The sequence below is a fragment of the Streptomyces gilvus genome, assembly GCF_022513565.1.
Taxonomy (GTDB): Bacteria; Actinomycetota; Actinomycetes; order Streptomycetales; family Streptomycetaceae; genus Streptomyces; species Streptomyces gilvus.
Map to the genome: position 1 here is coordinate 54,896 of NZ_JAKWBE010000021.1, position 57,671 is coordinate 112,566.

The 57,671-nt window shown below is 67.5% G+C and carries 45 protein-coding genes and 3 pseudogenes (1 of these 48 cut by a window edge); 25 read left to right on the plus strand and 23 right to left on the minus strand.

Annotation, left to right across the window (positions count from 1 at the left end; all coding sequences use genetic code 11):
• Positions 1–650, plus strand: partial view of a serine hydrolase domain-containing protein gene (locus MKW14_RS27860; RefSeq protein ID WP_240866744.1) — the 3' portion only. 469 nt of this gene lie to the left of the window's left edge; the window shows 650 of its 1,119 coding nt (coding positions 470–1,119); its start codon lies beyond the left edge, outside the window; its stop codon occupies positions 648–650.
• A 532-nt stretch (positions 651–1,182) separates the two neighbouring features.
• On the opposite strand, the gene MKW14_RS27865 is transcribed toward MKW14_RS27860, so the two are convergent.
• Positions 1,183–2,043, minus strand: a complete 861-nt coding sequence (locus tag MKW14_RS27865; protein ID WP_240866746.1) for a helix-turn-helix transcriptional regulator — start codon at positions 2,041–2,043, stop codon at positions 1,183–1,185.
• Between the two features lie 327 nt (positions 2,044–2,370).
• Here MKW14_RS27865 and MKW14_RS27870 point away from each other — a divergent pair, with 327 nt between their 5' ends.
• The 4 genes from MKW14_RS27870 to MKW14_RS27885 are packed head-to-tail and all read left to right on the plus strand — an operon-like array spanning position 2,371 to position 6,810.
• Positions 2,371–3,429: a phosphotransferase family protein gene (locus tag MKW14_RS27870; protein ID WP_240866748.1), complete on the plus strand. Its 1,059-nt coding sequence runs from the start codon at positions 2,371–2,373 to the stop codon at positions 3,427–3,429.
• Between the two features lie 18 nt (positions 3,430–3,447).
• Positions 3,448–4,620 (plus strand): Rv3169 family protein, encoded by a 1,173-nt coding sequence (locus MKW14_RS27875; RefSeq protein WP_240866749.1) that lies wholly within the window; start codon positions 3,448–3,450, stop codon positions 4,618–4,620.
• Complete coding sequence (locus tag MKW14_RS27880) at positions 4,617–5,315, plus strand: PaaI family thioesterase (protein ID WP_240866751.1); 699 nt, start codon at positions 4,617–4,619, stop codon at positions 5,313–5,315. The genes MKW14_RS27875 and MKW14_RS27880 overlap by 4 nt, the downstream gene beginning before the upstream one ends.
• Positions 5,248–6,810, plus strand: coding sequence for a class I adenylate-forming enzyme family protein (locus MKW14_RS27885; protein ID WP_240866753.1), 1,563 nt, complete (start codon positions 5,248–5,250; stop codon positions 6,808–6,810). Before MKW14_RS27880 ends, MKW14_RS27885 begins: the two co-directional genes overlap by 68 nt.
• Before the next feature lie 210 nt (positions 6,811–7,020).
• Here MKW14_RS27885 and MKW14_RS41615 read toward each other — a convergent pair.
• Positions 7,021–7,179: pseudogene (locus MKW14_RS41615) on the minus strand (NADPH-dependent F420 reductase); the annotation flags it as partial.
• A gap of 535 nt (positions 7,180–7,714) precedes the next feature.
• Here MKW14_RS41615 and MKW14_RS27895 point away from each other — a divergent pair.
• Entirely contained in the window at positions 7,715–8,140 is a 426-nt protein-coding gene (locus tag MKW14_RS27895; protein WP_308314640.1) for a MaoC/PaaZ C-terminal domain-containing protein, read from the plus strand.
• Positions 8,137–8,997 carry an enoyl-CoA hydratase-related protein gene (locus MKW14_RS27900; RefSeq protein WP_240866759.1) on the plus strand — a complete coding sequence of 287 codons (861 nt, stop codon included), beginning with the start codon at positions 8,137–8,139 and terminating at the stop codon, positions 8,995–8,997. Before MKW14_RS27895 ends, MKW14_RS27900 begins: the two co-directional genes overlap by 4 nt.
• A 328-nt stretch (positions 8,998–9,325) precedes the next feature.
• Here MKW14_RS27900 and MKW14_RS27905 read toward each other — a convergent pair whose 3' ends face one another.
• The 6 genes from MKW14_RS27905 to MKW14_RS27930 form a co-directional block, all read right to left on the minus strand.
• Positions 9,326–10,231 carry an alpha/beta fold hydrolase gene (locus MKW14_RS27905; protein ID WP_240866762.1) on the minus strand — a complete coding sequence of 302 codons (906 nt, stop codon included), beginning with the start codon at positions 10,229–10,231 and terminating at the stop codon, positions 9,326–9,328.
• A gap of 214 nt (positions 10,232–10,445) precedes the next feature.
• Entirely contained in the window at positions 10,446–13,022 is a 2,577-nt protein-coding gene (locus MKW14_RS27910) for a SpoIIE family protein phosphatase (RefSeq protein ID WP_240866764.1), read from the minus strand.
• Positions 13,023–13,522: 500 nt separating this feature from the next.
• A complete protein-coding gene (locus MKW14_RS27915; protein WP_240866766.1) occupies positions 13,523–14,032 on the minus strand; it encodes a hypothetical protein in 510 nt (169 codons plus the stop codon).
• A gap of 677 nt (positions 14,033–14,709) precedes the next feature.
• A complete protein-coding gene (locus MKW14_RS27920; RefSeq protein WP_276621964.1) occupies positions 14,710–15,294 on the minus strand; it encodes a TetR/AcrR family transcriptional regulator in 585 nt (194 codons plus the stop codon).
• Positions 15,295–15,747: 453 nt separating this feature from the next.
• A complete protein-coding gene (locus tag MKW14_RS27925) occupies positions 15,748–16,329 on the minus strand; it encodes a DoxX family protein (RefSeq protein WP_308314639.1) in 582 nt (193 codons plus the stop codon).
• Positions 16,330–16,839: 510 nt separating this feature from the next.
• Entirely contained in the window at positions 16,840–18,063 is a 1,224-nt protein-coding gene (locus MKW14_RS27930) for a CaiB/BaiF CoA transferase family protein (protein ID WP_240866775.1), read from the minus strand.
• 199 nt (positions 18,064–18,262) lie between these two features.
• Between MKW14_RS27930 and MKW14_RS27935 the strand changes: the two genes are divergently transcribed.
• Both MKW14_RS27935 and MKW14_RS27940 read left to right on the plus strand, forming a co-directional pair.
• Positions 18,263–19,468 (plus strand): amidohydrolase family protein, encoded by a 1,206-nt coding sequence (locus MKW14_RS27935; RefSeq protein ID WP_240866778.1) that lies wholly within the window; start codon positions 18,263–18,265, stop codon positions 19,466–19,468.
• 337 nt (positions 19,469–19,805) lie between these two features.
• Complete coding sequence (locus MKW14_RS27940) at positions 19,806–20,651, plus strand: hotdog domain-containing protein (protein WP_240866780.1); 846 nt, start codon at positions 19,806–19,808, stop codon at positions 20,649–20,651.
• A gap of 117 nt (positions 20,652–20,768) precedes the next feature.
• On the opposite strand, the gene MKW14_RS27945 is transcribed toward MKW14_RS27940, so the two are convergent.
• The 6 genes from MKW14_RS27945 to MKW14_RS27970 all read right to left on the minus strand — a co-directional run bounded on the left by MKW14_RS27945 (position 20,769) and on the right by MKW14_RS27970 (position 30,124).
• A complete protein-coding gene (locus MKW14_RS27945) occupies positions 20,769–21,515 on the minus strand; it encodes a FadR/GntR family transcriptional regulator (protein WP_240866782.1) in 747 nt (248 codons plus the stop codon).
• Positions 21,516–22,223: 708 nt separating this feature from the next.
• Positions 22,224–23,372, minus strand: coding sequence for a thiolase family protein (locus MKW14_RS27950; protein ID WP_240866785.1), 1,149 nt, complete (start codon positions 23,370–23,372; stop codon positions 22,224–22,226).
• Between the two features lie 279 nt (positions 23,373–23,651).
• Positions 23,652–24,467: a mycofactocin-coupled SDR family oxidoreductase gene (locus MKW14_RS27955; protein WP_240866786.1), complete on the minus strand. Its 816-nt coding sequence runs from the start codon at positions 24,465–24,467 to the stop codon at positions 23,652–23,654.
• A 546-nt stretch (positions 24,468–25,013) separates the two neighbouring features.
• Positions 25,014–26,615: a GMC family oxidoreductase gene (locus MKW14_RS27960; RefSeq protein ID WP_240866790.1), complete on the minus strand. Its 1,602-nt coding sequence runs from the start codon at positions 26,613–26,615 to the stop codon at positions 25,014–25,016.
• Positions 26,616–27,706: 1,091 nt separating this feature from the next.
• The gene (locus tag MKW14_RS27965; protein ID WP_240866792.1) at positions 27,707–28,510 is read right to left on the minus strand and encodes a FadR/GntR family transcriptional regulator; all 804 of its coding nucleotides are present in this window, start codon (positions 28,508–28,510) and stop codon (positions 27,707–27,709) included.
• A gap of 618 nt (positions 28,511–29,128) precedes the next feature.
• Entirely contained in the window at positions 29,129–30,124 is a 996-nt protein-coding gene (locus MKW14_RS27970) for an enoyl-CoA hydratase/isomerase family protein (RefSeq protein ID WP_240866794.1), read from the minus strand.
• 175 nt (positions 30,125–30,299) lie between these two features.
• Between MKW14_RS27970 and MKW14_RS27975 the strand changes: the two genes are divergently transcribed.
• The 12 genes from MKW14_RS27975 to MKW14_RS28030 all read left to right on the plus strand — a co-directional run bounded on the left by MKW14_RS27975 (position 30,300) and on the right by MKW14_RS28030 (position 43,070).
• The gene (locus MKW14_RS27975) at positions 30,300–31,487 is read left to right on the plus strand and encodes a CoA transferase (protein WP_240866796.1); all 1,188 of its coding nucleotides are present in this window, start codon (positions 30,300–30,302) and stop codon (positions 31,485–31,487) included.
• A complete protein-coding gene (locus MKW14_RS27980; RefSeq protein ID WP_240866798.1) occupies positions 31,484–32,875 on the plus strand; it encodes an amidohydrolase family protein in 1,392 nt (463 codons plus the stop codon). The genes MKW14_RS27975 and MKW14_RS27980 overlap by 4 nt, the downstream gene beginning before the upstream one ends.
• A gap of 436 nt (positions 32,876–33,311) precedes the next feature.
• Positions 33,312–34,556, plus strand: a complete 1,245-nt coding sequence (locus MKW14_RS27985; RefSeq protein WP_240866800.1) for an NAD(P)/FAD-dependent oxidoreductase — start codon at positions 33,312–33,314, stop codon at positions 34,554–34,556.
• A 4-nt stretch (positions 34,557–34,560) separates the two neighbouring features.
• Entirely contained in the window at positions 34,561–34,869 is a 309-nt protein-coding gene (locus MKW14_RS27990) for a 2Fe-2S iron-sulfur cluster-binding protein (RefSeq protein ID WP_240866803.1), read from the plus strand.
• A 70-nt stretch (positions 34,870–34,939) separates the two neighbouring features.
• Positions 34,940–36,190 (plus strand): cytochrome P450, encoded by a 1,251-nt coding sequence (locus MKW14_RS27995; protein WP_240866806.1) that lies wholly within the window; start codon positions 34,940–34,942, stop codon positions 36,188–36,190.
• 69 nt (positions 36,191–36,259) lie between these two features.
• On the plus strand, positions 36,260–36,439 hold the full coding sequence (locus MKW14_RS28000) for a rubredoxin (RefSeq protein WP_240866810.1): 180 nt from the start codon (positions 36,260–36,262) through the stop codon (positions 36,437–36,439).
• Between the two features lie 137 nt (positions 36,440–36,576).
• A complete protein-coding gene (locus tag MKW14_RS28005) occupies positions 36,577–38,058 on the plus strand; it encodes an aldehyde dehydrogenase family protein (protein WP_240866812.1) in 1,482 nt (493 codons plus the stop codon).
• A gap of 159 nt (positions 38,059–38,217) precedes the next feature.
• Positions 38,218–38,619 (plus strand): Zn-ribbon domain-containing OB-fold protein, encoded by a 402-nt coding sequence (locus MKW14_RS28010; protein ID WP_240866814.1) that lies wholly within the window; start codon positions 38,218–38,220, stop codon positions 38,617–38,619.
• A 2-nt stretch (positions 38,620–38,621) separates the two neighbouring features.
• Positions 38,622–39,824, plus strand: coding sequence for a thiolase family protein (locus MKW14_RS28015; RefSeq protein ID WP_240866816.1), 1,203 nt, complete (start codon positions 38,622–38,624; stop codon positions 39,822–39,824).
• Positions 39,825–39,933: 109 nt separating this feature from the next.
• Complete coding sequence (locus MKW14_RS28020) at positions 39,934–40,233, plus strand: hypothetical protein (RefSeq protein WP_240866818.1); 300 nt, start codon at positions 39,934–39,936, stop codon at positions 40,231–40,233.
• Positions 40,234–40,315: 82 nt separating this feature from the next.
• A complete protein-coding gene (locus MKW14_RS28025; RefSeq protein ID WP_240866820.1) occupies positions 40,316–41,824 on the plus strand; it encodes a class I adenylate-forming enzyme family protein in 1,509 nt (502 codons plus the stop codon).
• Between the two features lie 124 nt (positions 41,825–41,948).
• A complete protein-coding gene (locus MKW14_RS28030; protein WP_240866822.1) occupies positions 41,949–43,070 on the plus strand; it encodes an amidohydrolase family protein in 1,122 nt (373 codons plus the stop codon).
• Between the two features lie 448 nt (positions 43,071–43,518).
• Here MKW14_RS28030 and MKW14_RS28035 read toward each other — a convergent pair whose 3' ends face one another.
• Genes MKW14_RS28035 through MKW14_RS28045 form a run of 3 tightly spaced genes read right to left on the minus strand, consistent with a single transcriptional unit; the run spans position 43,519 to position 47,703 of the window.
• Positions 43,519–44,697, minus strand: coding sequence for a thiolase family protein (locus MKW14_RS28035; RefSeq protein WP_240866824.1), 1,179 nt, complete (start codon positions 44,695–44,697; stop codon positions 43,519–43,521).
• A gap of 39 nt (positions 44,698–44,736) precedes the next feature.
• Positions 44,737–45,195: a Zn-ribbon domain-containing OB-fold protein gene (locus MKW14_RS28040; protein WP_240866827.1), complete on the minus strand. Its 459-nt coding sequence runs from the start codon at positions 45,193–45,195 to the stop codon at positions 44,737–44,739.
• A gap of 60 nt (positions 45,196–45,255) precedes the next feature.
• Positions 45,256–47,703 (minus strand): CaiB/BaiF CoA transferase family protein, encoded by a 2,448-nt coding sequence (locus MKW14_RS28045; protein ID WP_240866830.1) that lies wholly within the window; start codon positions 47,701–47,703, stop codon positions 45,256–45,258.
• Positions 47,704–48,582: 879 nt separating this feature from the next.
• Here MKW14_RS28045 and MKW14_RS28050 point away from each other — a divergent pair.
• On the plus strand, positions 48,583–49,494 hold the full coding sequence (locus MKW14_RS28050) for an NmrA family NAD(P)-binding protein (RefSeq protein WP_276621968.1): 912 nt from the start codon (positions 48,583–48,585) through the stop codon (positions 49,492–49,494).
• Between the two features lie 215 nt (positions 49,495–49,709).
• Here the strand turns inward: MKW14_RS28050 and MKW14_RS28055 are convergent, their stop codons facing one another.
• Complete coding sequence (locus MKW14_RS28055) at positions 49,710–49,955, minus strand: hypothetical protein (protein ID WP_240866831.1); 246 nt, start codon at positions 49,953–49,955, stop codon at positions 49,710–49,712.
• A 284-nt stretch (positions 49,956–50,239) separates the two neighbouring features.
• On the opposite strand from MKW14_RS28055, the pseudogene MKW14_RS28060 reads away from it, so the two are divergent.
• Both MKW14_RS28060 and MKW14_RS28065 read left to right on the plus strand, forming a co-directional pair.
• Positions 50,240–50,460 (plus strand): annotated as a pseudogene (locus MKW14_RS28060) (transposase); the annotation flags it as partial.
• 209 nt (positions 50,461–50,669) lie between these two features.
• Positions 50,670–51,719 carry an MBL fold metallo-hydrolase gene (locus tag MKW14_RS28065; protein WP_240866833.1) on the plus strand — a complete coding sequence of 350 codons (1,050 nt, stop codon included), beginning with the start codon at positions 50,670–50,672 and terminating at the stop codon, positions 51,717–51,719.
• Positions 51,720–51,808: 89 nt separating this feature from the next.
• On the opposite strand, the pseudogene MKW14_RS28070 reads toward MKW14_RS28065, so the two are convergent.
• Positions 51,809–51,977: pseudogene (locus MKW14_RS28070) on the minus strand (integrase core domain-containing protein); the annotation flags it as partial.
• A gap of 67 nt (positions 51,978–52,044) precedes the next feature.
• Complete coding sequence (locus MKW14_RS28075) at positions 52,045–52,548, minus strand: PaaI family thioesterase (RefSeq protein WP_240866835.1); 504 nt, start codon at positions 52,546–52,548, stop codon at positions 52,045–52,047.
• 88 nt (positions 52,549–52,636) lie between these two features.
• Here MKW14_RS28075 and MKW14_RS28080 point away from each other — a divergent pair, with 88 nt between their 5' ends.
• The gene (locus MKW14_RS28080) at positions 52,637–52,849 is read left to right on the plus strand and encodes an FCD domain-containing protein (RefSeq protein WP_240866837.1); all 213 of its coding nucleotides are present in this window, start codon (positions 52,637–52,639) and stop codon (positions 52,847–52,849) included.
• Positions 52,850–52,907: 58 nt separating this feature from the next.
• Here the strand turns inward: MKW14_RS28080 and MKW14_RS28085 are convergent, their stop codons facing one another.
• From MKW14_RS28085 to MKW14_RS28095, 3 genes are all read right to left on the minus strand, one after another.
• The gene (locus MKW14_RS28085) at positions 52,908–53,417 is read right to left on the minus strand and encodes a MaoC/PaaZ C-terminal domain-containing protein (protein ID WP_240866839.1); all 510 of its coding nucleotides are present in this window, start codon (positions 53,415–53,417) and stop codon (positions 52,908–52,910) included.
• Positions 53,418–54,331: 914 nt separating this feature from the next.
• Positions 54,332–54,844, minus strand: a complete 513-nt coding sequence (locus MKW14_RS28090) for a hypothetical protein (RefSeq protein WP_240866842.1) — start codon at positions 54,842–54,844, stop codon at positions 54,332–54,334.
• A gap of 416 nt (positions 54,845–55,260) precedes the next feature.
• On the minus strand, positions 55,261–57,561 hold the full coding sequence (locus MKW14_RS28095) for an ATP-binding protein (RefSeq protein ID WP_240866847.1): 2,301 nt from the start codon (positions 57,559–57,561) through the stop codon (positions 55,261–55,263).
• Positions 57,562–57,671 lie beyond the last annotated feature (110 nt).

A 57,671-nucleotide genomic window follows, 5' to 3' on the forward strand; every position in this document is an offset into this window, starting at 1 on the left:
CCTCGGCGGCCTGGCTGATCGCCGAAATGGTCGAACGGCGGACGGGCCTGCCGCTCGCGGACTACCTGCGGGAGCAGGTCGTCCGCCCGCTCGGACTGGACAGCCTTGAGCTGGGAGTCCCGGTGGAAGCCCAGAAGGCCACCGTCGCCCCGATGATCGCCACCGACCGCACCAGCGAAGAGCAGGAGCCCGACCCATGGGGGCCCTGGTACCTGTCCAACCCCGACATCCTTGCCGCGGGCGAGCCCAGTCACTCCCTAGTGGGGACGGCCGCGGATGTCGCGCTGTTCTATCAGGCCCTGGAGAGCTCGGAGCTGTGGCCGCGCGAAGCGGTCGAGGAGGGCAGGCGGATGCGCTTCGCCAAGGCCCCCGCCGGGCGAGAACTCTACGGCGGCAGCGACAAGCGAGTCGGCATGGGCTTGTTCGTGACAGTCGCGGGTCCCGACTCGGGCGGCAATTTGCCCTCGACCGGCTCGCCCGCCCTCTACGGCAACGCCGGCGCCGCCTACCAGCTGGGCTTCATGGACCCGGAGACGGGTGTGTCCTTCGCCTGGCTGAGCAACGGCTACCCTCTGGCCGGATACGACCTGTCACGCAGGGGGGAAGCCCTGCTGACCAACGTCGCCAATCTGGCGGCCGACCTGCTCTGAGAGGGCGATGAGAGCCGGTTCGCAGGCTCGGTGACCGTCGAGAAGTCGCCGACAGCGATCAGTGCTCTTCCGGTTGACAGACAGCTTGCACCCTTCCCGCAACCCTGCGGGGCTGTTTCCCGGTTCACAACAGTCCTCATCCGGTGCGCATTCATCCCGCCCCCGACGGCTGCCCGCGCTGGCCACCGATCCCCTCGTGACCGACCAGGGATGGACACGCGCAGAGGAGGGTGCTGACGGAACACCTGGCGAAGGTGCAGCGGCTCGCCGCGACGTCCCAGAAGCCGGCAACGATCCCCGTCCCTCGGCCGGTCTCGGAGACGGCGAGCGCGTGAATGGGCCGGACCGCGGCTGACCTCAGGTCCGGCTGCGCTGTCGCCGTCGCCGGCCCGGTCCGATCCCGGCCGAACCGGCCTGGGACATATCCCGCGCCGCCGACTGCCTCCTCGCATCCGAGCGCCGGGCTCCTTCTGCTCCGTCCCGCCCGGGATCTCCTTCTCCCACCCCCGCCATAGAGCCCCGCGGTGGCGTCTCAGTGACCTATGACCGCCCCCCAAGTGGCCTGCCCCCGAATGATCTCGAGTTTGCGTGCGTCGTCAGGTGTCGCGGGAAGGTGCACGACCACCTTCAGTGAAGGTCGATCGATCAGCCGCAGCTGCATGAGGTACGTCGAGAGACATCCGATGTCCTTGTGCAGGAACTCCTGTCTGCCGCTGACGCCCCGGACCACCTCGTGAGCCGCCCACCAGCGTTGGAAGTCGGCGTTGGCAGCCGCCAGTTCGTCCGCGATACGCGAGAACCGGGGGTCACTGGGATGCGCGGCCGCCTCCGCTCGGAACTGGCCGATGACGGAGCGGGCGTGTTCCTCCCAGGCGGCCAGTGAGCTTCGGACCCTCGGGACGTTGAACGTGGCCCACAGGACGTTCCTGTGGGGCGGTTGGAGCTCACCGATGTCGCAGAACACCGCGACCAGCGCGTCGTTCCAGGCCAGGTAGTCGAAAGTCGGTCCGAGGACATATGCGGGCGCGGGCAGCAACCGCTCCAGCAGCTGCCGCGCGTGTTCGTCGACGGTGTTGTCCCGGCAGGGATAAGGGCCCGGCGGGAGCCCGGCGAGACGTCGCATGTGCCGGTGTTCGTCCTCGGTCAGCCGCAACGCCGCGGCGATGCTGTCGATGACGTCGACCGTCGCGTGCACGTTCTGACCCTGCTCGAGGCGGGTGTACCAGCTGTAACTCACTCGCGACAGGTTGGCGACCTCCTCCCGCCGCAAACCAGGGACACGGCGCGGCCGGTCGGCCGGAGCAAGCCCGACCGATTCAGGCCGCACCTGGGAACGGCGCGCGCGGAGAAACGCCGCCAGCTCGTGAGGTCGTTTGTCAGCGTCGGACGCCATCTGCTCAACCCGCCATCCCGTTTCCTACCACTCGAAGTGGTACCACAGACCAGATCCTTGTCACCCCGCTCGCCCCACCGCAAGATCGGCGGGAGATGGACATTGGAGGTTCCATGGAAGTACAGCCCCCACGGAGACGATTCGACCGCCAGGCGCTGACAAGGCCGCGGGCCGCCTTCGACCGCAACTGGTCGGGACTTCCGTCCTCCGCGCCTTCACACGACGGGCGTCAGCGCCGGGGCGAGCAAGAACTCGTGCACTGGTTCGCCTCCGGCCAGGTCGCGCCTCACGGCATCGCTCCCCGGCACATCCTACCGGTGGTCTGAAGTGCGCGATCTCTCCTTCTTCGCGGACCGCCGCGGAAACCTCGAACGCTGGCTCGCAGGAGTCATGCCGGACGCGACCTCGATCGCGCTCTCCCCGTTCACTCCCGTGAACTCGGGCTTCTCGAACGCCACGATGCTCACCGAGTTCCGCTGGAGCGACGCCAATGGTGACCACGTCGACGAGATGGTGATACGGGCTCAGCCGCCCGGGGACGGGCTCTTTCCCGACTATGACCTCCGGCTCCAGTACGACGTCATGGCTGCTCTGGCCAAGACCCCGGTCCCCGTTCCGAAGGTCGGCCCCTTCGTCGACGACCCGGACGTGCTCGGGGGGCCCTGCTTCCTGATGCATCGAGTGCACGGCGAGGTGGCGTCCGGCTTCCGGCCCGGCTTCCACGGGCACGGGCTGTTCTTCGACGCGTCCGTGGAACGCCGCCGCAAGATGTGGTTCGCGGCCGTCGACGCGATGGCCTCGCTGCACAGCCTGGATGCCGACGCCCTGCCGCTTCCTTCCTCCCTCGGTCCGAAGGACAGCGCCAGGGACACGGTCCTGCGGATGCTCGACGTCATCGAAAGCCAGCTGGACTTCACGGGCCTGGATCCGTTCCCGGTGCTCCGCGAAGCACTCCGGTACCTGCGGTCGGAGATACCGGCCGACGGCCGCACGGCGCTGTGCTGGGGGGACGCACGCCCCGGGAACATCGTCTACCGCGATGATCAGGTCGCGGCCGTACTGGACTGGGAGCTGGCACACCTCGGCCCGCCGGAGGGCGACCTCGCGTACTTCCTGCTGGTGGACGAGACGGTGGCCGAACTCAACCACGTGCCACGCCTGCCCGGCCTGCCGGAACGCGACGAGACCGTGGCCTACTACGAGTCGCGCACCGGTCGACCCGTGAAGGACCTCGAGTTCCACGGCGTCCTGCAGTGCCTGCGCCTGGCCGCCATGCTGGTCCTGACCGTGCGCCTCAGCCCGCCGGAGCTGAGCTTCCCCGCCGGCTACCTCACCGACAACGTCCCGACGCGGCGGCTCGCCGAGCTGCTGCGTGCTCACGCCTGAAACGATTGGAGTGATCACATGAACGACGTCGTGCTCACCGCCGCCGACGAGTATCTCTGCCACCAGACCGTCGCCAGCTTCGAGCAGGTCACCACGACGGACCGCAACTGGACGGAGAAGGGGTACGTCGTCGCCTACGACACCACCGGCGAGGTGATGATCGCCGTCGGTATCGGCAAGTACACCAACCGGGACGTCATGGACGCCTTCGCCGGCGTGGCCGTCCCCGGCAGGCAGTGGAACGTCCGCGCGTCCAGGGAACTGCGCCCGGACCTCGACCGCACCACCGTCGGCCCCGTGGTGTGGGAAGTCGTGCGGCCTCCCGTGGAGAACCGGGTCGTCCTGACCGACAACGAACTCGACATCAGCTTCGACGTGACCTTCGAGAGCGACTTCGATCCCATCGTCGGCAGCCCTGGCCTGCGTCGGGACCGGGGGATCACGGGCAACCACACGATTCGGTACTTCCAGCCCGGCCGCGCGCGGGGTGAGGTCAACATCGAGGGCCGCACCTACGTGCTCGACCCGGAGCGTACGTACGCCTACAAGGACCGCTCGTGGGGCATCCGGTCGATGACCGGCATTCCGAACCCCGGGGCGTTCTGGTTCAACGATCCGGTCGGTCTCCCCGAATCAGGTCTCCGGCCCGCTCCCCCTCGCACCGAGGGAATTCTGCACGGCTACCTCAACTTCAACTTCGGCAGTTGGGCGCTGTCCACCACGTTCACCCAGGGACCCGACGGCCGGCCGATCCAGTCCAGCACCGGCGTGTCCGAAGGGTTCGTCGTCTTCCCCGGCAGCTCCAAGCCGCGCCTGCGCATCACCGATATCCAGCTCGACTTCGAGTTCTGGCCGAACTCGCGTCGCGCTCGGGCACTCGAAGCCAAGGTAGAGCTGGAGGACGGCTCGAAGCGCGAGATCACCTGCACCTGGAAGGACCTTGTCTACTACTTCAGGGGCGGCGGCTACTTCGGCTTCCGCGGCTGGTGGCAGGGTGGCTACCGGGGCCCGCTGGATGTCGCCGGCGAGTCGCTCGACCTTCGCGACAAGGCGGTCCGCGACGAGCTGTACGGCTGCGAGGAGATCGCCGTCGACCTTGTGTGCGGCGACGAGACGGGCAACGGTGTGATCGAGCCCTGGGCCATCGGCGCCCTTCCCCGCTACGGGATCACCGAGGAGATGCTGGGATGACCGAGCATCTCGCGTCGATGGCGGAGAGGGTGAACAGGCTCGCCAACGCGGCGCGGATCTCAAGGGCGCCCAACGACGTGGTCGACCAGGTCTGTTCGCTGACCCGGCAGGCGGAGGCCCTTCTCGAGCAGTATGCGTGGGCCGGACCGTACGCGGTGGAGCAACTCGCGCCGCCCGACCAGGACATGTTGGTCTGGGAGCCCGACGATCTGCGCAGGACGATCCCGTACAGCCCCATCCTCGGCAACCTCAGCCCGACAGCCGGCCGGACCAAGGTATGGGCCGACGGCGACGACGTCGAAGGATCGGTCACCCTGTCTCCGATCCACGCGGGCCCGATGGGTACCGTGCACGGCGGCATTGTGGCCGCCGTGCTTGACGAACTCACGAGTCTGGCCATTCTCGCCTCCGGGAACGTAGGCTACACACGGTCCATGACAGTTACCTACCGACGGCCGACGCCACTCGGCAGCGAGCTGAGCCTGTGGGCCAAGACCGCCGGCCGAGCCGGCGATGTGTTCATGACTTCCGCCGAGATACGCCATGCCGGTCAGGTCACCGCGTCCGCGGTCACCCTGCATCACGCGGCCGGCCGTCGGGACGAGCCCATCTACCGAAAGGCGAGAGATGACCGACCAGCTCGCGTGGCGCGCGGCGGACACATCGGTGGCGCTGGAGCACCGCAGCATCAGTGAGGTCCTTCGCACGACCGCCGCGCGGTACCCCGACCGCCCCGCGGTCGTCATGCCCGGCGCCGACACGCTCGAGACCCTGTCGTACGCCGACCTGCTGGCGGCGGCCGAGGACCTCGGCGGGCGGCTTCGTGCGATCGTCGGAGAAGGCGGCCGCGTGGCGGTGTGGTCACCGGGAGCCATTTCCTGGCTGGTGACGGAGTACGCGTGCGCGCTCGCCGGTCTCGTCCTCATGCCGATCAACCCGGCTCTGACGGACAAGGAGGCGACAGACCTCCTCGATCTGGGTGATCCCGGAGTCCTGCTCTGTGGGGGCGAGTTCAGGGGCACGCACCTGCTCGAGCGCGCCCGGCGGTTCGCCCCCACAGGTACCGTCATCGCCGAACTCGACCACTGGCGGGACCAGTTGCCCGCCGCGCCGATCGCCGACAAGCCGGTCGACCCGTCGCTGGACTTCCTGATCCAGCCGACATCCGGCACGACGGGGCCTCCCAAAGGCGCCGTCCTGACACAGTCCGCCGCCATGGAGTGCGGGCGGCTGGGCATGCTGCCGCTGGAGCCACGAGGTCACGATATCTGGTGCAGCCCGATGCCGCTCCACCATGTGGCGGGGTCGGTGTGTATCGCGCTCGGTATGTTGTCCGTCGCGGGGACGATGGTGATCCAGCCGGGATTCGACCCCGGGCAGGCGCTGCGCCTGATCGAGGCGACCAAGGCCACCATCTTCGGCGCCGTACCGACCATCCTGGTGGACATGCTCGCGCATCCGGAGTTCCGCCGGACCGATCTGAGTACCTTGCGGGTGGTGCAGATCGGCGGGACGACGGTGCCGCCCAGCCTGATCCGACGGATAGAGGCCGAGCTCGGTGTGGCCGTCAGCGTCGGCTACGGGCAGTCCGAGGCGCCGTCCAGCGTCATGACCGCCCTGGACGACCCCGACGACATCAAGGCCCAGACGCTCGGTCGTCCGCTGCCGCACCGTGAGGTGAAGATCGTGCGCAGTGGGACCGGGGAGACGGCCGCATGCGGCGAGACCGGAGAGTTCATGATCCGCTCGCCGCTGGTGATGAGCCGCTACCTCGGGGACTCGGCCGCCACGGCCGAGGTTCTCACCGACGACGGCTGGCTGCGTACCGGCGACCTCTGCAGCATGGACCGCTCAGGCATCCTGCGCATCCAAGGCCGCAGCCGCGAGGTCATCATCCGAGGCGGCGAGAACATCTATCCGGCCGAGATCGAACACGTCCTCTCCGCGCATGAGGCGATCGCTGAGATCGCCGTGGCGGGGGTGCCTGACGAGCGATGGGGCGAATCGGTCGCGGCTTGGGTGCGGCCCGCTTCGGGCCGAACCGTCGAACCGGCCGAGCTCGAGTCCTGGGCGCGCACGCAACTCGCGTCGCACAAGGTGCCCCGGACCTGGACGGTCGTCGAGGATTTCCCCCGTACCCCGTCAGGGAAGATCCAGAAGTTCCGTCTGCCCGGCCGGCCGCAAGCGTGACCGCGGCCGCGCCCTGGGCGCGGCCGGCGAGGTCTGCCGGCTTCTGATCCCCGCCCCACCCCGGTCGCCGTGCCCCGGCTTCCCGCGGTGGGGTTCGGCGCATGTCAACGGGCGTCGAGGAGTGCACAGGCGTGGTGCGGCCGCAGTGTCCGGCTCCTGTCGGATTGCAGGGGCACCGCTACGGCTTCAGTGCCCCCGTACGCCATTCGCTCATACGTCGGTGACGCGGAGCCCGGCGTGCGCCTTGTAGCGGCGGTTGACGGAGATCAGGTTCGCGACCAGCGACTCGACCTGGTGGGCGTTGCGCAGGCGGCCGGCGAAGACGCCGCCCATGCCGGGGATGCGCCCGGCGAGCGCCTGGACGATCTGCGGCTGGCGCACTCGGCGTTGTCGGCGCTCTCTACGCCGCGCCCGAGTTCCTCGGCGGCGGCCTGGGCGCGCTCGGCGGCACGGAACCGGTGATCAACTTCTTGCCGGCCTCGGCGAGCCGGTAGGCGAGGTGGCGACGTCAAGGCTGGCACTGCCTGGTTGGATATCGAGATTGACGATAGATTAGCTCACATAGCTAAATGATTAGGATGGTGTTCGGATGAGGCGGAGGTGGTCCGGTGCGGCCGCTCGGAGGGATACAGCGTTGTCGGGCCAGGCTGGGTCAGCGTGGGCGAGCCGGGATTGACGGGCCGGATGACGAACCCCCTGCGCCGCGCACGAGCAGACTGGCGAGACATTACGGCCGTCCGGGGCTCTTCCGCTGACGGCCCCGCCGGATCTCACGGCCGAGGTTCGGCTCGGCCGCAGGCGTGGTCACTGCATGCTCGGTGACCGTGGTGTTGGACGGTCCGGTGTCCGGGCCCGCCGCCCGCGGAGGAAAGGGAGAGAGTCGAGTGCCGTTTCGAGGGATCAGATCGGCGAGACCCGTGAGCGTGTCGTCGTCGAGGATCTGAAGCGCACGCAGATCGTGCGGTACGCCAGGGCGTCCGGGGACTTCCACCCGCTGCACACCGACCAGGAGTATGCGGTCGGGATCGCCGGATCCCCGGGAGTCTTCGCGCACGGGGTGCTGACGATGGGCCCGTTGGACCGGGTGCTCACCGAGTGGTTCGGCAGGGAGAGCCCCGTGCGGTTCGCCGTGCGGTTCAAGGGGCAGGTGCGGCCCGGCGAAACGCTCACCGACACCGTCGAGGACATCACCGTGGGCGAGCATGCTCCGGTGGCGGAAGTGTCCCTGCGCACCGTCAACCAGGACGGCGCCGAGGTGGTCTCGGGCAGAGCCGTGGCCGGACTGGACCGGGCCCGACCAATGGGACATGAAAGGGAAGGACAACGATGACTGACACACGTGCCGAAGCCGAACCTCAGGGCGCCGACGAGGGGCCGGTCATTTTCGACGAACTGACAGAGGACGGCGTGCTCGTCCTGACGCTCAACCGGCCGGAGCGCCATAACGCATGGACGCTCGACATGGAACTGCTCTACAACGAGCTGTTCGACCGTGCCGAGGCCGATCCGGACGTGCGCGCGGTGGTGCTCACCGGCGCCGGCCGCAGCTTCTGCCCGGGTATGGACATGAGTGTGCTGGACGCCGCCTCATCGGGGGCGCGGCCTTACCCGAACGATCAGCTCCCGCCCCGTGTGCGCCCGCTCGTGTGTCCGAAGCCCGTGATCGCCGCAGTGAACGGTGCCTGCGCGGGCATCGGGTTCAACCAGGCGGTGATGTGCGATGTGCGCTTCGCCGTGCCGGAGGCCAAATTCGCCGCCGCCTTCAGCCGGCGCGGGCTGGTCGCCGAGGACGGCGTCGCGTGGATCCTGCCACGCGTGGTGGGCTACGGGCGCGCGAGCGACCTGTTGCTCTCCTCCCGTCCGGTGACTGGCGCCGAGGCCCTGGAGATAGGACTGGTCAACCGCCTGGTGGAGCCCGCGGACATGTTGGCCACGGCGGTGGAGTACGCGAGCGAGCTCGCGCGCAGGTGCAGCCCCTACGCCATGTCGCTGATCAAGCGGCAGGTGCAGGACGACCAGGCCCGCGGGTTCCTCGACGGTCACCACGACGCCGTGGCCCTGCTGGCGAAGGCAAAGAAGGCCCCCGACTACCGCGAGGGTGTGCGCAGCTTCATCGAACGGAGGCCGCCGCAGTTCTCCGGTCTGGGTGAGGACCAGAGCGGGGTCGCTGAGGAGACGGCCGGATGAGCAGGGGAGAACGCATCGGTGATCGTCATCGGCGGTACGTGCCACGCTCCTGTCAGGCAGCTGCGTGACGATCCCGAGAGCGGTGTCGGACGTATCGACGTTCCGGGCGGCAGTGCGCGGTCCTGATGCGTGATGGGTTCGGGCCACCGGGTACACCTGGTGACCCGAACCCATCACGCTCTCGACGTTTCCGGATTCGCCGCCCGGTGCCCTGCAGGACGGCTGATCCGTCAGGGGTTGCGGCTGCCCCGGCAGAGGCATGCCAACAGTGGCACTCTCGCGCCGGCGCTCGCGGTTGACCGGCGTCAACCCCGGTCGGTGCTCCGGATCACTCACTGTCCTGGTCGGTCTGCGCGAACAGGTCCAGTCGGGACCTGACGCGCCGTTCGAGGAACTTGCCGAGCACGTGATCGAAGACCGCGTTGTCGTCTCCGGCGACCATGTGGTGAGCGCCTTCGACGTTGGCGAACTCGGCGTGCGGCACCAGTTCGAGGAAGCGCTTCGCGTCGGCGACACTGAGCACGTCGGACGCGCCGCCCCGTACCAGGAGCGTCGGTACCCGCAGCGACATCGCCGCGGCGCCGAGCCGTGCCGGATCGATGAGCTTGTCGCGCTGGACGACCTCGGCCGCGCGGTCGTTGAGAAACGCCGGATCCCAGTGCCAGAAGAAGCGGCCGTCCACCTCACGGAGGTTCTTGCGAAGCCCCTCGAGGCTGCGAGGCCTTGGCCGGTGCGGCAGGTAGGCCGACACGGCGTCGGCGGCCTCCTCCAGGGACGCGAATCCTCCGATGCCGGTGTTCATGAAGTCGCGGACCCGACTCGTGCCCCTGGGCTGCAGGAACGGTGACACGTCCACCAGGACCAGGCCGAGCGCGAGCTCTGGGTGGTGCCCGAGAGCCGCCAGTGAGGAGTTGCCTCCCAGAGACGCTCCGACGAGGACGGGAGGGCGGCCGAGGAACTCGGCGATCTGCACGACATCACTGGCGAACCTGTTCAGTCCATAGCGTCCCTCGGGAGACCATCCGCTCTCGCCGTGCCCCCGCAGATCCACGGCGAGCGTGTACCAGCCGGCCTCGGCCAGGTCGGCGGCGGTGGACCGCCACGAGTGCCGGGTCTGACCGCCGCCGTGGAGCAGCACGACCGGCGGACTTGCCGGATCACCGTGTGCATCCGCGACCAGCGTCACCTTGTCATCGCATTCGATCTTGAGTGTCGTCACATGCCCTGCGCTCACCGTCGTCTCCCCATTGCCGCGGACGAGCTCCCCAGCCGCTACAGCTAGTCCTCAAATAGTTGAATTAGCATAACGTGCTCCATTGCTCCGCTGGATGCGAGACGGGTCTCTCTCAGTGCGGAGTCGGGGCCATCGTGGGAACGGGCCCTTTCGGTAACCGGTCCCCGACGGGTTCGCTGACCGAGTCGATCGGGTGACGTGGTCGGCAAGACGATCAGAGCGCGGCCTCCGCGTATGGACTTGCCGTTGCCTTGGGGCATGTGGTCGCGGTGGCTGTACCCCACGGGGACACCCTCGAGATCGATGGCAGGGCCCATTCGGCCCAGATCGTCTTACCGGTCTGCTCGTGCCGGGTTCCCCAGCGTTGGGTGAGCTGGGCGACCAGAAGCAGGCCGCGTCCTCCTTCGTCGTAGACGCGGGCGCGGCGCAGATGTGGTGCGGTGCTGTTGCCGTCGGACACCTCGCAGATGATGGTGCGGTCCCGGATCAGCCGCAGTCGGATGGGCGCGCCGCCGTACCGTACCGCGTTGGTGACCAGTTCGCTGACGACCAGTTCGACGGCGAAGGACAGTTCCTCCAAGCCCCATGCTTCGAGGCAGCTGGTGGCCTGCGTGCGGGCCCCGGCGACGACCGAGGGGTCAGCGCGCAGCTCCCACGTGGCGATCTGGTCGGCGTCGAAAACCTGGGTGCGGGCCACCAGCAGGGCGACGTCGTCGGCGACGGGCCGGTCGGGCAGCAGTCTGTTGAAGACCGAGTCGCACAGGGCTTCCAGCGAGGCGGCGGGCTGACGCAGCACACTACGCAGTTCGTCGAGGCCTGCGTCGACATCGCGGTCACGTGATTCGACGAGCCCGTCCGTGTAGAGCACGAGAAGAGCACCCTCGGGGAGTTCCACGTGGGCCGATTCGAAGGGCAGCCCACCGAGACCGAGCGGGGGGGCGGCGGGAAGGTCGAGCAGTGTCACGGTGCCGTCGGGGAGGACGAGGGCCGGCGGTGGGTGGCCCGCTCGGGCCAGGGCGCAGTGCCGCGAAATGGGGTCGTAAACGGCGATCAGGCACGTTGCGCCGACCTCCCCGTCACTCCCGGTCCGGTCCGCCTCCGCGGACAGCCGGATGACCAGGTCGTCGAGATACGTGAGGAGCTCGTCGGCCGGCAGGTCCGTGTCCGCGAGGGTGCGTACCGCGGTGCGTAGGCGCCCCATGGTCGCGGAGGCGTGCAGGCCGTGTCCCACGACGTCGCCGACGATCAAGGCCACCCGGGCGCCCGACAGCGGGATCACATCGAACCAGTCGCCGCCGATACCGGACCGGGAGCCGGCCGGAATGTACCGGGACTCGACCTCGACCGCGCTCTGTTCCGGCAGGTGCTGGGGGAGGAGACTCTGCTGCAGAGCCAGGGCGGCGGCGCGTTCGTGGGAGTAGCGGCGGGCGTTGTCGACGCAGATGGCTGCCCTGGAGGCGAGTTCCTCGGCGAGGATCAGGTCGTCCGGGTCGAAGGGCACGCGGTTGCGGTGACGGATGAGCACGGCCACACCGAGGGTGATGCCGCGGGCCCGGAGCGGGACGGCGAGTATGGAGTGGAACCCGAATCGGCTGGCGAGGGCGGCCCGGTTCGGATCGAGTTCCATCCACCGGTGCATGGAGGGGTCTCCGGCCGAGCTGAGGATCGTCCGTCCCGTTTCCAGGCACTCGGCAGGGGGCGAGGACTCCGGGTAGGTGTCGATGGCACCGAGCTCGACGGCGGTCTCGGGGCAGCCTTCGAGGGCCGAGCGATGTGCGATGCGACGCGTGATGACCGGGTGACCCGCCGGATAGGGGACGGGTTCCTCTCCGTGCAACACCGGCTCGAGCAGGTTCACGCTGGCGAAGTCGGCCAGCCGGGGCACGATCATCTCCGCCAGCTCATCCGCGGTGCGTGGCACGTCCAGGGTGCTGCCGATAACGGATCCGGCTTCGTTCAGCAGGGCCAGCCGCTGCTGCGCTCGCTGCTGTTCGGTACTGTCGAACGTGGCGGCGGCGGCGCCGAGCACCCGGCCCGTCGCGTCTTTCACCGGCCACATGCTGACGCTCCAGCCTCGTGGGCGGAGCTCCCCGGGCGGGGTGAGGTAGTGCTCCCACAGTACGGGATTCCCGGTCTCGATCACCTGTCGTAGGCTGCGCATGTAAGCGCTCGCCTCGAAGCCGGGGATCTCCTCTTCGAGGCTGGGGGCGGTCTCGTCCAGGTCGTCCAGCGTTCGGCCGAGTACCCGCTCCTTGTCGACGTGCATCACGCCGGCCGCCACTTGATTGAGCGCGACATAGCGTGCGTCTGCGTCCCACAGAGCCTGAAGAACGGTGGACTGGTCGAAAGCCTGGTCCACCGTCGGCCGGCCGCTTGCCGCCTGAACCTCGCCTTGCCCGGTGAACTCGCCTTGCGCATGGAACATGAGCAGCCACTGAAGGTCGCCGTCGCCATGGAGCGGACATGCACGAACCTGCGTGGCGAGGATCTGGCCTTCCCGGTGCCGCACGGGCACCGCGGCATGCCACGCCACTCCGTCGGCCATGTGCCGTAGGACTTCCTCGGGGAGCCTTCCGGCCAGCAGATCAGTGGCCCCGTGGCCGATGATCTCGTTCGCCGCATACCCGAGCATGCGGGCGGCAGCCGGGCTGCATGCCGTGAACACACCGCGCACGTCCATGATCGCGAAAGCCGTGTCCAGCCCCTCTGGTCCCGCTCCGCCCGCCTCGTTCTGACCCGTCGCAGCATTACCGTTCATCATGCCTCGTTGCACGAAGTCGCTCTGCGTCATCACAGACCGAGATCCTTCAGTTGCCAACCAGCCTGCGCCACGGGAGCCTGGGTTTCAACGCAGGAGACTCGAGACGGGCGCCCAGAGGGTACAAAGGGCGCGCGTGCTCGATCCGGCAAGAGACGGTGCTCTGGCTCCCGACCCTGGCACGGCTTGCCATACCCGGGAGAAAGAGCGCGATCTCCACCTGCCAGGGTGTCGCGGCAATGGCGAAGGGCGGAAACGGGAGATGCCCCTGGATGGGACGGGTCGGATTCGGACGCTCACGGCCGACCGAGCGGAATCGCTGATCTCGGGCCGACGTCGCCCGCGCACGCGGATGGTTGTGTGCAGCCGCATCAGGCTGAGACGAGCACAAGGGCCGGTGGCTTCCATCGGCGCTGATCAATTTCGCCCCGGTGGACAGGTGAATGATCACCTGCCTCGCCTCAAGGCCACCCATGGCAGCCAGATCGATCACGACTCCGCGAAGCCACGGGCCATTCGCGTGGGAACCTCGCTCAGAGTGTGCTGTAGAAGACGTTCCGCTGTTGCTTGTTGCGCTGGACCTGCCCCTTGGCGACGAGGGATTCGAGAGCGTTACGCACCAGCGTGACACTTAGGGTGCGATCTGAGTGCAGCTCGGTGAGTTCCGTTGTGACTTCGGCCGCCGAGCGGGACTCCTGGCGCTGGGACAGTTGAGCGAAGACCAATTCGCGCAGTGAGGGTGTGCCACGATTCTTCTCGTGAACCGTGTTCCGCTCCGTCTTCGATCGTCCCCTGTCCGCGCGTTCTTCTTCCGCTTCCTGCCGCTTCGAATGGGAGGCGGGCGCGTTCTTTACTTTCTCGGCGGACACTGAGCCGTGATCGGACGCGCTGGTGGAAGGGGAGCCGGACATAGCAGATTCGCTTTCCAGGGCCTGCTGCATGTTCAACAGCAGTGTGTGGTCCCTCCTCAGTTTGGTGAGCTCGTCCTGCAGTGCGGCGATCTCGTGGCCGATGCGCTCCTGTTCCGCCGCATTGTGCTCCAAGTCTGTCGCAACCTGTGTGGCGTACTGAGACCTCAGGGTGCTATCGGATGATGCTCGCAACGCTACGGTCCGCCCTCTTCGAATCGTGTGGGTTGCTGATGCTACCCCTCGTGGCGTCTCGGTGGTTGGTAGAGACTGTTTCACCGCATCAGTGCCGGGATGACACGAGAGCCTGGCACGCCACTGCCGACACAAGTGACCGCTCCAGCTGGTCCACCCCGTGGTCCCGCCGGTGGCAGCGAATCTCTTGCCGGTTCCCCGAAGGTCGACGCCGACCTGGACGATTTAGAATAATGAGTTATATGAATTCCCGAAGGGGGGCGGTGGGAGCCATGATGCCCATCGCTGAAGTGTAAAGATCCTCATCTTTCGCGCAGCTTGGGAGAAGAGGGTCGGGGCAGAGGTGGCGGCCCGGCGTGTTCACCGCGCTCGCACCGGCCGGCTGAAGGTGCCTGGGCAGCGTCCGGCCAGGCGCCTGGTCATGAGCGTGGTCATCGACCGCAGCACCATGGCCTCGTGCATGGCGCGCAGCGTCTCGACATCGCGCACCAGGCGGCGCGAGCGCATCAGCCGGCTGGCGATCCGGCGAAGAAGGGCTCCGGAGTCTGGAACCGAGCGGGGGCCTTGACCGCAGGGCCTCTGGACTTCCCTTCCCCCGGCAGATGAGTCGCGCCCTGTCAGACGGTGTCTGGTGGGAGGTGCGCACACCGGTCGAACGCCTCGTTGACGAGGTCGGCGAGTCTGATGGACGCGTTCGACTTGTCCCAGTAGCGCAGGGCGGTGCTCAGGCACGACACGGCGATTGAGGCGATCAACGTGTGGTCGAGAGTCGGACTGGTGAAGTCCTGTTCGGCGGCCAGTTGACGGGCTATGTCCCGTTCCCAGCGCAGGCGCATCCGGAGGCTGCGGGCCTCCAGCGAACGGTTGGTCATGACCAGGTGCGTCAGTCGGGGCGTGTCCTCGCCCTGGAGGTCGGCCGCGAACCGTGCGACGGGCTCGGCCAGTGCCGCCACTGTGATGGATCGGTCGGAGCGCTCGGCGACATGCTGCACCATCGCGGCAGCCGAGTTGTCCTCGTCGCCAAAGAGGACGTCCTCCTTGCTGGGGAAGTGCCGGAAGAGCGTCGCGGGGGAGACGCCGGCGCCCTTGGCGATCTGGTCGACCGTTGTGGCTTCGTAACCCTGTTCGATGAAAAGCGCCAAGGCTGCAGTGACGATGTCCTTGCGGGTACGCTGCCGATTCCGTTCCCGAAGCGTGGTCATCGGTACTCCCCTCGAACTCGGGTGGTAGAAGCTCTCATCTTGAGATGAAGACTATCAATCGGGCCCCGCTCCACGATGCGTCGCGCCCGGTGCAGCTGGGCCGAGGGCGTTGCCGGCGATGATCAGCCTTGACGTACGACTAATCCGCATCATGCCGGGTTCCACGCTGACGCCCCGCATCGCCCACACGCGTGGACCATGCGTGGACGTGGGGCGTCCACGGACGGTCCACCCGTCGCTCCCGGTGTCAGGCCGGTGAGGAAGTCGTCGGCTTCCGCGAGCCAGGGAGGCCTGAGTTCTTGGCCTACCGACGTCTTCACGTGGAGCGCTACGAGCGTCTGGCGCGATCGTGCTGGACGGAGTGCGCCGCCACGCCGTTCACCTTGTTGTCGTCGAGTCTCGGGCGAACTCGACGCCGGGCCGTGGTGCTCGTCCTTGAGGCGAATGATGCGGTCAGGGCGCCTCGGCCGGGGGCCGGAAGAACACAACGAGCTGGGCGATTCCCGCGAGGAGCCCACCGCCGACGATTGCGAGCCCCGTGGTGCCTGAGAATACCGAATCCAGGTCGAGGGCCGCGTCGAGTGACCACCCTCGCGCACCCGTGATGCCCAGGGTGGCTCCGGTCGTGGCCAGGATGAGGTTGTACTCCCAGCCGGACTTGACGGAGAAGAATCCGTTCGCGCGGTGCACGGTCCAGCCGGCTACCAGCATGAGGGCGACAAATGCCGCGCCTGCCAAGGAGGTGAACAGTCCGAGGGCGAGCAGGACACCGGCGACCACCTCTGTGGTTGCGGCGGCGAGCGCATGCAATCTCCCAGGCCGCATGCCCATGCTGTCGAACCAGCGAGCCGTGCCGGCGAGCCGTCCCCCCGAGAAGAACTTCTGGTAGCCGTGGGCTGCCATAGTGAGACCCGCTACCCCTCGTAGGAGCAAGAGTCCTGCGTCGACCGCGTGAATGCTCGTACTTGCTGTCATTGGACCTCCAGGTGTGGTGAGGGAGAGACGCCGATCGCCGGCAGAACACTCTCGAGGCATGCCGAGCGGACGCTCGGAGCCGCGACGGCCTCGCACCCGGCTGCCGCCGTCACGGATCCGGCTCTTGGGGATGTCCGACCAAGGTTATGACAGTCTCTATCAGTTTGATAGATGCTGTCATGATTGAGTGCGGGGCTGCGCCCGTCATGCCATATGATGTGCTGTAATGATATAAAAGATTCAACCTTATCGTCGCTGGAACAGCAGTGAGCGCGTGGTCAGGGATGCGTGGTTCGCCGAAGGGGCGTCCCTGTTCGCATCCGCTCCTGTTCACCGCAGGCCGTTGGCTGCTTTGATCTGCGGGGAGTCCAAGTGGTCCGTCTCGAAGGCCAGACGGGGTCCGCGGTGCCACACCGGTATCTGCTGCTCCATCGGCCGCTGCTGCGGTCCGCGTGTCCTCGCCGGCATGGCCGAGTACGCGGGCCTGCCCCGGCAGGCCCTCCACCATGCACCGGGATGTCATGGGCCCAGGTGAAGATGCGCCATCCTGCGCTTCTTCTATGTCTGACCTCAGATTATTCCTGCGGCTGAAAGTTCGGTGACCGTTGCTTCGTCGATCCCCAGGATCCCGGAAAGAACGTCCGCGGTGTGCTCGCCGAGGGTCGGGGGCGCCGCGTACTGGTTGACCGGTGTACCCGACATCCTGATGGGGTAGCGCAGGCCGGGAACGGCGCCGAGTGTTCGGTGCTCCATTCCGATCCGCAGTTCGCGCTGCCGGACGTGCTCATCCTGCAGCGCGGCGCGGATGTCGTTGACCGGACCGACGGGGACGTCTGCAGTGCTGAGCACCTCGATCCAGTGAGAAGCCTCGCGCTGGAGGAAGATCTTCTCGAGGATGGGGAGCAGTTGGAGGCGGTTCTCGATGCGCTCCGCGATGCCACAGAAGCGGGGATCCTCGATGAGCCCTGGGTGCCCGATGGCCTCGCACGCTCGACCGAACTGCGGGTTGGTCGTCGCGACGATGAAGAACAACTGGCCGTCGGAGCCCTGGAAGGCCTGCGACGGAATTCCGCCGAAGCCACCGTTGCCGCGGCGCGGTGGCACCTCGCCGGAGACCAGGTAGTTCTCGGCGTAGTGCGATATGGACGCTACTCCGCAGTCGAGCAGGGAGACGTCCAAATGCTGCCCCTCGCCGTGGGTGTCCCGGTGGCGAAGGGCAGCCAGCACGGCAGAGGAGGTGTACAGACCCGTCAGAATGTCGATCAACGACAGCCCGGACTTCATCGGGCCGGCTCCGGGCACCTCGTCCGGCAGTCCGGAGACGCTCATCATCCCGCTGATGGCCTGGAAGATGCCGTCGTAGCCGGGCCGGGCTCTGTACGGGCCCGTCTGTCCGAAGCCTGTCACGGAGCAGTAGACCAGACGGGGGAACGTTTGGTGGAGGTCCTCGTAGCCGAGACCGTACTTGGCGAGCACGCCGGGGCGGAAGTTCTCCACGAGTACGTCCGCACGTTCGATGAGGCGGAGCAGCAGGTCCTTGCCCTGTTCGGTCGTGTAGTCCAGCGTGATGGAGCGCTTGTTCCGGTTGCAGCTCAGGAAGAACGCCGACATCCCGCTCGTGCTGTCGTCGTCGAGGAACGGCGGGCCGTACAGTCGCGCGTCGTCGCCGACGACGGGTCGCTCCACTTTGATCACCTCGGCCCCGAGGTCGCCCAGCATCTGCGTTGCCAGAGGGGCCGCCAGGATCCGGCTCAGGTCCACGACCCGGACGCCGTCCAGTGCTGCTTGTTCCACCCTTGTCTCCTTATGTCGACACCCTGCCCACGCTAACGCTAATGGTTAGATGATTCAATTAAGCGAAAGTAGCCACAGGTGCCCGGCTGAACCTTGCGAGACTCTAGCAATATGATAGAGTCTATCACTATTGAGGGTTCGGGGTGCCATGGCGCGTGCAGGCCCACGGGGGGACCCTTCGCGAGAGAGGACACCGACGATGGCGTTGATCGAGGACACCGTTGGGGAGCTGCCATACCGGCTCACCGACTTCGACCAGCATTCCTATGAGGCGGAAGACTGCTTCACCAGGCACATGCCGAAGGTGAAGCTCGACACGGCTATCCGCCCGATCAGGTCCGCGTCGGGCAGGAAGATCCTGCTGGCGAACGACCGGATCGTGACGGCCCTTGAGGGGGACCTGGACCAGGCCTATGTGCCGGGTTCGCTCGTCGAGATGCTCAAGGCACGGTCGTCGGGTGAGGCGAGTGACGCAGAGCGCTTCTACGAGCCGATCCAGCCCGAGTACCGCAACAGGGACGCGAGGATCCGCCAGCTCGGCGAGCAGCAGATCGATCACACGATCATGTACCCGGGTGGCTGGGCGCTCATGGCAGAGGCCTACCTGGACGGGGTGGACCCGCTGTACGACAACATCGAAGCATTCAACCGGTGGATCGCTGAGGACTGGGGCTTCAGCTACAAGAACACCATCTTCGCGCCTGCACTGATGTCCCTGCGGGACTTGGACCGTGCGTGCCGTGAGCTGGACCGCGTCATCGCAGAAGGCGCTCGGTTCATCCTGCTGCCGCCGGGGCCTGCCTATGGCCGGTCCCCAGGCGACCCGTACTTCGACCCGTTCTGGGCGCGTGTCAATGAGGCCGGTGTCGTGGTCGCCTACCACATTTCGGAGTTCCACTACCAGCAGAACGTCGCCTCGCAGTGGGGCTGGGGTCTGGTCCCGCCGTTCCAGTTCTCGGCCTGGCAGTGGCAGAACACCTACGGAGAGCGGCCGATCACCGACACGCTGTCGGCCCTGATCTTCGACAATCTCTTCGGCCGCTATCCGAACATCAAGGTGCTGGTCAGCGAGTTCGGTGCCAGCTGGATTCCGCACTTCATCCAGCACATGGACAAGAGCCGCGGCATGGGCCGCAACGGTCCCTGGCTCGGCGGACAGCTCTCCGAGCGGCCGAGCGCGATCTTCAGGAATCATGTCCGGGTAGTGCCCTATCCGGAGGACGACACGGTTGCCCTGGCCGAGCGCCTCGGTGGAGTCGACTGCCTGGTGATGGGTTCTGACTGGCCGCACGCCGAGGGCCTGCGTGAGCCTGCCGACTTCTACGAGAAGGTCGAGGGCCTCGGGGAGGTCCAGCGGCGCCGGTTCCTTCGCGACAGCGGACTGGAACTCCTCGGTCTGGCCTGAGCGCCGGGCGCAACGTCCCGGAGGTTCGATCACGAGTGCTCTCGGCGCCCCGTCGGGAAGTCGGCGCCTGCCGACTTCCCGATTGGCTCGGTCATCCCGGTCGACGGCCGTAGCCGCGTCGCGCGTCCGAGGGGCACTTGAGGAGACCGTCGGCAGCGGCGGCGTCGAGCGGTCGCGGAGACAGCCGAGCACGGGACAGTCCGGCACCGGACGGACCTGCAGTGGAGCCCGCTCGAGCGCCTTCGCCCACTTGGCGCTGAGCGGGTTTTGGTGGTTCTGCCTGCACCGAGCGGGCGCCGCCCTTGCAGAAATGGAAAGGAGCAGTCCGCTGAACACCATGGGGCAGCAGACAGAAGTTGAAGAAGTGGTGGCTTCACCAGGAGCGCTCGCGAAGGTCCGGGTGGCGGAGGAGATCGCAGTCACCTCCGTCGAGTCCGGTCTCGGTCTGCTACCGCGCGCCGTGGGCCCCGAAGGGGTCGTCCTGCGCATGCCGCTGACCGGGTCCCTTGGACCTGACGGACAGGTCCACAACACCGCTCTCTCTGTGGTGGCGGACGCCGCAGCCGGCCTCGGTGTGTCTGTCTTCAACAGCGGGCGGGGCGGTGTCACCGCAGATCTGCGGGTCGACCGGATCGGCCCAGTGGGCGCACGGGCCAGGTATCTCGAGGCCATCGGCACTTGTATCGGCATCGACGGTGACCTCGCTTATGGACGAGTGGAGATCAGGGACGATCTCGGCAACCTCCTGGGTCATGGGATCAGTGTGATGGTCCTTGATTCCCCTGCGACGCCCGGGCATGAGACGTCATCGACTGTGGTGGGCCGCTTCGACCTGAATGATGTCCGAGTCGAGAGAACGGCTGAGCATGTCTCTGTCGGGGTCGTCACACCTGGTATGGCGAACCGGCGCGGCGCGGTCCATGGCGGCGTGGTGATGGGTCTTGCGCACGAGGCGCAGGACATGGTTCATGTCGAGCATGGTGTGCGGTTCCGGCGCCTCGGCCTGAGTGTCGACTACCTGCGCCCGGCACCGGTGGGAATGCCCCTGTCCATGCACTCGGCTTTCGTCCGACGCGGGCGCAGGCTCTGGACGATTCGCACGGAGGTCCGCGCCGAGGGCGGGCGGACGGTGGCCGTCGCCACCGGGATGAGCGCGATTGGGGCTGGCGGTGACACCGTCTGAACTCCTCGGCGCCGACGACAGGCGTCGGCGCCCAGCCTCCGGACAGGTTCGTGGGCACTGATCTGTGTGGCCCGTGTGGGTTGGGTCTGTCGCGCTGGGGTGCGGTGCGGCCGGGGGTCAGCCCATCAGGTCGAGCACGGTGGTGATGTCGGCGCGGACCAGGTAGTCGCGGGCTTCGGTGAGGTGTTTGCGCCACAGTTGTCGGGTGGCCTCGGCGTCGCGTGCCTCGATCAGATCGACGATGCGGTGGTGCGCGGCCAGGCCCTTGCGGCTGGCACGCTCGTGCTTTGCGGTCCCGGCGGTGGACTCGACCTGGGAGACGTTGGCCTGCTGGATGATGTTCTCCACCAGGCTCATGAGCAGGACCAGGGTCTGGTTGCCGGTGAGTTCGATCAGCAGTGAGTGGAAGGCGATGTGGATCTGGATCGAGCGCGTCGGGTCGCCGGTGACCGAGTCGTGTTCGTCCAGGGCGGCGCGCAGGCGCTTGACCGTGTCCGCGGCCGCGGTCTCCGCCAGGAGTCCCACACACGGGGGCTCGATCAGGATGCGGGCCTCGTAGAGGTCCTGGAGCGTGGTGGCGCGGTGCTGGAGGATGAGGGCGGCGTAGCGTGCGGCCACCTCGGGAGCGGGCAGCTGGACGCGGGCTCCGCCGTGCGCTCCGCGGCGCACGGTGATCAACGACTCCGACTCCAGGATGCGGAACGCCTCGCGGAGGGTGGGCCGGGAGACGTTGAACTGCGCCATGAGTTCGGACTCCGCGGGCAGCGCCTCGCCTTCGGTGAGTTCACCCCGTACGATCTGCTTGCGCAGATGCCCGGCGATGAGCTCGGCCATCTTGGGCACACGTACCTGGCGCCCCACCACGGCACCCGGCCTCCTCGCGGACGATGCCACGGCGTTCCCCGGCTGTGCAGCCATCGAATGACCTCACTCAATAGGTGTACCAGTTTCACCCAGTGTAGAGCTTCGGGCTCCGGCCGCCGGCAACGCCGGTAAGGGGCGCACGTACCCCTGCAGACGACCGAGGCACACGACGATGCCAAAAGCGCCGAAAATGCCAAAACCGGTGTCGCCGTTCCGTGAACCGTGGTTCTTGATCATTTTCAGCGCCTACAGTAGTTCGCCCTGCCCGGGGCGCTGGCTACCACCGCACGGACCTCTGCCCCGACGGTCGGCATCGAGGGGGCGGTCACTTCCTACCAACCCCAACTGCCCTGGTGGCCCTGGGTGTACGGGCCGTCCGATCCTGGGTGATCCATCCCATCACCCTGCACCGCTGGTGGCGAGCATGGACCGACCAGGACCCGCCGCTCGAACTCCAGGCCGACGCGCTCACAGCAGGCAGACCTCTCGATCTCTACCGCTGGTTTGACGAACTATCGGTGGCCGTTGCCAGAACGGAGGACAGGGAAACGCGGTGCGAGCGTATGCCGGCCTGGTCGGACGAGAGCCCTGGGGCAGCCATCCTGGAGTAGACCGAGCCAGGAGCCCCACACATCAGAGTCTGACGACACTGATGTGGGACAACCGCTATCGGCGCTGGGGAGGTCGGTGGGGCGTGAGTGTGATGTTCTACTCGACCAGTTCGAGAATGGTGGCGTTGGCTTGGCCGCCACCCTCGCACATGGTTTGAAGGCCGTAGCGGATTCCGTTGTCCCGCATGTGATGAACCAGAGTCGTCATCAGCCGCGCTCCGCTCCCGCCGAGAGGGTGGCCGAGGGCGATGGCGCCGCCATTGGGGTTGAGAGCCTTCGGGTCGGCGCCGAGGTCGGCGAGCCATGCCAGAGGGACGGACGCGAACGCCTCGTTCACCTCGAAGGCGCCGATGTCCGACAGCTTCAGGCCGCTGCGCTGGAGCGCTTTGCGGGTGGCGGGGATCGGGGCGGTCAGCATGATGATGGGATCGTCACTTGCGACGACCGCGGTGTGGATCCTTGCCACGGGGCGGAGGCCGAACTCGGCGGCCTTTTCGCTGGTGGTGATCAGCAGCGCCGCCGCTCCGTCGCTGATCTGCGAGCTGTTGCCGGCGTGGATGGCGCCGTTTGCTTTGAACGCCGGCCTCAGCGCGGCCAGTTTCTCGAGCGTGCCTCCCCGCCGGATTCCCTCGTCGCGGCCGACTACCGTGCCGTCGTCGAGCGTGATGGGATGAATCTGCGCATCGAAGCGCCCCTCGTCCTGCGCCGCTGCCGCCTTTTCGTGTGAAGCAAGGGCGAACTCGTCCAGCTGAGTGCGGTTGAAACCCCAGCGCTCCACGACCATTTCGGCGCCGACCCCCTGGTTCGGTTCGGCGCCGCCGAGCCGCTCGCGCATCATCGGGCCAAACGGGTCCTTGTCCAGATTCGGCGTTCCAATGGGCACGCGGCTCATCGATTCCACGCCACCGGCGACCACGACGTCCTGCTGGCCGCTGATGACGCTGGCCGCCGCGAAGTGGACTGCCTGCTGCGACGAACCGCACTGCCGGTCCACGGTGACCCCAGGAACGCCGTACGGCCAGCCCGCGGCGAGCACCGCGTTGCGGGCGATGTCGTACGTCTGCTCTCCTACCTGGCCGACACAGCCGAGGATCACATCGCCCACGACAGCGGGATCGATGCCGGAACGGTCCGCAACAGCCGACAGCACGTGGGCGGCCAGATCCACCGGATGGACGGTCGACAGTGCCCCGTCACGCCTGCCGACCGGGGTCCGGACGGCCTCCACGATTACGGCATCGCGCATGTCTGAGTCCTTTCGAAAGTTGGCGATGAACAATTGCCACCGGACTCTCCTCCGGCTCGCGGGCCCGAGAGGAGGCGGCTGCATATCATCCAGCCTCCTGTGGGATGCGAGAGTGGTTTGTGAATTGTCACCCTGGCGAGGGGAGGCGTTGGCTGCTGTCACCGAAGTGCGGGTAGCGGGCTCCCTGCGCCAGCCGGTTGTGGGAGCTCTCCCGGGACCATGGCCCGCAGCAAAGTGGTCTGCAACCCGGGCTGACCGCTCAGTGCGCTGCGGAAGCATTCACACCTTGGTCGCACCCATGTCGAGGGTCAGCTGTGTCGCGGTGACGGACCGGGAGAGGTCCGACGCAAGCCACACCACGGCGTTGGACACGTCGTCGGATTCGGCGATTGGGAGATCGGGGAGGAGGCTGGCGAACGCTGCCCCGTAGGTGGGGTGTCGTTCCAGGATCGTGGCCAGGGTCGGGTCCTGCGCCATCGGCGTCTCCACACCCCAGGGATGTATCGTGTTGACGCGGATACCGTACTCGCCCAACTCGATGGCAGCGCTCTTGGTCAGGCCGACGACTCCGTGCTTGGCTGCACTGTAATGGCCTTGTGCCGGCAGGGACTTGATGCCTGCCACGGAGCTGACGGCAATGATGGACCCACCGTTGCCTGCCGTGAGCATGTGGGGAACCGCCGCCTTGATCGTTCGCCAGACTCCGGTCAGGTTGATGTCGATCATTGTCTGCCACTGGTCGTCGGACATCTCCCAGAAGCGGTTCCAGTTGCAGATCCCCGCGTTGGCCACGACAACGTCCAGCCGGTGCCCGAACTCTGCCACCCCCTCCGTGAGGACAGCGTCGAGTGCGGACGAGTCCCGGACGTCCGCCTGCCGGGCGACAATCCGGCCGCCCTGAGACTCCACGAGATTGACGGTCTCTTCGAGGTCGGCTGGCGTCGCTGCTGCATAGGTATTGTCTGCAGCCACGGGCTCGCAGACATCGACGGCGATGATGAGGGCACCTTCTTGGGCCAGGCGCATGGCGTGGCTGCGGCCCTGGCCTCTGGCTGCACCCGTGACAAATGCGACTTTGTTTTCGAGCAGCTTCATGAGTCACCTCGTCGAACGGTGGAGTGGGCTCCAGCGCCGGTCGGCGCTGTGTGGACGGACAATCCCGAAGCCGAGCAGATACTCGGCAAGATCCGGAACCAGCAGATTTCATACCTCGTCCGTGAAGGTCGACTGCCGTGCCGGCCTTCGGGCCTGAACTGTCCGCTGCGTCTTCGGCATGCTGGACGCGAGGGAGGATGACCACTGGGGCCCACCCTCCAGAACGGTTGCGAAACAGAGGTTCTGTGGTACGGCATCCCACGGTGTCGAGTATCGAGGGCGTACCGCGTGAAGATATCAGTGAGCTAATCCAACGCCAAGACGCGCTGATGGTGCGTCGCTCGCCGCCGAGGGCCCTACTCGCTCATACCTGGCAGGACCAGCCCCACGGTGTAGTACTGAGCGGTAGGAACGAGGTTGATGCCTGTCGTGTCTCGGGCGGACCTCAGCTGGGGATCTGTTCACGGGTACCTCTGCGCGGGTGGCACCCGCGAACACGGCGACCTTGTCCAGGAGTCTGCTGAACAGGAGTTCGGCCGCTGCTGCTCAGCCCCGATCGAGGATCAGGTCGGCGGCCCGCCATGCCATGGCCATGATGGGCCCGTTGAGGTTGCCCGACACCATTGTTGGCATGACCGAGCAGTCGACCACACGCAGCCCCTCGACACCCCGCACTCGCAGCTCCGAGTCGACGACGTCGTCGTCGTTCGGCCCCATGCCGGCGGTGCCGACGGCATGGTAGCCGCAATGGCCGTGCTCCAAGGCGTCGTTGAGGATCTCCTCATCGGTGCGTGTGCCCGGCCCGGGCTCGGACTCGTGATCGATGATGTCGGCGATGGGGCCGGTCTCGAAGATTTCCCGCATCTTCCGGAACAGCGCGGCACCGGTGCGCCGGTCGTAGTCCGATTGGAAGTAGTTCGGGGTGATGGCCATCGGGGCTGACGGGTCCGCCGAGGTGATGTGCAGATTGCCCTCGGAAGTCGGCCGCAGGACAAAGCCCAGCGCGGACACGCCCGGCTGCCGCTCCAACGCCGGCTCCTGGCCGGCGTCCGTGGGTGCCTGGCTGAAGGGACCGATGAGGATCTGGGCGTCGGGGCGTTCCGCCTCGGGGTCTGCCTTGAAGAAGCCGATCGCGTTGAAGGCGGAGCCGGACAACGGGCCCTTGTGATTCAGCAGGTACTTCGCCCCGGTGATCGCCTGAGCCAGCGGGGTACTCAGCGACCGGTTGTAGCCGAGATTCTGGTTGAGGCGGTACTGCAGCTTGAAGCACCTGTGCTCCAGCATGCGTCCGCCCACGTTCGGGCTGTCGACCAGCACGTTGACCCCGGCCGACTTCAGCACCTCGGCCGGTCCGATACCGGACAGCTGTAGCAGCTTCGTCGAGGCGAGGCTGCCCGCGGAGAGAATGACCTCGCGGCGCGCTCGGAAGACGTGCTCCTGCCCTTTGCGCCGGACTGTCACTCCCACTGCCCGGCCATGCTCGATGATGACCTTGGTGACCTCCGCGTCCGTTCCCACCGTGAGGTTGGGGCGCGAGGTCACCGGGTGCAGGAACGCACGAGCCGCACTGAACCGCTGGCCCTTCTTGATGGTCGCGGTGGTGTAGCCGATCCGCTCGTCGTCGCTCGTGTTGAAGTCCTCGACATGCCTGAGGCCGTGCTGTTGCGCGGCCGTGATGACCCGCTGGGTCAGCGGATTCCGGTCCTGCACGATCGAGACGTGCAGTGGCCCGCCCGCTCCCCGCTCCGGTGAAGCGCCGAGCTCGTGGTCCTCCATCTGCCTGAAGACGGGCAGCATGGTGTCCCATCCCCAACCGGGGTTACCCAGCTTCTCGAGCGTGTCGTAGTCAGTGCGCGCCCCTCGGTTGTAGACCATCCCGTTGACCGAGCTCGATCCACCGAGCATCTTGCCCCGGACCCAGTGTTCGACCGTCCCGGCGGGCCCGAAGGGGCCGACGGGATAGTACCACACGCTGCGCTCGTCACCCAGGAGCTTGCTGAAGCCCATCGGGATCTTCACCATCGAGTGGGAGTCCTTGCCTCCCGCTTCGAGCAGCAGCACCTTCGTCCCCGGGGTGGCGGACAGACGGTTTGCCAGCACCGATCCGGCGGACCCCGCCCCAACGATGATGTAGTCGAATCTAGTCATTTGATCTTCCTTCTTGCGGAACTGTCGGCCCCCGGAGCCTTTGGCTTGCGTTGGGACCGCAGCAGGTACGGGCGGTCCGACTGGCACGGACCACGGCTTCTCTGCCGCCGAGTGGTGGCAGGGACGACCACGATCGGCGCGACTTCGACGTCGTAACCGTGACGCCTCGATGTTAAGATAGATAATTCAACTCTTCCAGAGTCGGGGGGCGAAAAGTGCCCTCGTGCGTCGCCGGTGCGTCGTGTGCCCTGCCTCCGGTGCAGATCGCCGTCACGTTGGGCCGGCGAGAGACTTCTTCCGGCGGTGCGGCGTCCGTCACGACGTGGCGTCGCCGGCATCGGTCTGCTGCCTGCCCTGCCCACTACCCCAGTGCGTCCTCCGCGACAGGGGCCGCAGGCGAGCGCATAGGGTTTGGACGTGATGCGTGGCCATGTTTTCCGGCATGCCGCCCAGTGAGGCTCAGATGAACACCGTTCCCACGGATCGTCGCAGACGATGGACCGCACATGGGTCGGCCGCCCCTCACGGGTGCCGAGGCAGAACTGATCGATCGAATCCCGGTTGTGCGTGCGTGAGCGGACCCTTTGCCGATCGCTCGGCGGAGGTGCCGGAGTCCCGGCGCGCTCCACCGTGTGTGCGATACGAGTCGAGCTTGTCCGAGATGCCGCGAGACCGCCGGCGAGTCCGCCTCGGGGGCCGGCCTCGCTGACGAAACCCTGCATAGCCCGCCATTCACCCGGTGGCGGGATCGATGCCGACTTCGCGCATTCCGGCCGGGCGACTACGCGGCCTTGGGGTATTTACGTGGTGCTGGCACTGCTCGTGGCGCTCGTTCGGGCCAGGATCGTAGGCCAGGCCGGGGACTCCACGAAACCGGGGTCAGCTCAGGTGGCACACGAACTCGTTCGCTGGGGTACGTCTCATTCGGCGTCTCGGCCGACCTGACACCGCCGCCCTCTGTGCCCTGCGATCAGCCGGTCGGAGCCTCGTTGTCCGTGTCCCGGGTCAGACGCACTGGGGTGTCGCACACTCGGCAGGAAGACCCACATCGGGGATCACCCAATGAACTCTGCGCGAGGCCTTACTGGTGTTCAGTCGATGAGTTCGAGGACCGTCATGGGGCCGCCAGAGTGCACGACCTCGTGCGCGCTGGAGATATGACGCTGCCACAGCTTCTCGGCTTCGTCCGCTTTGCCGGACTCGATCAGTCCCACCAGCCGGACGTGGGTCCGGTGACCCTTGAGTGCCTGCGCCTTCTGAGCCTCGGCGTCGGCGGTGGCCGCAGCGTAGGAGGCGTTGGCCCGGTCGATGATGTTGCGCAGCATGGTGCACAGCAGGATCAGTGTCTGGTTGCCGGTGAGCTCCACCAGCAGGGCGTGGAAGGCGTCCTCGGCGTCAACGAGGGCGAGGGGGTCGTCAAGGACGGCTTTCTCGGCGGCCACCCCAGCCTTCAACCGCATGATGTCGTCGGTCGTGTGTGTGATGGCGAGTTGGCGGGCGCAGGATGGTTCGATGAGGCTTGCGGCGCGGTAGACGTCGCCCAGTGTGGCACCGCGGTACTCGAGGATCAGACCGGCGAAACGGGCGGCGACATCCGCGTCGGGCGCGCTCACCCTGGCGCCGCCATGGGCACCGCGGCGCACCGTGATCAGAGATTCCGACTCCAGTACCCGGAACGCCTCGCGCAGAGTCGGCCGCGATATGCCGAATTGCTGCATGAGCCCAGATTCCGGCGGCAGCGCGTCACCCGGCATCAGCTCGCCCCGGACGATCTGGCGGCGCAGGTGTGCGGCGACCAGTTCGGCGGTCTTCGGTACTCGGACCTGGTGTCCGACGCGGTTGCGTGAAAGGGGAGGCGCGGTCGCCCTGTCGGCTGCGCGGGCTACCTCGGCCACAACGGGCTCCTCATCTAGTCAAATAAATCGTCTTAGTGGTACAGAGGGTACCAGGTCAAGAGCTGGGTGATCTGAGTTTCTGAGCTCTCCGAACTGTGAGGCCTGGGTTCGCCGCCGCTGCCGTACCGCAACGGATGGCAGGGTCTCCGGCGGGCTCGTATGTGCGTGAGTCGGCCGTGATCGATGACCGTCGACGACACCCCGTTCCGCGGAGAGCGCCGGATCACCTCGCCGTACATGGGCCGTCACGGCGACGACGCGCCCGGAATCTTCGTCAGCTGACGTCGCGTCGGCGAGTCGTCGATGCGATCGAGCCTCCAGCGTGTGCTCTCGTCGGTACATGTGACAGGTTGCACATGAGAGATATCAGCTATATCTATATGCTGATAGTCGTCTCGTTGTGCTTGAGTATCGCGCACCTGATCGACGATGACTGCGTCAACAGCGAGACGTCCGCATCGATGACACCCTCGCACGGTTTCGCGCCGGGGGAATCCGAAAGCCGCAAAGGTGTGCGGAGGTGACACCGCGTCCACAGCCCCAGCGAACGACGGTGCGGGGGCCGTGGATCGTCGCGTCGTTCCCGGCTCGCCAGCCGGGCGCCCCGAGCGAGGCCGGTCAGGTCAGTTGGTCGATGAGTCCCCAGGCGAGAGCGGTGGGGGCGTCGAGGGCGCGGCCGGTGAGTGCGAGGTGCAGGGTGCGCCAGCGGCCGATCCGGCGTGGGATGCTGACGGTCCCGCCGGCTCCGGGAACGAGGCCCATGCCGATTTCCGGGAGTCGGAACGTCGTGTGCGGGGTCGCGGTGACGTGGCCGGCGAAGGCCGGCAGTTCGATGCCGGCGCCGACACAGGTGCCGTGCACTCGGGCCTCGACCCGACCGGCGAGGCGATGCAGCGGGCGGGCGGCGCCGGCCCGGGTGCGTATCCAGTGTGCGGTCACCAGATCGGGGGTCGTGCCGAATTCGTCGAGGTCGCCGCCGGAACAGAACGAGGGTCCCGCCCCGTCGAGCGTCACCCGCTCGAGCGTGGGGTCCAGTTCGGCGAACTCGAGCGCCTCGACCAGGGCGTCGCGGACTTCGCGGCCGTAGGCGTTGCGTCGCTCGGGTCGGTTGAGCGTGATGTGCAGGAGGTCGCCGTCGCGCTCCATGAGCACCGGCTCGGCCGGCGCGGGCGGGGGGAGGGGCCGCGGGCCGCGGTCGGCGAGCCATCGGCGGAACTCCGGGCCACCCAGCAGGGTGGAGTACGCCAGCGACTCCGCGTCCAGCGCCGCCGGCACCGCAAGTGCGCCGCTCCAGCGCAGCAGGCCGGCGAGCATCGTTGTCGCATGCGGGTTCGCCGCGACCACCGCGGCCAGCTCCTCTGCCTCGGCGAAGGGGTCGGCCGTCGGCACGACTTCCCGAGGTGCGGTGTCGGCGGACGGCGTGAGGGTGAGGTCCAGCGCGGACAGGAGGGGTGTCAACGAAGTGTCGCCGACGCGGCGGGTGGTGACACCGATGAGGATCACGTCGCCGGCGGAGACGGCGCCGGCCGCCGCGACGACCTCGGCCGGGGAGGCGGGTTTGTCGAGGTCGACCAGCAGCAGGGGGCTGTTCGCTTCGGCGGACGGACCGAGCATCGCCCGAGTGGCTCCGCCGGCGAGACCGCGTGCATCAGTCCATGGCGGCCAGGCATACGGCGGTTTATCGCCAGAGATCAACATAATACGGGTAGGCTACCATCGGCGCATGTCATCCGTGCCTGCAGTGTCTCGTGCGGTGCACCCCCTGACGGACTGGGCCGAGAGTGGCTTGGTGGCACTCACCGGGCACTCCGAAGGACCCCCGCTGGTACCGCCGGGCCGGGCGGCGCGGCTGGCCCGTGAGCTCACAGGCCGCATCGCGGCGGCCACAGGCGGTCGGGTCCGGCTCGACGGCGCCCGCCTGCTCGCGGAGCGTGCCGCGTTCACCGGGTACGGCCGCCGCGGGGCGGTGTCGGCGGGTGGCAGCTGCCGACTGCTTCCGACCTCCGACGGCTGGGCCGCGGTCTCCTGTGCCCGACCCGACGACCCACTCCTGCTGGGTGCGCTCATCGAGGCCGAGCTGCCCGACGACCCATGGCCGCCGATCGCCGCCTGGCTGAGCGCCCACACAGGCGAAGAACTGGCCGAACGCGCCGAGTTGCTCGGGGTGGCTGCCGCACCGGTGCGACAGCCGGACGCCCCGGCGCCGACATGCCCCGACCGCCCGCCGCGGGCGGTCGAGGATCTGCTGGTGGTCGACTTCAGCGCGTTGTGGGCCGGACCGCTGTGTGCCCATCTGCTCGGGCTTGCCGGGGCCCGGGTGGTCAAGGTCGAGACCCCGACCCGACCCGACGGCGCCCGTCGCGGCAATCCCGGGTTCTACCGGCTGCTTCATGCCGGACACCGCTCGGTCGTCCTCGACCCGGCCACACCGTCCGGGCGCGAGGCCCTGGCACGCCTGGTCGAGGCCGCCGACATCGTCATCGAGGCGTCCAGACCCCGTGCGCTCGCCGGCTGGGGCCTCGACGCGTCGGCCGCCGTCGCCGCCGGAACCACGTGGATCTCGATCACCGCTGCCGGGCGATCCTCGGACCGGGTGGGATTCGGAGACGACGTCGCCGCCGCTGCGGGCCTGGTCGCGTACGACGAGCGGGGTCTGCCCCTGTTCTGCGGCGACGCGATCGCCGACCCGCTCACCGGACTCACCGCCGCGGCACTGGCGCTGACCGCTCCCGTGGACGGCACCGGCGTGCTCTGGGACGTGGCGATGAGCGGTGTCGTCGCCGGCACGCTCGACCCGGCGGCCCCCGTCGGCCCCGCCCAACCCGCACGGCGCCACCGCGACGGATGGGTGGTCGACACCTCTGAGGGGCCAGTGCCCGTAGCCATCCCACAGCGTCGGACGCCCCTGCGCGAGGCGCCCTGCTCAGGTGCCGACACCGCCGCCGTACTGCGCGAACTCGGGGTGTCGCAAAGATGATCCTCATCCGTGCCGCAGAGGTGGCCGGTCACCGAGCCGACGTCCGGCTCGTCGGCGACCGCGTCGCCGAGATCGCCCCCGCGCTGCGCCCGCGCCGTGACGAGGAGGTGATCGACGCGAACGGCGGTGCGCTCCTTCCGGGCCTCGTCGACCACCATGTGCACCTGTACGCCCTTGCCGCCGCCGCGCACTCCACGCCGTGTGGCCCGCCGAGCGTGCGAACCGCCGACGGCTTGCGCTCGGCACTCGCGGCCGCCACCACCGATCCACACGGCTGGATTCGTGGCGTCGGCTACCACGAATCGGTGGCCGGTGACCTCGACTCGGCCACCCTCGACCGCCTCCACCCGGATCGGCCAGTGCGGATACAGCACCGTAGCGGCGCCCTGTGGATCCTCAACTCCCGCGGCGCCGAGCGGCTCGGCCTCGCCACCGCCGACCACCCCGCGATCGAGCGCGCCCCCGACGGGTCTGCCACGGGACGCCTCTGGCGCGCCGACCGATGGATCCGTTCCCGCCTGCCGAACACCTCGCCACCGGACCTCTCCGCGGTCGGCGCTCAGCTGGCCCGTTACGGCATCACGGCCGTCACCGACGCCACCCCGGACCTTGAGCCTGCCGCGATCGACGGGCTGTCCGCCGCCGCACGCAGCGGCGCGCTCCCGCAGCGCGTGCACGTGCTCGGCGCCCCCCTCCACATGCCGCTGCCCGCCCCGCTCACCGCAGGCCCGTACAAGATCGTCCTCGCAGACTCCGGGCTGCCCGATCTCGACGCTCTGACCACCAGGATCCGGACCGTCCACACCGCCGGGCGCGCTGTCGCGGCCCACTGTGTCACTCGGGAGGCCCTGGTGCTGCTGCTCGCGGCCCTCGAGGAGGCCGGTGGGCACCTGGGTGACCGTATCGAACACGCCGCGCTCGTTCCCGCCGACCTCCTCGATGAACTCGCCGACCGCCGACTACGTGTTGTCACCCAGCCCGGTTTTCTCGCGCACCGCGGCGACGACTACCGCCGGGACGTCCCCCCGGACGAGCACCGGGACCTCTACCGGTGCGCGAGCCTGCGTGCGGCAGGCGTCCCGCTGGCTCTCTCCAGCGACGCCCCGTACGGGCCGGTCAACCCCTGGTCGGTGATCAGGGCTGCGGTTGCACGTCGCACACCGTCCGGCGCGATCCTGAGTCCCGCCGAACAGCTCTCTTCGAGGCAGGCGCTCGATGCCTACCTGGCGCCGCCCGAGAAACCTGGCGGACCGCCTCGACGGCTCCGCCCAGGAGCGCCCGCGGACCTGCTCCTGCTCGACCGGCCTCTCACCGCCGTCCTCGACCATGTGCCGACGAACCCGGTGCTGGTCACCTTCATCGCAGGCCGTAAGAGCACGATGGCGTAGACGACGGCAGCCGGCGGACAGGGTGCCGTCCCTACCCGGCTCCGCCCGCTTCCCGGGCGATCCGACCGAGGCCAGGGATAAAGTCAGATTATTTAATGTCATTGAACCGCTTGGGGTCGCCGACCTGTGCGACAGCGCCACGCCTCCGTTGGCTGCGATCTCTCCCTTTCCCCAGGTCGGCCAGCCCCTGCCGAGGGTGGGTCTTCGCAAGGTTGCCACACTCCGCCGGCGTCGAGGCCTCGTGGCGTCGCCTCGCTCGGCAGGGCTGGGCGGCAGGGATGGTTGCCTGTCCCGATCAGGGCTACCGATTCATTGCATTAGATTAATCCTTAAGCTATTTTTCGCTTTGTGCGCGTTGGGGCGAAGACTCCCTACGCCCAAGCTTTCCGGTGCAACCGGGCGGTAGCTACCAGAGGGAGTGAGGTACGGAGTGGCTATGCGGTCGATGGTGGTCGTCGGTGGCGGGCATGCCGGCGCCGAGGTGGTGGTCGGGTTGCGCAAGGCGGGCTTTGAGGGCCGGGTGGTCCTTGTGGCGGACGAGGACCGCATACCGTATCAGCGTCCCCTGCTGTCGAAGTCGTACCTGTCGGGCGGAACCGGCCCTGACGAGCTGGCGATTCGGCCTGAGCGCACATACGCCGACAACGACATTGAGCTTGTGCTCGGTACCCGGGTCGACTCGATCGACCGGGGCGCCCGGCGGGTGGTCCTGAGCGACGGGAGGAGCCTTGACTACGAGGCGCTCGCTCTCGCGCCAGGGGGGCGACCTCGTCTCTTGCCAGTGTTGGCGCAGCACGGTCCACTCGACAACGTCCACTATCTGCGCACGGTCGCGGACGCCGACCGGTTGCGTGAGCAGTGGTCCGCCGGGCGGCGCCTGGTGGTGATCGGCGGGGGTTATATCGGATTGGAGGTCGCTGCCTCGGCTCGGGCGATGGGTCTGGAAGTGACCGTGGTCGAGGCGTTGCCGCGAGTGCTGGCCCGGGTGACGGGGGAGGTGATGTCGTCCTTCTACGCCGAGGTCCACCGAGAGCGTGGTGTGGATCTTCTGACCGGGGTCTCGGTGGTTGATGCCGTCGTGGTCAATGGTGCGGTCCGTGAGATGGAGCTGTCGGACGGCAGTTGGCTGCGGTGCGATCTGGTGGTTGTCGGAGTCGGGCTGGTGCCGAACACGGAGCTGGCTGCTGAGGCGGGGCTCGCCGTCGACGACGGAATCGTGGTCGACGAGTTCGGTGTGACGAGTGATCCGTCGATCGTGGCGGCAGGGGACTGCGCCCGGTATCCGTCCGCCCAACTCGGGGGCGACCTGGTGCGGGTGGAGTCGGTGTCGAACGCGGTGGAGCAGGCCAGGGTGGTGGCCCGGTCGATGGTGGGCAAGCCTGTCGCGCACACGGGGGTGCCCTGGTTCTGGTCGGATCAGTATGAGCTGAAGTTGCAGATGGTGGGGTTGTCGCGGGACTTCGACGACGTGGTGGTGCGGGGCGATGTGACGGAGCGTTCGTTCAGCGCCTTCTATCTGCGAGAGGGCCGCGTGATCGCTGCCGATGTGGTGAGTCGGCCGGTTGACTTCGCTTTGGCCCGTCAGCTCGTTGCTCGTGGTCAGGTGCTTGAGCGTGAGCTTCTTTCGGATGTTGATGTCCCGCTCAAGCAGTTGCTGGTGACCACTGCGGTGGAGAGGTAGTCCGATGCCGAAGATTGTTTTTGTGTCCGACACGGCCCGTACGGAGGTCTTCGCGGAGGTCGGGCAGTCGGTGATGCAGGCCGCGACGGCGCATCTGGTCGATGGGATCGATGCGGACTGTGGTGGGCATTGCTCGTGTGCGACCTGTCACGTGTATGTCGAGGACGGTTCGGCGGCGCTTGCGCCGGCGGATGCGGACGAGACGGACATGCTCGAGTGCGCGAACAATCCCATGCCCTGCAGCCGGCTGGCCTGCCAGATACCTGTGACCGAGGAGCTCGAGGGCGTGGTTTTCCGTGTCCCTCCCCGCTGATCAACTGCCGGACCGGCGTTTTCCGCTGGTCACTGTTTGCTCCGACACCTTCTCCTGAGAGAGGAACACCATGGCGATACCCAGGATCCAGGACCTCGACGATCCGACGTTCGATCCGTATGTGTCCGACGAGGTCATGTTCGGCAGCATGCCGGACATGCATGAGCGTGTTGCCGAGGTGCGTGCGCAGTGCCCGGTGCACAAGGGTTCGTGGTTCACGTCGATGGGGCTGATGCCCACGCCTGAGGAGCAGGTGTGGCCCGAGGTCTACCGGGTGATGACCTATGACGGGGTGCAGCAGGTCCTGAACAATCCGGAGATCTTCTCCAACCGGGCGTTCGAGCCGACGCTGGGGTCTTCGTTCGGTCCGCACTCGCTGTCGGTGCTGGACAATCCGGAGCACCTCAAGTACCGGAAGATCTTCCAGAAGGCGTTCTTGCCGAATGTCGTCGGCAGGTGGGGGGACGTCTACGTCCAGCCGGTGATCGACGAACTGTTCGGGGCGTTCAGGGAGGCGGGCAAGGCGGACCTGGTCCCGCAGTTCAGCCAGCTGTACCCGTTCCGGGTCATCTACCGGATGCTGGGCATGCCGGATGAGGATCTGGCGGTGTTCCAGAAGCTGATGCTGACGCAGATCTTCTTCTCCTTCGCCCCGGACAAGGCGAAGGAGGCGTCGGAGAAGCTGGGCACGTATTTCACGGCGTTGATCGAGGAACGGCTGGAGAATCCGGGCGAGGATCTCGTCAGTGCTCTGGCGACGGCCGAGGTCGACGGTGAGCGGCTGCCGGTGGCATATGTGGTCGACTTTCTGCGTCAGCTGTTCAACGCGGGCGGTGACACGACCTACCGGGCCACGGCCAACCTGCTGGTCGCGCTCCTGCGGGACGGCGGTGAGCTCTACCGGCGGGTGCGTGACGACCGTTCGCTGCTGCCCCGGGCTGTCGAGGAGGTCATTCGGTGGGAGAGCCCGGTATCCTCCACCAATCGTCTGGTGCTGCGGGACACGGAGATCGAAGGCGTGAAGATTCCCGCGAATTCCGTGGTCAACGCGTCCTTGGCGTCGGCGGACCGGGACGAGACCAAGTACGCCTGTCCGGAGAAGTTCGACATCGACCGTGAGCAGCGTCCCAAGCACATGGGGTTCGGCCAGGGGCCGCATGTCTGCATCGGCCAGCACCTGGCACGGGTGGAGATCACCCGTGCCATGGAGACACTGATGGACGAGTTCCCCGACCTGCGGCTCGACCCCGACGAGGACGAGCCCGTGATCGTGGGAGCGATGCTGCGTTCCCCGCGGCACGTGCACGTGCGATTCGACTGAACCCCAGGCAATCGAGACGGGCGGGCCGGTGAAGCACCCACCTTTGAGCCCGCCCGGGACGGGCAAGTGATGACGAGCAAACCGTTCCGAAAGTGGATGTGCCTGAACTGCGGCTACATCTACGACGAGGAAGTCGGAGACCCGGAAGAGGGCCTGGTACCCGGCACCCGCTGGGAAGACATCCCTGACGACTGGACGTGCCCCGACTGCGGCACCTCCAAAGCCGAATTCGAAATGGTCGAAATCTGACCACCACACCCCATTTCCGCTGCCGCGGGACGGCAGCCAGCCGCGGACGACAGGTTCTGTGTTCGCTCCGCGGACGACAGGGTTCTGTGTTCGCTCATCGGGGCGAGGCCGGTCTCGCCCGAGAGAAGGTTGAGAAGATGACGCAGGAAATCGACCGTTCGGTTCCTCAAGTACACCTGCATATCGGGGATCGGAAGCTGACGTCCGGCAGCGGTGGCAGCCACGACCGCATCAACCCGTCCACCGGGCAGGTCGACGGCCAGATTCCGCTGGCGGGTGAGGCCGAGATCGACGAGGCCGTGCGGGTCGCCCATGAGGCGTTCCAGACCTGGAAGAAGACGCCGCCGACCGAGAGGCGGAGGCTTCTGCTGAAGCTCGCCGATCTGATCGACGAGCGGGGCCCCGATCTCGGCCGGCTGAGCACCATCGACACCGGCATGAAGTACATGCCGAACGCGGGTCTGGCGGCCGAGTGGACCCGTTACTTCGCGGGATGGGCCGACAAGCTGTCGTCCGACGTGGTCGGCACCGTGACCGCGAACGGTGAGTTCTCCTACACGCTGGGCCAGCCGTACGGCGTCATCGGCGCGATCGTGACCTGGAACGGTCCGACGGGCGGAATCGCCATGAAGGTGCCCGCGGCACTGGCAGCGGGCAACACCGTGGTGATCAAGCCGCCGGAGATCACCCCCTACTCGCCCGAGCTGTTCATGGACCTCGTCCGTGAGGCCGGCTTCCCGCCCGGTGTGATCAACCTGCTGCCCGGCAACGCTCAGGCCGGTGCCGCGCTCGTGGCGCATCCCCTGGTGCAGAAGGTGACCTTCACCGGTGGACCGGTCACGGCGACGCGCATCCTCGAATCGTGTGCGAAGACCATGAAGCCGGCGGTTCTCGAACTGGGCGGCAAGTCGGCGAACCTGATCTTCGAGGACGCCGATCTCGACACCGCGTGCGTGCACGGGGCCATTCTCTCTGTCGGCTTCCTGTCCGGCCAGGGCTGCTCGTTCCCCACGCGGATGCTGGTCCACCGTTCGCGCTACGACGAGGTCATCGAGCGTGTCTCGGCGGTGGCGAAGAGCTTCGTGGTGGGTGACCCGTTCGATCAGCAGACTCTTCTCGGGCCGGTCATCAGCCAGGCCGCGGTCGACCGCGTCATGGGGATCATCGAGCGTGCTCCGGCAGAGGGGGCGCGGCTGGTGCTCGGAGGCACTCGACTCGGCGGGGACCTCGCGGAGGGCTACTTCATCGAGCCGACGATCTTCGCCGACGTCGACCCGCAGTCGGAGCTCGCGCAGGGTGAGGTCTTCGGGCCGGTTCTGGCGATCACGCCGTTCGACACCGAGGAAGAGGCGGTGGAGATCGCCAACTCGACCCCGTACGGCCTGGCCGCCTACATCCACACCAAGGATCTCGTCAGGGCGCACCGGGTCGCCGAGGACCTGTTCGCGGGCGACATCATGATCAACGGCGCTTCGAACCTCTACGTGAACCGGCCCTTCGGCGGCTTCGGACTCAGCGGGTACGGCAAGGAAGGCGGACGCCGGGGTCTCGAGGAGTTCCTGCGGGTCAAGGGCGTGGGCATCGGAGCGAAGGCCGGCGGCGACGGCGGCTTCCTCTGATCGGCTCAGCAGGAGGCCTGGGCGGTCTGTGCCGCCGAGGCCTCCTGTGGGCGCTCGGAGATCCGGGCGCGTCGCGGAGCGCCGATGGTCAGAGTGGGGCTGACAGAGAAGGCTTCCTCTAGTTAAGATTAATCATCTGGCTATATCTCGGAGGTCGTCTTGGGGCAGATTCCGCTCGTGGACTACCTGGTGCTCGGCGACGAGCCCCGTCTTGTCGCCAACGAGTGCACCAGCTGTGGAGCGAGGTACTTCGACCGACGGAACGCCTGCGCCCGGTGCGGCCGTCAGGAGTTCGAGACGGTGGACGTGTCCCGTACCGGAACACTCAGGTCCTTCACGATCGTTCATTTCGCGGCCAAGGGCGTCGACGTGCCTTTCGTCGCCGGCGTGGTCGACTGCGCCGGAACGATCGTCAGCGGCAACGTGGTGAACGTTCCGCCCGACCCGCGGCACGTGTCGCTGGGCATGGACGTGCGGTTGACCACCGTCCCGGTCGGTACCGACACGGCGGGTGTGATGGCGGTCGGATTCGGCTTCGAACCGGTTGCCGAGAGGGAGTGACCATGGCGGACGACGTGTGGATCCTCGGTATCCACATGACCGACTTCGGCAAGCACAAGGACAAGGACGCACTGGACCTCGGGGTCGAGGCGGCGACCGGTGCCCTGCGCGACGCCGGAGTGGGCGTCGAGGACATCGGCGTGCTCGCCGCGGGCAATCTGCTGGGCCCGGACAGCTTCGGGCAGTTGCTGCAGAAGCAGATCGGGCAGACCGGCATTCCCGCCTACAACGTCGCCAACGCCTGTGCGACCGGCGCGACCGCGCTGCGGGTCGCGATCATGGCCGTCAAGGCGGGTGAGGCCGACATGGGCCTCGCGGTCGGAGCCGAGAAGCTGGCGGGAATGGGGTTGCTGACCGGCAACGAGCGCGCGGCGGGCAACGGCACCTGGGTGCCGAGCGGCAGGTACGGAGCTGTCGCGCCGCTCGACGGCCTGGTCGGCACCGAGACGATGCCGGGAGTCTTCGCCCAGATCGGCATGGAGTACGCGTACAGGCACGGAGAGGTCGCGTTCGAGGTCTTCGCCCGCATCTCGGAGAAGAACCACGCGCATTCCACCCTCAATCCGAAGGCGGCTTACCAGAAGCGGTTCTCGCTCGAGGAGATCATGAACGACGTCATGATCGCCTATCCGAACACGCGCCCCATGTGTTCCGCGAACTGTGACGGGGCCGCCGCCGCGGTCGTCGTCGGCGAGAGCAAGCTGCGTACGCTGACGCTCGAGCAGCGACGCCGCGCCGTCAAGATCAGCGCCTCGGTCCTGACCAGTGATCCCTACCGGGACGGCTGCCAGGTACTTCCGGACATCAACACGCTGACCCGGCAAGCCGCAGTGACCGCCTACGAGCAGGCCGGCGTCGACCCCGACGATCTTGACCTAGTCGAACTGCACGACTGCTTCGCGACGGCGGAACTCGTTCACTACGACAATCTTCAGCTCTGTGAGCCGGGTGGCGCTGTGGACTTCTTCAACTCCGGTGCGACCTGGCGTGACGGGAGGACTCCGGTCAATGTATCCGGCGGCCTTCAGTCCAAGGGGCACCCTGTCTCGGCGACCGGAATCGCCAACATCTGGGAGATCGCCACGCACCTTCGTGGCGAGGCAGGTGATCGGCAGATCCCGGACGCGAAGGTGGGCCTGGCGCATGTGATCGGCCTCGGCTCGGCCTGTGGCGTCCACGTGCTGGAGAAGGCGGCCGTGGCGTAGACGGTCATGGCGAGCCCGAAGCATGGCTCGCCGGGCCGTGAAGTATGACAACGGCGGAGAGACGCAGCGCATCACTCCGCTGAAGGACACTCAAGTTAGGACACGGCAAGTGCGTACTGGCAGCCGATGGAAGAGCACGGTCGACACGACCGAGGTGATGGTGATCCGCGGGCCCTCCAAGGACATCGACCTGCGTTGCGGAGGCCACGCGATGGTCGCCTCCGGTACCTCCTTCGAAGCGGCGGAGATCGATCCGGCCTACGCCGACGGAACCCAGGTCGGCAAGCGCTACGTGGACGAGGAGCTCGGGCTCGAACTCCTCGTCAGCAAGGCCGGCTCGGGCACGCTCAGTGTGGCCGACCGCAGCCTTCACCTGAAGGACGCCAAGCCGCTGCCCACGTCCGACTGACCTGGCGTAGGGATCAGGGACACCATGCGCGGCACGAGAGTGTGAAGGGTAAGGCGACGTGAACGTCGGATTTCTTTTGGAGATGGCTGCCGAGGGCATGCCGGACCGGATCGCCGTGGGCTCACTGGAGGGAGGGATCACCTATGCCCAGCTCCTTGATCAAGCGCGGCGTACGGCGTCCTACGTCCGGACCGCCTCGGTGGGGGAGACCCCCGTCGGCCGGCTGGCCATGGTGGACCTGAACTCGGACACGCTCCCGGTCCTTCTGTTCGGCGCGTCGTTCGCCGGCGTCCCGTTCGTTCCCATGAACTACCGGCTGGCCGACGACAAACTCCGCGAGCTGGTGGCCCGCAACGCTCCCGCCCTGCTGGTCGTCGATCCGCCCGTGGCCGAGCGGATCGGTGACGCCCACGGGCTGCGGGTTCTCACGCGGTCCGAATTCGGGGACCAGCTGGCCGAACTTCCTGCCGCGCAGGAGCCCGCCGATGACGCCGCCGGCGACGAGGACGTCGAAGAGAGCATCGCCGTCCTGCTGTTCACCTCGGGGACGACCGGAGCGCCGAAGGCGGCTGTACTGCGCAACCGGCACCTCGCCTCTTACATCCTGAGCACGGCCGAGTTCGGCGCGGCGGGGGAGCACGAAGCCACGTTGGTCAGTGTGCCGCCGTACCACATCGCTGGTGTCTCGGCGATCCTCTCGGCCGTGTACTCGGGGCGCCGGCTCGTGTACCTGCCCGCCTTCAAGGCCGGGGAATGGGTGCGGACCGCGCGCGACGAGCGCATCACGCACGCGATGGTCGTTCCGACGATGCTGGGCCGCATCCTCGACGTCCTGGAGGCCGACGGCACCACGTTGCCGGCGCTGACCAACCTGTCCTGCGGTGGCGGCCCGATGCCCGTCGCGGTGATCGAACGCGCTCTGCGTCTCCTGCCGCACGTCGACTTCGTGAACGCCTACGGCCTCACGGAGACGTCGTCCACCATCTCCCTGCTGACGCCCGAAGACCACCGCGCGGCCATCTCCTCGGACGACCCGGCGGTACGAGCGAGGCTGCGCTCGGTCGGCCGCCCGCTGCCCGGCCTCGAACTCGAGATCCGTGACGCCGCCGGAGAGCCGGTGGCCGTCGGAGAGCCGGGAGAGGTGTGGGTGCGCGGCGGCCAGGTCGCCGGCGAGTACCTCGGCGCCGGCGGCGGGGACCAGTCGGACGGGTGGTTCCCGACCCGGGACAGCGGCTACCTCGACGCGGAAGGCTACCTCTTCCTCTCCGGGCGGCTGGACGACGTCATCGTCCGTGGTGGCGAGAACATCTCTCCGGGAGAGATCGAGGAGGTCCTCATCGCGCATCCCGCGGTGAGGGAGGTCGCGGTGGTCGGCGCCACGGACGTCCGGTGGGGCGAACGGGTGGTGGCCTACGTCGTGCCGTCCTCCGAGGTCACTGAGGAGCAACTCCAGGAACACGTTCGTGTGCGGCTGCGCTCGACCTGTACCCCGGAGCAGGTGCACTTCGTCGACACCCTCCCGTACAACGAGACGGGGAAGCTGCTGCGTCGAGTACTCCGGGAAAAGGCGCAGGAAACCGCGAACGTCTGAGATACCGGACCGGCCGCCACGGTCCCCGAGGACTCATGGGCAACGACGCCACCGGACGGGTCACGCGCATCGGACCGCCGATCGCCGGACTCGTCACGGCGACTTGATTGAGAAAGGAAACTCCATGCTGGAGAAGATTTGGGCCAACTCCGGGGACTCGCACTTCCTTGAGCCGGAGGACCTGTTCCAGCAGATCCTTCCGCCGGCCCTCGCGGAGCGCATGCCGCGATCGGTGAAGGAGGACGGCTGGGAGACCGTGTACATCGACGGAGAGGAGATCCGTCGTCCTCTGCCCAAGCCGATCAAGGACGGGGAGTTCCAGGGCGAGACCATTGAGACCCTTTCGGTCCGTCCGCCAGGTGCAGGCGACGTTCTGGCGCGCGTCAAGGACCTCGACCAGGAGGGAATCTGGGGAGAGGTCGTGTTCCCCTCCCTCGGTCTGTGGGCCAACCTGATCAAGGACCCGGTGCTCATCCGTGAGGGTGTGAAGGCTCTCAACGAGTGGGCGCTGTCCGAGATCCAGAACAAGGCGCCCAACCGTCTGGTCGCCACGGCCACACTGCCGCTCCTGGATGTCCAGGACACCGTTGCGGAGGTCCACCGCGCCGCGAACAACGGCTTCAAGGCGGTGTTCATCCCCACGGTTCCTCCGCCCGGGCGGCCGACGTGGAACCAGGACGAGTGGGAGCCGGTCTGGCAGGCGGTCGAGGAGACCGGCCTGGTTCTGTCGGTCCACATCGGCACCGACGGCGAAACGGTGTTCTTCCGCGGCCCGGGCGGTGCCGTCCTGAACTACGTGGACACCACATACGGTGGCCAGCGGGCCGTGACCCAGCTGATCGCCGGTGGTGCGCTCGACCGGCACCCGGACCTCAAGGTGCTGGTCTCCGAGGGCGGTGCCGCGTGGGCGCCCTTCCTCGGCGACCGCATGAACGAGGGCTACCGCCAGCACTCCATGTTCGTCCGGCCCACCCTGTCCATGGCGCCCAAGGAGTTCATCTACCGTCAGGTGTACGTCTCCTTCCAGCACGACGAGACGGCCGTCCAGACGGTCACGGGGATGGGCTACCAGAACGTCATGTTCGGGAGCGACTACCCGCACCTCGAGGGGACCTACGGGCACACGCAGAAGACCCTGCACGAACTGTTCGACGACGTCGACCCCGCGGTCCGCCACCGGGTCACCGTCGGCGCGTTCCTCGACCTGTTCCCGCACATCGGCGAGCCGCCCGGGAACAAGCAGTAGCGACGAGATTCGTGGTGGCACCATGACGGGTCCGACACCACCGCCGGCCGATGTCTCGGACGTCCGGCCGGGAGGTGTCGGGACGTCGGGTGCCACTGGGCATGTGTGCGGACGGGCCTTGCCGGGCCCGTCCGCTGTGCCGTCGGTCGCATGAGGGTTTACGTCCTTTCGGAACCACCCGGGAAGCGATTTCCGGATGGGGCGAACGAACGGTCGAGCAGTCGTGGGTGCCTCCGCGCCGGCGCAAGCAGCGACCTACGGTGGACCTCGGAGGTCTCGCACGACCCCGGAACGAGCGGCCCCGGCCCAGTCGGCGAATCGAGTGGGAACTGCGCGCAGGGACCGGGCAATCCCGCCCACGAGAAAGCCCAGGCCGCGCCTGCGACCTGGGCTGTGCGCTCTTGAAGGGCTCCATCTTGTGAACGGCCGCCCGGCGCGGGGCGCCTCTTCAGCCCTGCCGCAGCACGAGGCCCTGCGCGTTGAAGAAGAAGCCTCCGAGTGTCAGCAGGGCGGACCGGGCACCCGCTACCTGCCGGTCGCCCGCGTCGCCGCGCAGTTGCACGACTGCTTCCCGGATGTGTCCGGATCCCTGGGTGGCGCCCTCGGACAGTGAGCCTCCGTGGGGGTTCACCGGGACACGACCGTCGATCATGATGCGGTTGGCTTCCTTTTCCCAGTGGCTCTCGACGAAGGCACCGCCTTCGCCTTCGCCGCACCAACCCACGTTCTCGATCCACGAGAGAGTGATGAAGCTGAAGCCGTCGTAGGGGAAGTACACGTCCACATCCGGTACCCAGATGTCGCTCTTGGCCCGTAGTTCCTTGGCCACGACCTGCTGGCCGTGGTGGCCGAGGCCGCTGATCTGGTCCTCGTCGTTCTTCGCCGTGGTGCCCGTCGTCGCGGCGTGGATCAGTACCGGGTGGTCCGTCAGGTCACGGGCCCGCTCCGCCGTCGTCAGCACGAAGGCGTCCGCACCGTCCACCGGCACGTCCATGTCGAGCATGCAGAGCGGGTCACGGACCATGCGGGCGCCGAGGTAGTCCTCCATGGTCAGCGGATCGCGCATGGCTGCGAGCGGGTTGTCCGCTGCATTCGTGCGGTTGTTGACGGCGACGTAGCCGAGCTGCTCCCGCCGGACACCGTACTCATGCAGGTACCGGCTGGCCCACGCGGCGTAGCCGGGGGAGCCTTCGAGCTGCTCGGGGTCCGTCCGCCAAGGCCGGCCGATCGGCTCGCCCGCCCATCCGAGGTGGCGCCGCAACGGGTCCGAGGCCGCGGACCGGGAGACGAAAGGGCTGCGGTACATGGCGTGGTAGGCGAGAACGACGTCGGCCGAACCGGCGTGGATCGCGTTCATGGCGTCCACGATGGTGAACCCGAACGGTGGTGGATGATTCACGTAGTGGGTGACTTCGGGCAGGCCCAGCATCGACACGACCGTGCTCGCCCTGGGCAAGCCGCCGCAGACCCCGTCGATCTCCTGTTTGCCTACGCCGGCGTCGCGGACCGCGTCGATGCAGGCCTGGGCGACGAGAGCGTCACGTGAGCGGCTCGCCCCCTGACGGGAGAAGCCGGTGGACCCGACACCGACGATCGCGACCTGGTCCTTGACCGGGTTGCGTGGCATAGTGCTCCCTTTCGTTCATGTACCGCGCAGACCTCGGCGTCAGCGCTCTGAGGCCGAGGAGGCCCCGGAGCGCTCGAAGACCGGGTAAGGCGCACCGTTGCGCTCGATCCAGGTGAGTCGTACGGAGTCACCGATGGCCACGTCTGCGGCACCGTCACCGATCACCGTGGAGGTGTACCGCAGGCCCTCCTGCTCGGCCAGCTCGACCGTGGCCACGGGATGGGGAGTCGAGTAGTCGACGCCGTCGGCAGGAGGCCCCTGCCGGAGCCGGATCAGGAGATGGACGGTGCCCTCGCCGCAGACCGGGGTCGGAACCACCGCGTCCGACCAGCATTCCGGGCACACCGGCTTGGGCGGATGGTGCCAGGTGTCGCACTGCAGGCATCGGTTGAGCAGGAGCCGACGCTCCAGCCATCCGCGGTAGAACGCCTTGTTGTCGTGATTGATCAGGATGTCGGGAAGCCGATCGACGAGTTCGGCATCGCTCAGGGGGTGCATGGCTGTTTCCCTGTCAGGTGGGGGTGGCCACGTGAGTGGCCACCTTGCTGATGCGTGGCCTCACGCCAGCGGCGAGACGTACACCGCCGCCTTCTCCTCCAGTTCGGCGATGCGCTCGGGGCTGTAGTCCAGTTCCTCCAAGACGGTCCGGGTGTGCTGTCCGGTCACGCATCCGGGCGCGAGCCTGCCGGGGGTCTCCGAGAAGAGCACCGGCACACCGTGCCGCAGGACGCGGCCGAACGTCGGGTGGTCCACTTCGGCGACCAGGCCCGTCTCCTTCAGCACCGGATCCGTGTTGCTCAGCTCGGAGATCGTCTTCTCGCTGGCGACGACGCAGGCGATGCCGCGCGGAACCATGGTGGATTCCCACTCGGCGGCCGGCCGGGTGCCGAAGATCTGCTCGAGCTCGGCGGCGAGTACCTCGTCGTTCTCGGCCCGGTCCTCGGGCGTGGCGAACCGCGCGTCGGTCGCGAGGCCCGGGCGGTCGAGTGCCGCCGTGAGCTGCTCCCACTCGCTCTGCCGCGGCGCGGCGAGGAACACCCAGCCCTCCGAGGCCTGGTAGAGCCGGTAGAGAGCCTGGAGGCCGTTGAGATCGGGGTCGGTCTGGGCCAGCTGCGGCTTGCCTTCGTACCGGACGGCGTCGTCGGCGTAGGCCCAGAGGTTCCCGCCCAGCATCGACGTGGTCAGGAACTGTCCTTCGCCGGTGCGCCGCTTGTGGAAGAGCGCCAGGGTCATGGCCGTGAGATTCGCGTAGGACGCGTTGGAATCCCCGTCGACGATGCCGAACAGACGGGGAGCGATCACGTGCTGGAGTTCCAGAACGTTCATGTCCGTGGTCAGTGCCGGGTCCAGCCAGAACGCGGCCTGCCGCGCGATACCGCCGGCCACGGCCTGGGCGCACTGCGCGAACATCGGCCGCGGGGCGAACTCACCGTCCACTCCGTACCCGGTCGCGTGCAGGTACACCAGACCGGGATTGACCGTCTTGAGCGTGTCGTAGTCGAGCCCCGCCTTCTTGGCGATGCCGCCGCGGAACCCGTTGACGAAGAGGTCGGCGCGGGCGACGAGGTCGCGCACGATCTCCCGGCCCTCGGGGGTGCGCAGGTCCACGGAGATGGACTCCTTGCCCTCCATCGTCTTCGCCGCTCCCGTCTCCGGAGCACCGAAGGCGAAGCGCAGCGGGTCGCCGTTGCGGTCCTCGATCTTGATGACGCGCGCGCCCAGGGAGCCGAGCAGCGCCGTCGAGAAGGGCAGGGCGTAGAAGTAGCCGAACTCCACGACCGTGATGCCTGACAACGGGTGCTCGGGTGTGGGGCCGTCGCCCGCGCCCGGCCGCGCCGCAGGCGGGCTGAGCGGACCCTGGTTCTCCCCGATCGCCGGTGCCGGACGGCTGATCTCCGAGGGCGTCTTGTCGAATCGGGCCACCGGGCCGACCTGCTCGACCGGGCCGATGCCGGGGACCTCGACCGTGATGACCTCGCCGTTGTGGCGAACCTGCGGGTGGTCCAGGCCTTCCTCACAGGTGCGGATGAGCTCGTAGGCGATATCGACGTCAGCGCGCAGCTTGACGTCCCATTCGGCCCAGGTCCGCGTGCGGAAGGCCTCCCAGATCGCGTCCTCGTAGGCCTGGGCGTCCTCGACGGTTGCGAAGGTGGGGGCCTTCGCGAAGCGCGGGTCCTCGAGCAGATCGTCGATCTCCAGGGCGCGCAGGATCGCCTTCGCCTGGTGCGGCAGCAGGGCGGTGAAGTACACGAAGCGGCCGTCCTTCGTGCAGGGCTGGTACGCGAACCGGCTGGCGGCGACGGACTGCCGCGCGGTACCGCCTTCGTCGCCCTTCTTGGCCAGGGCCACCTTGCCGTTCACGACCTGCCACGTCATCGTGCCGAAGTAGTCGGTGCCCGTGAGGCCGTGGAAGAGCGGAACTTCCAGCCGCTGTCCCCGGCCGGTCTGCTCACGGGTGATGAGCGCGGCGGCGATACCCGACGCGGCCAGGTGCCCCGCGCCCGTTCCCGCCACGTTGCCGTTGACGAAGATCGGGTCGGGCCGGTAACCGAAGTAGCCACCGGTGCCGAGCTTGAAGACGCCGGCCTTGGCCTGGACGACGTGCTCGTAGGCCTTGATGTGCGCGTACTCGCCGGTGGAACCGAAGGCGTTGATCGAGCAGTGGATCAGAGCCGGGTTGGCGCCCACGAGCTGCTCGTACGCCACGCCGAACTCCTCCGTGACACCTGGAGCGAATGCGGTGATCACCACATCCGCCGAAGCGGCCAGTTCCTGCGCCTGCCGGCGGCCTTCCGGAGTCCGCAGGTCGGCCACGACGCTTTCCTTGCCCCGGTTGAACACGAGGAAGGCGGACGGCGCTGCCGTCCTCATGCGGTCGCCCTCGGGCGGCTCGACCTTGATCACGCGGGCGCCGTTGTCGGCGAGCAGAACGCCCGCGAGCGATGCGGCATGGCTGCCCGCGCCGAACTCGAGGACCGTCAGACCTTGAAGAACTGGACGTGTCACCTGGACTCCTTCGTCGTCGGTAGCATGGAATGGGTTCTGCCGAACCACGCGTCCTGGTGTCTCTGCGGGAAACTCCCGTGGCGGAGGAGCCCGAGACGCGGAGACGTTCCGTGGGCAGGCTGGTCCGGAACCGGCGCCGTCGTTCCGCTCCGGCCGCCGTCGGGGGCGGATCGTAGCCGCACCGGTCCGCCGTGCACCGACTCATGTCCGTGACGGCCGTCGAAGCAGACCGGGATGTGGTCCTGAAATGTATGGAAACATGAGCACAACTACAGAGCAAGAATCATTTAACTATTCTAACTTAGATGACTCAGGTAGGGAAGCCGCATGAGGGGGTGGTCTCTGCTGCGTACGGGCAGCGCACCGTCATGCGACGATCCTCGTATCGAGCCGTGGCTTGTGGCGGTGGCGACGACAGGGCCTTCGGTCAGGGTGGATTCTCCTGGCTCGCCGACCTGTCGGTGATCGCGAGATTCCCCCGTGGTCGAGGCGCCGTCCACCGTGTGGGTGCGCCTCGGGCGCGAGAGTCGTCACCGGTCGGCCGCCTGCTCCTCGAGCACCTCTCCTCCGTGAAGTGTGTGTGTGGCGAGTCCGCCTGGGCTGCCGTGATATATACAAATAGATCATTAAGTCATTTGTGCACGATCGGGTATTTATGGAGGGTCACGTGGTCCGTGACGGAACGGTTGGTCACCGAGGGCAGAGCGGGATCCGCTCGGCCCTCTCGGCCTCCGCCATGCGCCGGGTCACGGCCCCGGGCGGTACGACCGGGGTTCCAGTCGCCGCTGATGTGTGCATTGTCAAGGGCCCGACCGGCGGCGACCGGCGCCGGAGGATTCCGGAACCTGTCCTTGAACGTCGTCACGGAGGTAAAACGACATGACTGGCCGAATACTCGTCACGGGAGCGACTGGAGCGCAGGGCGGTGCGGTGGCCCTGGCGCTTCACCGTATGCGACCAGATGTTGTGGCGCTGGTCCGTGATCCTGAGTCACAGCCTGCCCGCGCCCTTGCGGCACGAGGAGTGCCCCTCGTCGTCGGCGATCTCGACACCCCCTCGACGCTGGACGTCGCGTGTTCCGGTTGTACCGCCGTGTTCTCCGTGCAGGCGGCCGGAGGAGCCGAGCGGCGGCACGCGCGCAACCTGATCGACGCGGCCCAGCGGGCCGGGGTCGCCCACCTGGTCCACACTTCCGTGTCTGCCACCGGCTGGCGCGCGGCACGCCCGGAGGTGGACGTCGACGACACGCTGCGCCACTACTGGGACAGCAAGGAAGACGTGGAGGCGATGGTCCGAGACGCGGATGTCGACGTCTACACCATCCTCAAGCCCGCCCTGATGATGGAGAACTTCGTCGCCCCCAAGGCCGCTTGGATGTTTCCCCTCCTGGCTGATCGCGAGCTTCCGGTCGCGACCGCCCCCTCGACCGCGGTGGCGTTGATCTCGGCTGCGGACATCGGTGCCGCGGCCGCCGCGGCGATCGCCGATCCGCAACGATTCGCGGGCGCCGAGATCGAACTCGGCGGCGACCTGCTCACCTTCCCGGAGATCGCCGAGACCATCACGAAGGCCACCGGTCGCACTGTGTCCGTGTCCTGTCTGTCCCGGGAGGAGGCCGACGCCAGGTTCGGCAGGGCATCGTGGGCATCGACTCAGGCCTGGTTCGACGTTGTCGGCTACGCGGCCCGCCAGCGACACGCCGCCCCGTACGATCTCGTTCTCACGTCGTTCGAGCGATGGGCGGATCAGCACCGCGACGAGCTGATGGCAGCGACCGAGCGGGCAGGCTGACCGCGCCCGACGCCGGCGGCCGGTGCCGCGCGGTCGCAGTCCCCTGAGGTCGTCGACGGGTAGCTGTCCGAGGCGAACCGGACCACACGGCGGCTTCCCTGTCGGACGAGGCGATGGGCGGGGCTGCCCCGGTGGGACAGTCAGACGCGCGCAACGCCCGTTCGCGGCGCGGGCTCCGTCGGGCCGCGGCAGCGCGGCCAGGACCTCCAACCCGGTCAGCCCTCCAGTGGCTGAAGCACCACGTTGGCCACGCCCGTCTTCGGGACCGAGTCGGCGAACCACCGGCTTCCGTCGTCCGCGGTCACCATGATCCGCTCCGGCCGTTGGTCGTCCCAGGTCGCGTCGGCGACCTGGAGCACGGGATGCATGAAGTAGCACCCGCTCACGAGCGGCTGTCCGTCGCGAAGCCGGAGCTCGAAGGCCGGCTTCCCCATGACCTCTTCGTCGTGATCGTCGAACACGGACTCTCCTCGTTGAAGTACGTACGGCGGCGCTCCACCTTGATCTGTATGATAGAAGCAGATAGATGATTAAATCAATTTTCTCGGGAGCTGTACGGCGTCCGCCCTCGAGGGCACGCCACCGCTCCCGGTCCGATCCTCGCTGGGAGCGCCCGGCCGAGCGGCGCGCATGGACGCCCCTGGCGACGGCGCTTCCATGCAGCGGTGCCGTATCGTCAGACTCACGGAGGGGCTGAAAGATATTCTCGGCGCCTGCCCCGAGTGTGGGGCGGAAAGAGCTTTCGAGCCCCTGGCGACGCGGCACCAACGAGAACACGAATGGACTCCTTCGCCAGTACTTCCCAAAGGGCACCGACCTGTCGCGGTGGGAAGCCGACGAGCTCGAGGCCGTCGCTCTGGCACTCAACAGCAGGCCCCGTAGGACGCTCGACTGGAAGACACCGGCCGAAGCCCTGAACGAGCATCTACTGTCGATTCAGAGCCCGGTGTTGCGACGACCGGTTGAGCCCGGGAGGAACCCCTCGGTTAGAGTGGTGTTCTCGATCACCGCCACATGCCCCCGCCACATGCCCAGAACCCCACAATCAGGGGATACCTGGCAGCGGCTGATGACCCATCAGCGCTGATCTCACAACGGCGTCGGCCGTTTGGTGCTCCAGCAGTTTTGCGCCACCCGCCAGGGTGCTGGCGCAGTCACGCTCCGAGGAGGACGCTATGACGAGCCCCGCCCCACAGGTACCCGACTCGGCCGGCATCGCCGCTGGGCAGCGGCCACTGCCGCCGGTCAGCCAGGTGCGGCCGGGCATATGGAGCATCCCGGTGCCGCTGCCCAACACATCGTTGCGCTATGTGCTGGTCTACGTCTTCGAAACCGACGCCGGGCCGTATCTGGTCGATGCCGGCTGGGACACCGACGAGGCGTTCGACACCCTCGCCGCCGGACTGGCCGGGGTCGGTACACGCATCGAGGACGTCCAGGGCGTCCTGGTCACGCACGTCCACCCCGATCACTACGGTCTGGCCGGGCGGGTCCGTGCGGCGTCCGGTGCGTGGATCTCTCTCCATCCAGCCGACGCCGATGTCCTGTCATGGCTTGACGACGCCGACCTCGTCCGGGACAACCTCGCCATGCTGCGTAACGCAGGGGCGCCACAGGAGGTTCTGGAGCGCCAGCGGCGGCGACTGCGTGCGCTGGACATGTTTGGAAACAGCCCCAGACCCGATGTCCTGATGGAGGACGGCGCCCGGCCTGATGTGCCGGGATGGGAACTGTCCGCGATCTGGACCCCAGGGCACTCGCCGGGCCACCTGTGTTTCTGGGAGCCCCGTCACCGCCTGATGCTGACCGGTGACCACGTTCTGCCGCGCATCACCCCGAACGTGCCCGCACCCCGCGACGACGAGGCCGATCCGCTGGGCGATTTCCTCCGGTCCCTCGACCGGCTCGCCGGGCGGGGCGCTTGCGAGGTGCTACCCGCCCACGAGCGGCGGTTCACCGACCTCGACGGTCGGCTGGAGGCCTTGCGGCACCACCACGACAAGCGGTTCGCGGAGGTGTTGTCGGCACTGGAGGCGGGGGCGGACGTCGCCTGGGACGTGGCTGCGCACATGCACTGGTCGCGGCCGTGGCAACAGATGGAGGGTCTCGCCCAGCAGGCGGCGGTGGGCGAGGCCTCCGCTCACCTGCGCGCCCTCGCGCGGCGCGGAGTGGTGCGCGAGGAACGAGGCGAGCCCGCGCGCTGGCGGCTCATGGAGCGATCCTGAGCCGCCAAGACGGGGAACGCCGACATCGGATTCGCTGAGACCGGCGGCAGATGCCAACTCCAACGTGACTGATCCAGGCGCTGGTTGTTTCAACCCGAAGCGTTGTCCACGCGGCTGAGTCGGTGGGTGGCCGCCGAGGGCGGTGTGGCAGCGGTGGTGGTTGTAGGCGTGCAGGAAGTCCGTCAGGGCTTCGGTGCGTTCGTCGTCACTGGCGCAGGGCCGCAGGTAGGCTCATTCGTCGAGCAGGGTGCGGATGAAGGGTTCCGACCTCCGTTGGCGCCGACCCCTTCCCGCCTTGAACGGTCACACGGGCAGTCCCGTCGCATCACTGGCCCTCTTGCTCAGTGAGCCAAGCCTGGTGACGCCTGAAATGCCTATCTGGATCACGAGCGACCCAGATGCCGGACGCCTTGGCGAGAACGCTTCCCGATGACTCCAGCACCAGCTCACCCGACAGGTACCACCGTGATCCCTCACGCCGGGTGATCCATGAACGTGCCTCCAGCGGTCGCTCGACAGGCACCGGCTTGACGAAGCTGACACTGATCTCCGCCGTGACGGTCATCTGCTTGTTCAGCAGGGGCAGATGACCCATCACCTCATCCATGACGTAGCTTGTCCACCCGCCGTGTGCCACGTTCGGGCCGCCCTCATGGGTACGTGGGCATTCGAGCTTGAAGTGAGCAACCCCGTCATGAAGCTTCTCGGTCGTCAACCCGACCCGACAGACGCCCTGTACGCGGCACGCGCCACACAGCGCCACACCCCCGTCCGATCGGGGAGGTTCCTGAAAATTGGCGCCGGCCCACTTGGATTCGTCCGTATTCATGCAATGGTCTCCGTATGTCGACTGGAAGACTTATCTAAGCGAAATGAAGTAACTGTATTGATCGCACCTGGGGCGAAGGCACCCGCTGATGTGTTCGAGGAGCCCGTCACGCGGGTCTTCGAACCTGAGTTCGCTCCACTGTGCCGGCCGCAAGGTCCTGGTCGCGCACCACCGCATCGTCGATCTGGTCGAGGCACGCGACGCCGAGACCGCCCGACAGGTGTGGCGCAAACACCTCACCGAAGCCCGCGACTACCTCGTCCGCGGCGGCATCACCACCGTACTCGACCTGATGGGCTGAGCCCCGGCCGCGCCGAACACATCAGCGCGACCGACACAACCCACACCACCCACACAGATCAGTGCTCGGCCTCCTGGTAGTCCGCGCCCCGGATCAGGCGGACCGGGGTGAACACGAGGACCTCTTCGTCTCGCTGGTTGCGGACGCTGACGTGTGCAGTGACGACGCCGCGTCCCGGCTTGCTGGAGGCCCGTGACTCCACGGTGTGCACCAGTGCGTGCAGGGTGTCCCCGACGTAGACGGGACGCTTGACCGACAGTTCCATGTGCATGAACGCGAGGCCCGTGCCATTGAGGACGTTCGTCTGGAGAATCAGTCCCTCGGCGATGCAGTAGATCATCGCGCCCGGGATCAGCCGCCCGGAGTACCCGCCGGCCTTGGCGTGGGAGGCGTCGTAGAAGAGCGGCTCGTTGAAACCTCCCCAGGTGATGAACTGGACAAGGTCCGCTTCCGTGACCGTGCGCTTGGCGGTGCGGAAGGTCGAGCCGGGCTTCATCTCCTCCCAGGTCTTGCCCCGCACGAGGGGCTCGACCTGGGAGGACTCCAGGTTCTCGAGGATTTCGGTCATTGCTTTCTCCTTAATGGACGGTGCACAACGAAAAGATGGCGAGGGCGTCGTCGTGATGGTCGGTCGGCAAGGGAGGGGGTTCCACCGGCGTATCGGATGCCGCGGTGCGAAGGCGGGTGGGCCCTTCTCCTGGAAACCGGCCGCGCTCTCCTTGAAGGCGCCGTGGTCGCACAGGTGACCGAGCCGGTGCCGGGGCGCCGGCACTCGGGCTCTTCGCCCGTGCTCTCCAGGGCCTCGTGGGCCTGGAGCTTGATGATGCCCATGGTCATCGGGGAACTGGTGCGCGAGTGCGGCCGAGGTACCGACGGCTCCGCCATATCAAGGTCTTGGGTGCTTCGCTCGGGGAGGGCCGCCGCGTAGTTGATCGAGCCCGCGTAGTCGTCGCCCGCGCCCTTCGAGCCGACCGTCGAGCCGAGTGGGACGGTGTCCCCTGGCTGCGCTCAAGCATGGGAGGTTTCTCGATGGCAGGCCAGGAGAGGCTGACCCTTCACAGGAGCCGCCCATTGGCACCACCGCCTCACGCATCAGCTTATTCATTTGACTATATAATAAAACCTGATCGTCGGGAACCGGGCACGCCGGCGCTGGGCCGCCCACCGGCAGGGGCGCTGGTCGCTTGAGTGCCGACCGGAGTTGCCGAATGTCTCGCGCGGCTCCGTGACTCGCCCCGACCGGCAGCTTGAGCGGCGCCGGGCCACGTGCGCGCGGCCGAACCCCGGTCGGCGTCCGTCCGGGGTTCGGCGTGCATGCATGGTGACAGCTCGGATATGCCGCTCTCGTTCATGCGTTCGGTACGCAGACACGGATGGCGTCTACGGCTGCGCCGAGGCAAAGGCAAACCCTGAGTTCGGTCTTCGGCGCCGACCGGACGTCAGACCTGACTTCGGCCGAGTGCCCGGGAGGTAGCGAAGCCGTCAGGCGGCGGGGAGCGCGGCAGTGAGCGGACAGTATTCGACGTCGAGCGCGATGCGGACGTTGTCCGACGCATCCGCTTTCGTATCGATCTCGACCCCAGGGAACTCGCTCAGCCGGGCCAGCGAGCCCTCCACCACCGTTTCGCCCGCTTCGAGCCACACGGCCAGTTCGGCGACGGTGATCTCGAGAACGGTCAAATCCCAGTCAAGCATCAGGTTCACGATCCCGCTCACCGGTGTCCAGCGGATCTCGAAGACCGTGCTCGTGTCGACGCGCCCGACATCGACGGAGACGACGTGATCGACGGGACACAGGCCCGCCACTGCGCGTTGAGCCGCAGGCGCGTCCCGGAACGAACCCAGCGCCACGAGGTCGGCCAGGGACGTCCTGAGCGTTCCCCCTTCGGACGCCTCGAGCAGCGTCTCGAGGTGCCGCCTGTCCGAGCGGGGAGCGAACGACACCACCTCAGCCTCGTCGGTCTCGGCCATCATGTCGGTCACCAGTGCTTCCATGAGGGTTGACTCCCTTCGGCGACGGCCGGCAGCTCGCTGTCCGCATCTGACGCGGGGAACTCCACCGCATGGTGGACGCCGACTCACAGCGGTTGAGCGTTTCGGGCGAGGCGGCACACCATGCGCGGCCCGTCGGCGCGAAGGCGCCGGACCACCGGTGTGTGCCGCGGAGGCGAAAGCTGCGCAGCAACCTGACATGCGTGCGGACCGTGGTCATCCGTTCCCCGGCCGCCGTGAACAGGGCATGAACGGCTCCCGCGACATCGGAGGCCTTGCCGGTCGCCCGCCAGGTAGCCACGAAGGTCGTCAGTCCCGGCACGGTGCTCCTCACCCAGTGCTCGTTCTCGCCGAGAAGAATTGCCCAACGTGTTCGTGGCCACACCCGTGAACCCACGCATAAGCACTACGTGGTTTGCTTACCCGGGCGAAACACGTGGTTCACCGATCGGCACGGCTGTGTGCTGCGTGGCCACCCAGGCGGCGATCTGCACCCGGGAGGTGAAACCCAGCTTCCCGAGGATGTGGACGACATGGCCCTCGACCGTGCGGGGCGAGATGACCAGTGCCGCCGCGATCTCCTTGTTGCTCGCTCCGGTCGAGAGGAGTTCGGCGATCTGCCGTTCGCGCTTCGTCAGTTGAACCGCCGGGCTGGACCCGACCTCCCGCCGAACTGCGGGCTGACAGAGCGCGAAGGCGGCGTTGTCCTCCCTCGATGACTCCCTGCCACGCCGGTAAGCCTCTTCGTACGCCCGACCGCCGAGCGCGGAGGCAGTCTCTGTCACGCAGCGTTCCTTGCGATCCTGCAGGTGCGGGTACGGCTGAGCGTCGGTCGCCTCCCAGAGGGCGTCAGCCGCGCCGAGCAGACGAGCGGCGCGCTCGTGTTCGCTCTGCCGGTTTGCGATCCAGGCCAGTGTCTCGAAGGACTGCGCGGTACCCAGAGCGTTCCGGAATCGCAGCTGTATACGCAGGGCCTCACGAGCCAGACCGGCGGACTCGTCCAAGTCGCCCTCGCTCGACAGGAGATCGCTCAGCTCTCCCAGTGCCTCCGCCTTGTGCCACTGCTCCCCATGTGAATCACTGATTGCGATCGCTTCACGACACAGCGCGATCCCCTGTGCGGTGTCGCCAAGCCGCCATGCTGTTGCGCCGGCTCTGAGGGTGACGATCGACCGGCACATGGGGTCGTGCCCCTCTTCCAGGTGCCCCCGGACCTGTTCGAAGAGATCCAGCGCCCTTCTCAGCTCACCTCGGAGCATGCGGCAATTGCCGAGGTACGCCGCCGCCAACGCGGCCTCATGATGATCGCCCACGCGGTGCGCCGTGGCCCGGGCGGCTTCCAGCATCGACTCGGCCGCACCGAGATCACCCTGCTGCAGAGCGCACCAGCCGTCGATCCACAGCAGCATAGGACGCGTGGCATCGGAGTCTTCCAGGACTGCGAGAACCCGGTCGATCCAGTGCCGACCCTCTCCCATGAGGCCAGTCTGCATCGTCTCCGCACCGAGCGCGGCCGCGACCCTCGAGGCGCGCGGCAGGTCGCTCCGCTGCGTGAGCGCGAAATCCAACGCGGCCCGCAGATTGTCCCGCTCCGCGCGTATGAAGGTCATGAGCGAAAGCTGGTCAGAACCGAACCAATTGTGGTATTGGTCCGATATGGCGTTGCTGAAGTAGTCCCGGTGCCTGCGGCGGAACGTCGTGTCTTCCCCTGCCGCCAGGAGTTGCCTGTGGCCGAAGGATCGTATGGTTGCCAGCATCCGGTAACGGACCTCGGAGTCGCCTCTGTCCGTCGCGACGATAGATTTGTCGACCAAGCCGGTGAGGGTGGCCAGGACCGTCTCGCGGGGCAGGTCGCCGTCCGAGCAGACCGCTTCAGCCGCCTCGGCGCTGAAGCTGCCGGAGAACACGGTCAGCCGTGCCCACAGCAGCCGCTCCGCAGGGGAGCACAGGTCGTGGCTCCATCCGATCAGGGTCCGCAGGCTCCGCTGCCGGAGTGCGGTCACCCTGCTACCGGAGTCGAGCAGGCCGTGATCGTTGTCCAGCCGTGCGAGGATCTGCTGAGGTGAGAAGTGCCTGACCCGTGCGGCGGCCAGTTCCACGGCCAGGGGTAGCCCGTCGAGGCGTATGCAGAGTTCGGCCACGGCGGCCGTGTTCTCCTCGGTCAGCCGGAACCGGGGCTCCACGGCGCGGGCCCGGTCGACGAACAGAGCGATCGCATCGAACCGAGCGAGCGCCGCGGTGGACGTCGGTATCTCACGAGGCTCGGGGACCGCCAAGGGGCTGACGGAGATCAGATGCTCGCCGGCCACCTCCAACGGTTGCCTGCTCGTCGTCAGCACGCGCAGGTTCGGACAGTTCTTGAGCAGCAGGTCCGCCATCACAGCGCACGCGTAACTCAAGTGCTCGCAGTTGTCCAGCACAAGGAGCATCGACCGGTTCGCGAGCTGCCTGCTCAGCGCTGCGGAGGCCCATCGGGATGAGCGGGTCTGGAGTTCGAGGGTGTAGGCGATCGTGGAAGCGAGGAGTTCCTCGTCGCGCAGCGGTGAGATGTCCACGAACCAGGTGCCGTCCCGGAAGGCACGTTGGGACGCGGATGCGGCCCGCAAGGCGAGGCGCGTCTTCCCCACGCCGCCGGGACCGACCAGAGTCACCAGGCGGGAAGTGGAAAGCGCCTGCTTGACGTCGGCGAGTGCGGTCTGCCTGCCGACGAACGTGGTCACCTCAGCGGGTAGATTGCCGACCAACCCCTTGGTTCCCGACGCCACAGTTCAAGCCCCTCGTCGCTGCTCAGAGTGAGCTTACCCCCCACCAGATGCCTCTTCCAGCTCGA

Excerpts from the sequence above, each read along its gene's own strand:
- MKW14_RS28085 (WP_240866839.1), bottom strand. The coding sequence starts at position 53,417 with ATGACCGAAATCCTCGAGAACCTGGAGTCCTCCCAGGTCGAGCCCCTC.
- MKW14_RS27950 (WP_240866785.1), bottom strand. The coding sequence starts at position 23,372 with ATGCGCGATGCCGTAATCGTGGAGGCCGTCCGGACCCCGGTCGGCAGG.
- MKW14_RS28015 (WP_240866816.1), top strand. The coding sequence starts at position 38,622 with ATGGCGGACGACGTGTGGATCCTCGGTATCCACATGACCGACTTCGGC.
- MKW14_RS27995 (WP_240866806.1), top strand. The coding sequence starts at position 34,940 with ATGGCGATACCCAGGATCCAGGACCTCGACGATCCGACGTTCGATCCG.
- MKW14_RS28030 (WP_240866822.1), top strand. The coding sequence starts at position 41,949 with ATGCTGGAGAAGATTTGGGCCAACTCCGGGGACTCGCACTTCCTTGAG.
- MKW14_RS27875 (WP_240866749.1), top strand. The coding sequence starts at position 3,448 with ATGAACGACGTCGTGCTCACCGCCGCCGACGAGTATCTCTGCCACCAG.
- MKW14_RS28090 (WP_240866842.1), bottom strand. The coding sequence starts at position 54,844 with ATGGAAGCACTGGTGACCGACATGATGGCCGAGACCGACGAGGCTGAG.
- MKW14_RS27970 (WP_240866794.1), bottom strand. The coding sequence starts at position 30,124 with ATGCTCGGTCCGTCCGCCGAAGCGAACAGCCCCCTGCTGCTGGTCGAC.
- MKW14_RS27980 (WP_240866798.1), top strand. The coding sequence starts at position 31,484 with ATGATCCTCATCCGTGCCGCAGAGGTGGCCGGTCACCGAGCCGACGTC.
- MKW14_RS27935 (WP_240866778.1), top strand. The coding sequence starts at position 18,263 with ATGGCGTTGATCGAGGACACCGTTGGGGAGCTGCCATACCGGCTCACC.
- MKW14_RS28050 (WP_276621968.1), top strand. The coding sequence starts at position 48,583 with ATGACTGGCCGAATACTCGTCACGGGAGCGACTGGAGCGCAGGGCGGT.
- MKW14_RS28005 (WP_240866812.1), top strand. The coding sequence starts at position 36,577 with ATGACGCAGGAAATCGACCGTTCGGTTCCTCAAGTACACCTGCATATC.
- MKW14_RS27990 (WP_240866803.1), top strand. The coding sequence starts at position 34,561 with ATGCCGAAGATTGTTTTTGTGTCCGACACGGCCCGTACGGAGGTCTTC.
- MKW14_RS28000 (WP_240866810.1), top strand. The coding sequence starts at position 36,260 with ATGACGAGCAAACCGTTCCGAAAGTGGATGTGCCTGAACTGCGGCTAC.
- MKW14_RS28025 (WP_240866820.1), top strand. The coding sequence starts at position 40,316 with ATGGCTGCCGAGGGCATGCCGGACCGGATCGCCGTGGGCTCACTGGAG.
- MKW14_RS27955 (WP_240866786.1), bottom strand. The coding sequence starts at position 24,467 with ATGAAGCTGCTCGAAAACAAAGTCGCATTTGTCACGGGTGCAGCCAGA.
- MKW14_RS27900 (WP_240866759.1), top strand. The coding sequence starts at position 8,137 with ATGACTGACACACGTGCCGAAGCCGAACCTCAGGGCGCCGACGAGGGG.
- MKW14_RS28035 (WP_240866824.1), bottom strand. The coding sequence starts at position 44,697 with ATGCCACGCAACCCGGTCAAGGACCAGGTCGCGATCGTCGGTGTCGGG.
- MKW14_RS27910 (WP_240866764.1), bottom strand. The coding sequence starts at position 13,022 with ATGACGCAGAGCGACTTCGTGCAACGAGGCATGATGAACGGTAATGCT.
- MKW14_RS27885 (WP_240866753.1), top strand. The coding sequence starts at position 5,248 with ATGACCGACCAGCTCGCGTGGCGCGCGGCGGACACATCGGTGGCGCTG.
- MKW14_RS28075 (WP_240866835.1), bottom strand. The coding sequence starts at position 52,548 with ATGAATACGGACGAATCCAAGTGGGCCGGCGCCAATTTTCAGGAACCT.
- MKW14_RS27985 (WP_240866800.1), top strand. The coding sequence starts at position 33,312 with ATGCGGTCGATGGTGGTCGTCGGTGGCGGGCATGCCGGCGCCGAGGTG.
- MKW14_RS27940 (WP_240866780.1), top strand. The coding sequence starts at position 19,806 with ATGGGGCAGCAGACAGAAGTTGAAGAAGTGGTGGCTTCACCAGGAGCG.
- MKW14_RS28065 (WP_240866833.1), top strand. The coding sequence starts at position 50,670 with ATGACGAGCCCCGCCCCACAGGTACCCGACTCGGCCGGCATCGCCGCT.
- MKW14_RS27920 (WP_276621964.1), bottom strand. The coding sequence starts at position 15,294 with ATGACCACGCTTCGGGAACGGAATCGGCAGCGTACCCGCAAGGACATC.
- MKW14_RS27925 (WP_308314639.1), bottom strand. The coding sequence starts at position 16,329 with ATGCCTCGAGAGTGTTCTGCCGGCGATCGGCGTCTCTCCCTCACCACA.
- MKW14_RS27880 (WP_240866751.1), top strand. The coding sequence starts at position 4,617 with ATGACCGAGCATCTCGCGTCGATGGCGGAGAGGGTGAACAGGCTCGCC.
- MKW14_RS28080 (WP_240866837.1), top strand. The coding sequence starts at position 52,637 with ATGTGTTCGAGGAGCCCGTCACGCGGGTCTTCGAACCTGAGTTCGCTC.
- MKW14_RS27960 (WP_240866790.1), bottom strand. The coding sequence starts at position 26,615 with ATGACTAGATTCGACTACATCATCGTTGGGGCGGGGTCCGCCGGATCG.
- MKW14_RS28040 (WP_240866827.1), bottom strand. The coding sequence starts at position 45,195 with ATGCACCCCCTGAGCGATGCCGAACTCGTCGATCGGCTTCCCGACATC.
- MKW14_RS27865 (WP_240866746.1), bottom strand. The coding sequence starts at position 2,043 with ATGGCGTCCGACGCTGACAAACGACCTCACGAGCTGGCGGCGTTTCTC.